The 57,671-nt window shown below is 37.2% G+C and carries 57 protein-coding genes; 18 read left to right on the plus strand and 39 right to left on the minus strand.

The annotated features are described in order from the left end of the window. The first annotated feature begins 73 nt into the window (after nucleotides 1-73). Entirely contained in the window at nucleotides 74-253 is a 180-nt protein-coding gene (locus tag DIS06_RS13685) for a hypothetical protein (RefSeq protein WP_110113812.1), read from the plus strand. A 90-nt stretch (nucleotides 254-343) separates the two neighbouring features. Here the strand turns inward: DIS06_RS13685 and DIS06_RS13690 are convergent, their stop codons facing one another. Then, a complete protein-coding gene (locus tag DIS06_RS13690) occupies nucleotides 344-451 on the minus strand; it encodes a YjcZ family sporulation protein (protein ID WP_239422063.1) in 108 nt (35 codons plus the stop codon). 33 nt (nucleotides 452-484) lie between these two features. After that, on the minus strand, nucleotides 485-571 hold the full coding sequence (locus DIS06_RS13695; protein WP_110113814.1) for a YjcZ family sporulation protein: 87 nt from the start codon (nucleotides 569-571) through the stop codon (nucleotides 485-487). 223 nt (nucleotides 572-794) lie between these two features. On the opposite strand from DIS06_RS13695, the gene DIS06_RS13700 reads away from it, so the two are divergent. Continuing rightward, nucleotides 795-1,670: a peptidylprolyl isomerase gene (locus DIS06_RS13700; protein ID WP_110113815.1), complete on the plus strand. Its 876-nt coding sequence runs from the start codon at nucleotides 795-797 to the stop codon at nucleotides 1,668-1,670. A 57-nt stretch (nucleotides 1,671-1,727) separates the two neighbouring features. On the opposite strand, the gene DIS06_RS13705 is transcribed toward DIS06_RS13700, so the two are convergent. The 4 genes from DIS06_RS13705 to DIS06_RS13720 all read right to left on the minus strand — a co-directional run bounded on the left by DIS06_RS13705 (nucleotide 1,728) and on the right by DIS06_RS13720 (nucleotide 5,234). After that, entirely contained in the window at nucleotides 1,728-1,922 is a 195-nt protein-coding gene (locus DIS06_RS13705) for a sporulation YhaL family protein (RefSeq protein ID WP_110113816.1), read from the minus strand. A 75-nt stretch (nucleotides 1,923-1,997) separates the two neighbouring features. Next, a complete protein-coding gene (yhaM, locus tag DIS06_RS13710; RefSeq protein ID WP_110113817.1) occupies nucleotides 1,998-2,936 on the minus strand; it encodes a 3'-5' exoribonuclease YhaM in 939 nt (312 codons plus the stop codon). Between the two features lie 158 nt (nucleotides 2,937-3,094). Beyond that, nucleotides 3,095-4,342: an ABC transporter permease gene (locus tag DIS06_RS13715; RefSeq protein WP_110113818.1), complete on the minus strand. Its 1,248-nt coding sequence runs from the start codon at nucleotides 4,340-4,342 to the stop codon at nucleotides 3,095-3,097. Then, nucleotides 4,335-5,234, minus strand: a complete 900-nt coding sequence (locus DIS06_RS13720; RefSeq protein ID WP_110113819.1) for an ABC transporter ATP-binding protein — start codon at nucleotides 5,232-5,234, stop codon at nucleotides 4,335-4,337. Before DIS06_RS13720 ends, DIS06_RS13715 begins: the two co-directional genes overlap by 8 nt. 193 nt (nucleotides 5,235-5,427) lie before the next feature. On the opposite strand from DIS06_RS13720, the gene DIS06_RS13725 reads away from it, so the two are divergent. Next, nucleotides 5,428-5,613 (plus strand): YhzD family protein, encoded by a 186-nt coding sequence (locus DIS06_RS13725; RefSeq protein WP_110113820.1) that lies wholly within the window; start codon nucleotides 5,428-5,430, stop codon nucleotides 5,611-5,613. A 126-nt stretch (nucleotides 5,614-5,739) separates the two neighbouring features. Here the strand turns inward: DIS06_RS13725 and DIS06_RS13730 are convergent, their stop codons facing one another. From DIS06_RS13730 to DIS06_RS13760, 7 genes are all read right to left on the minus strand, one after another. Further along, nucleotides 5,740-6,012: an HU family DNA-binding protein gene (locus DIS06_RS13730; protein WP_110113821.1), complete on the minus strand. Its 273-nt coding sequence runs from the start codon at nucleotides 6,010-6,012 to the stop codon at nucleotides 5,740-5,742. A gap of 83 nt (nucleotides 6,013-6,095) precedes the next feature. Further along, nucleotides 6,096-6,878, minus strand: coding sequence for an enoyl-CoA hydratase (locus tag DIS06_RS13735; RefSeq protein WP_110113822.1), 783 nt, complete (start codon nucleotides 6,876-6,878; stop codon nucleotides 6,096-6,098). Between the two features lie 12 nt (nucleotides 6,879-6,890). Next, the gene (locus DIS06_RS13740) at nucleotides 6,891-8,513 is read right to left on the minus strand and encodes a long-chain fatty acid--CoA ligase (protein ID WP_110113823.1); all 1,623 of its coding nucleotides are present in this window, start codon (nucleotides 8,511-8,513) and stop codon (nucleotides 6,891-6,893) included. Between the two features lie 245 nt (nucleotides 8,514-8,758). Continuing rightward, a complete protein-coding gene (locus DIS06_RS13745) occupies nucleotides 8,759-10,273 on the minus strand; it encodes a coproporphyrinogen III oxidase (RefSeq protein ID WP_110113824.1) in 1,515 nt (504 codons plus the stop codon). Nucleotides 10,274-10,496: 223 nt separating this feature from the next. Then, the gene (locus DIS06_RS13750) at nucleotides 10,497-11,378 is read right to left on the minus strand and encodes a Cof-type HAD-IIB family hydrolase (RefSeq protein ID WP_110113825.1); all 882 of its coding nucleotides are present in this window, start codon (nucleotides 11,376-11,378) and stop codon (nucleotides 10,497-10,499) included. A 148-nt stretch (nucleotides 11,379-11,526) separates the two neighbouring features. Further along, on the minus strand, nucleotides 11,527-11,886 hold the full coding sequence (locus tag DIS06_RS13755; RefSeq protein ID WP_110113826.1) for a YlbF/YmcA family competence regulator: 360 nt from the start codon (nucleotides 11,884-11,886) through the stop codon (nucleotides 11,527-11,529). Between the two features lie 113 nt (nucleotides 11,887-11,999). Then, nucleotides 12,000-13,130, minus strand: coding sequence for a DUF445 domain-containing protein (locus DIS06_RS13760; RefSeq protein ID WP_110113827.1), 1,131 nt, complete (start codon nucleotides 13,128-13,130; stop codon nucleotides 12,000-12,002). 111 nt (nucleotides 13,131-13,241) lie between these two features. Between DIS06_RS13760 and DIS06_RS13765 the strand changes: the two genes are divergently transcribed. The 7 genes from DIS06_RS13765 (at nucleotide 13,242) to DIS06_RS13795 (ending at nucleotide 20,762) form a co-directional block, all read left to right on the plus strand. Continuing rightward, the gene (locus tag DIS06_RS13765; protein ID WP_110113828.1) at nucleotides 13,242-14,591 is read left to right on the plus strand and encodes a YheC/YheD family endospore coat-associated protein; all 1,350 of its coding nucleotides are present in this window, start codon (nucleotides 13,242-13,244) and stop codon (nucleotides 14,589-14,591) included. A 26-nt stretch (nucleotides 14,592-14,617) separates the two neighbouring features. Then, nucleotides 14,618-15,700, plus strand: a complete 1,083-nt coding sequence (locus DIS06_RS13770) for a YheC/YheD family endospore coat-associated protein (RefSeq protein ID WP_110113829.1) — start codon at nucleotides 14,618-14,620, stop codon at nucleotides 15,698-15,700. A 4-nt stretch (nucleotides 15,701-15,704) separates the two neighbouring features. Continuing rightward, nucleotides 15,705-17,066, plus strand: a complete 1,362-nt coding sequence (locus DIS06_RS13775; RefSeq protein ID WP_110113830.1) for a YheC/YheD family endospore coat-associated protein — start codon at nucleotides 15,705-15,707, stop codon at nucleotides 17,064-17,066. Next, nucleotides 17,063-18,286 (plus strand): YheC/YheD family endospore coat-associated protein, encoded by a 1,224-nt coding sequence (locus DIS06_RS13780; protein ID WP_110113831.1) that lies wholly within the window; start codon nucleotides 17,063-17,065, stop codon nucleotides 18,284-18,286. The genes DIS06_RS13775 and DIS06_RS13780 overlap by 4 nt, the downstream gene beginning before the upstream one ends. A gap of 70 nt (nucleotides 18,287-18,356) precedes the next feature. Further along, nucleotides 18,357-18,569, plus strand: coding sequence for a YheE family protein (locus tag DIS06_RS13785; RefSeq protein ID WP_110113832.1), 213 nt, complete (start codon nucleotides 18,357-18,359; stop codon nucleotides 18,567-18,569). 20 nt (nucleotides 18,570-18,589) lie between these two features. Continuing rightward, nucleotides 18,590-19,498 carry a PucR family transcriptional regulator gene (locus DIS06_RS13790; protein ID WP_110113833.1) on the plus strand — a complete coding sequence of 303 codons (909 nt, stop codon included), beginning with the start codon at nucleotides 18,590-18,592 and terminating at the stop codon, nucleotides 19,496-19,498. 154 nt (nucleotides 19,499-19,652) lie between these two features. Then, on the plus strand, nucleotides 19,653-20,762 hold the full coding sequence (locus DIS06_RS13795; RefSeq protein WP_110113834.1) for an ABC transporter ATP-binding protein: 1,110 nt from the start codon (nucleotides 19,653-19,655) through the stop codon (nucleotides 20,760-20,762). 70 nt (nucleotides 20,763-20,832) lie between these two features. Here the strand turns inward: DIS06_RS13795 and DIS06_RS13800 are convergent, their stop codons facing one another. Beyond that, nucleotides 20,833-21,075: a hypothetical protein gene (locus tag DIS06_RS13800; protein ID WP_110113835.1), complete on the minus strand. Its 243-nt coding sequence runs from the start codon at nucleotides 21,073-21,075 to the stop codon at nucleotides 20,833-20,835. A 285-nt stretch (nucleotides 21,076-21,360) separates the two neighbouring features. Between DIS06_RS13800 and DIS06_RS13805 the strand changes: the two genes are divergently transcribed. After that, nucleotides 21,361-21,579 (plus strand): alpha/beta-type small acid-soluble spore protein, encoded by a 219-nt coding sequence (locus DIS06_RS13805; protein ID WP_110113836.1) that lies wholly within the window; start codon nucleotides 21,361-21,363, stop codon nucleotides 21,577-21,579. Nucleotides 21,580-21,650: 71 nt separating this feature from the next. Here the strand turns inward: DIS06_RS13805 and DIS06_RS13810 are convergent, their stop codons facing one another. Next, on the minus strand, nucleotides 21,651-22,919 hold the full coding sequence (locus DIS06_RS13810) for a hemolysin family protein (RefSeq protein WP_110113837.1): 1,269 nt from the start codon (nucleotides 22,917-22,919) through the stop codon (nucleotides 21,651-21,653). Between the two features lie 300 nt (nucleotides 22,920-23,219). Between DIS06_RS13810 and DIS06_RS13815 the strand changes: the two genes are divergently transcribed. Beyond that, nucleotides 23,220-23,840: an NAD(P)-dependent oxidoreductase gene (locus tag DIS06_RS13815; RefSeq protein WP_110113838.1), complete on the plus strand. Its 621-nt coding sequence runs from the start codon at nucleotides 23,220-23,222 to the stop codon at nucleotides 23,838-23,840. Between the two features lie 55 nt (nucleotides 23,841-23,895). Here DIS06_RS13815 and DIS06_RS13820 read toward each other — a convergent pair whose 3' ends face one another. The 6 genes from DIS06_RS13820 to DIS06_RS13845 all read right to left on the minus strand — a co-directional run bounded on the left by DIS06_RS13820 (nucleotide 23,896) and on the right by DIS06_RS13845 (nucleotide 32,646). Continuing rightward, complete coding sequence (locus DIS06_RS13820; protein ID WP_110113839.1) at nucleotides 23,896-25,911, minus strand: ABC transporter ATP-binding protein; 2,016 nt, start codon at nucleotides 25,909-25,911, stop codon at nucleotides 23,896-23,898. Then, entirely contained in the window at nucleotides 25,908-27,665 is a 1,758-nt protein-coding gene (locus DIS06_RS13825; RefSeq protein ID WP_110113840.1) for an ABC transporter ATP-binding protein, read from the minus strand. The genes DIS06_RS13820 and DIS06_RS13825 overlap by 4 nt, the downstream gene beginning before the upstream one ends. A 445-nt stretch (nucleotides 27,666-28,110) precedes the next feature. Next, on the minus strand, nucleotides 28,111-31,146 hold the full coding sequence (locus DIS06_RS13830) for an efflux RND transporter permease subunit (RefSeq protein WP_110113841.1): 3,036 nt from the start codon (nucleotides 31,144-31,146) through the stop codon (nucleotides 28,111-28,113). Between the two features lie 151 nt (nucleotides 31,147-31,297). Further along, the gene (locus DIS06_RS13835; protein WP_110113842.1) at nucleotides 31,298-31,612 is read right to left on the minus strand and encodes a YbjQ family protein; all 315 of its coding nucleotides are present in this window, start codon (nucleotides 31,610-31,612) and stop codon (nucleotides 31,298-31,300) included. Further along, nucleotides 31,593-31,805, minus strand: coding sequence for a hypothetical protein (locus tag DIS06_RS13840; RefSeq protein ID WP_110113843.1), 213 nt, complete (start codon nucleotides 31,803-31,805; stop codon nucleotides 31,593-31,595). The genes DIS06_RS13835 and DIS06_RS13840 overlap by 20 nt, the downstream gene beginning before the upstream one ends. Before the next feature lie 280 nt (nucleotides 31,806-32,085). Further along, nucleotides 32,086-32,646 (minus strand): YqaA family protein, encoded by a 561-nt coding sequence (locus DIS06_RS13845; RefSeq protein WP_110113844.1) that lies wholly within the window; start codon nucleotides 32,644-32,646, stop codon nucleotides 32,086-32,088. A 302-nt stretch (nucleotides 32,647-32,948) separates the two neighbouring features. Here DIS06_RS13845 and DIS06_RS13850 point away from each other — a divergent pair, with 302 nt between their 5' ends. Continuing rightward, nucleotides 32,949-34,544: a Na/Pi cotransporter family protein gene (locus DIS06_RS13850; RefSeq protein ID WP_481746867.1), complete on the plus strand. Its 1,596-nt coding sequence runs from the start codon at nucleotides 32,949-32,951 to the stop codon at nucleotides 34,542-34,544. 57 nt (nucleotides 34,545-34,601) lie between these two features. On the opposite strand, the gene DIS06_RS13855 is transcribed toward DIS06_RS13850, so the two are convergent. From DIS06_RS13855 to DIS06_RS13875, 5 genes are all read right to left on the minus strand, one after another. Beyond that, nucleotides 34,602-35,336 carry an amino acid ABC transporter ATP-binding protein gene (locus DIS06_RS13855; protein WP_110113846.1) on the minus strand — a complete coding sequence of 245 codons (735 nt, stop codon included), beginning with the start codon at nucleotides 35,334-35,336 and terminating at the stop codon, nucleotides 34,602-34,604. Nucleotides 35,337-35,351: 15 nt separating this feature from the next. After that, a complete protein-coding gene (locus tag DIS06_RS13860) occupies nucleotides 35,352-36,056 on the minus strand; it encodes an amino acid ABC transporter permease (RefSeq protein ID WP_110113847.1) in 705 nt (234 codons plus the stop codon). Continuing rightward, a complete protein-coding gene (locus DIS06_RS13865) occupies nucleotides 36,040-36,864 on the minus strand; it encodes an amino acid ABC transporter substrate-binding protein (protein ID WP_110113848.1) in 825 nt (274 codons plus the stop codon). The genes DIS06_RS13860 and DIS06_RS13865 overlap by 17 nt, the downstream gene beginning before the upstream one ends. Before the next feature lie 137 nt (nucleotides 36,865-37,001). After that, a complete protein-coding gene (gene crcB, locus DIS06_RS13870; protein ID WP_204166804.1) occupies nucleotides 37,002-37,385 on the minus strand; it encodes a fluoride efflux transporter CrcB in 384 nt (127 codons plus the stop codon). Between the two features lie 5 nt (nucleotides 37,386-37,390). Continuing rightward, nucleotides 37,391-37,789, minus strand: coding sequence for a FluC/FEX family fluoride channel (locus DIS06_RS13875; protein WP_110113850.1), 399 nt, complete (start codon nucleotides 37,787-37,789; stop codon nucleotides 37,391-37,393). A gap of 113 nt (nucleotides 37,790-37,902) precedes the next feature. Between DIS06_RS13875 and DIS06_RS13880 the strand changes: the two genes are divergently transcribed. From DIS06_RS13880 to DIS06_RS13890, 3 genes are read left to right on the plus strand one after another with little or no spacing between them, the layout of a single operon-like run. After that, on the plus strand, nucleotides 37,903-38,436 hold the full coding sequence (locus DIS06_RS13880) for a sigma-70 family RNA polymerase sigma factor (protein ID WP_110113851.1): 534 nt from the start codon (nucleotides 37,903-37,905) through the stop codon (nucleotides 38,434-38,436). Nucleotides 38,437-38,440: 4 nt separating this feature from the next. Next, nucleotides 38,441-38,848 carry a PadR family transcriptional regulator gene (locus DIS06_RS13885; protein WP_110113852.1) on the plus strand — a complete coding sequence of 136 codons (408 nt, stop codon included), beginning with the start codon at nucleotides 38,441-38,443 and terminating at the stop codon, nucleotides 38,846-38,848. A 2-nt stretch (nucleotides 38,849-38,850) separates the two neighbouring features. After that, entirely contained in the window at nucleotides 38,851-40,134 is a 1,284-nt protein-coding gene (locus tag DIS06_RS13890) for an FtsW/RodA/SpoVE family cell cycle protein (protein WP_110113853.1), read from the plus strand. Nucleotides 40,135-40,159: 25 nt separating this feature from the next. Here the strand turns inward: DIS06_RS13890 and DIS06_RS20410 are convergent, their stop codons facing one another. Next, nucleotides 40,160-41,005, minus strand: a complete 846-nt coding sequence (locus DIS06_RS20410; RefSeq protein WP_204166801.1) for a hypothetical protein — start codon at nucleotides 41,003-41,005, stop codon at nucleotides 40,160-40,162. A gap of 142 nt (nucleotides 41,006-41,147) precedes the next feature. Between DIS06_RS20410 and DIS06_RS13900 the strand changes: the two genes are divergently transcribed. Further along, a complete protein-coding gene (locus tag DIS06_RS13900; protein ID WP_110113854.1) occupies nucleotides 41,148-41,906 on the plus strand; it encodes a DUF459 domain-containing protein in 759 nt (252 codons plus the stop codon). An 80-nt stretch (nucleotides 41,907-41,986) separates the two neighbouring features. Here the strand turns inward: DIS06_RS13900 and DIS06_RS13905 are convergent, their stop codons facing one another. The 12 genes from DIS06_RS13905 to DIS06_RS13960 all read right to left on the minus strand — a co-directional run bounded on the left by DIS06_RS13905 (nucleotide 41,987) and on the right by DIS06_RS13960 (nucleotide 56,937). Continuing rightward, nucleotides 41,987-42,889, minus strand: a complete 903-nt coding sequence (locus DIS06_RS13905; protein ID WP_110113855.1) for an AEC family transporter — start codon at nucleotides 42,887-42,889, stop codon at nucleotides 41,987-41,989. A gap of 96 nt (nucleotides 42,890-42,985) precedes the next feature. Continuing rightward, a complete protein-coding gene (locus tag DIS06_RS13910) occupies nucleotides 42,986-44,419 on the minus strand; it encodes an aldehyde dehydrogenase family protein (protein ID WP_110113856.1) in 1,434 nt (477 codons plus the stop codon). 19 nt (nucleotides 44,420-44,438) lie between these two features. After that, complete coding sequence (locus DIS06_RS13915) at nucleotides 44,439-45,161, minus strand: GntR family transcriptional regulator (protein WP_110113857.1); 723 nt, start codon at nucleotides 45,159-45,161, stop codon at nucleotides 44,439-44,441. 33 nt (nucleotides 45,162-45,194) lie between these two features. Beyond that, a complete protein-coding gene (gene sftI / locus DIS06_RS13920) occupies nucleotides 45,195-46,532 on the minus strand; it encodes a sulfoquinovose isomerase (protein ID WP_110113858.1) in 1,338 nt (445 codons plus the stop codon). Nucleotides 46,533-46,829: 297 nt separating this feature from the next. Beyond that, a complete protein-coding gene (locus DIS06_RS13925) occupies nucleotides 46,830-48,869 on the minus strand; it encodes an alpha-glucosidase (RefSeq protein ID WP_204166802.1) in 2,040 nt (679 codons plus the stop codon). Between the two features lie 44 nt (nucleotides 48,870-48,913). Then, nucleotides 48,914-50,695 (minus strand): solute:sodium symporter family transporter, encoded by a 1,782-nt coding sequence (locus DIS06_RS13930; RefSeq protein ID WP_110113859.1) that lies wholly within the window; start codon nucleotides 50,693-50,695, stop codon nucleotides 48,914-48,916. Nucleotides 50,696-50,741: 46 nt separating this feature from the next. After that, nucleotides 50,742-51,413, minus strand: a complete 672-nt coding sequence (locus DIS06_RS13935) for a DUF4867 family protein (protein WP_110113860.1) — start codon at nucleotides 51,411-51,413, stop codon at nucleotides 50,742-50,744. 82 nt (nucleotides 51,414-51,495) lie between these two features. After that, nucleotides 51,496-52,176: a transaldolase family protein gene (locus DIS06_RS13940; RefSeq protein WP_110113861.1), complete on the minus strand. Its 681-nt coding sequence runs from the start codon at nucleotides 52,174-52,176 to the stop codon at nucleotides 51,496-51,498. Between the two features lie 183 nt (nucleotides 52,177-52,359). Next, nucleotides 52,360-53,769, minus strand: a complete 1,410-nt coding sequence (locus DIS06_RS13945; protein ID WP_110113862.1) for a SpoVR family protein — start codon at nucleotides 53,767-53,769, stop codon at nucleotides 52,360-52,362. Nucleotides 53,770-53,961: 192 nt separating this feature from the next. Next, a complete protein-coding gene (locus DIS06_RS13950) occupies nucleotides 53,962-55,116 on the minus strand; it encodes a M20 family metallopeptidase (RefSeq protein WP_110113863.1) in 1,155 nt (384 codons plus the stop codon). Nucleotides 55,117-55,134: 18 nt separating this feature from the next. After that, nucleotides 55,135-56,658, minus strand: a complete 1,524-nt coding sequence (locus DIS06_RS13955) for a sodium:solute symporter family protein (RefSeq protein ID WP_110113864.1) — start codon at nucleotides 56,656-56,658, stop codon at nucleotides 55,135-55,137. 48 nt (nucleotides 56,659-56,706) lie between these two features. Continuing rightward, nucleotides 56,707-56,937: a DUF3311 domain-containing protein gene (locus DIS06_RS13960; protein WP_110113865.1), complete on the minus strand. Its 231-nt coding sequence runs from the start codon at nucleotides 56,935-56,937 to the stop codon at nucleotides 56,707-56,709. Between the two features lie 360 nt (nucleotides 56,938-57,297). Here DIS06_RS13960 and DIS06_RS13965 point away from each other — a divergent pair, with 360 nt between their 5' ends. Then, a complete protein-coding gene (locus DIS06_RS13965; protein ID WP_110113866.1) occupies nucleotides 57,298-57,552 on the plus strand; it encodes a YhdB family protein in 255 nt (84 codons plus the stop codon). The last annotated feature ends 119 nt before the right edge of the window (nucleotides 57,553-57,671 follow it).

The following is a 57,671-nucleotide window of genomic DNA, read 5'->3' on the forward strand; positions in this document are numbered from 1 at the left end:
AAGGATAAAACGGTTTAAGCATAGGAAGTTGGAAATGTTAATCATTTATATATAGGTTGGAGGAATGTCACACATGGCCACATTTTTTATTCCATTTGCTGTGTTTATTTTATTTTACATCAATACGCTAACGAATACATTATGTATCCAAAAAGAAATCCCAGAGGAAAGACAACCAAAGGTTTTTCGAACGATTAACGTGTTGATTACCATTTTACTTTTATCTTCATATGTAGAAATACTATTCACATAAGAAAAAAGTTTATGTATAAACATAGCGAAAGGCACCACTCTATAAAAGGGAGGTGCCTTTTGTTTCATTTTCAAATTTATTGATTATCTATTAATAGAAACAAGAACAACCAATGATGATTAGTAAGATGAATAATACTACGATTAACGCGAAATTGTTACCATACCAGCTTCCGCCCATTTGTTTCCCTCCTTGCATATCATTAATGATTGTAGCTGTTATTTTCGTTTATTAATAGAAACAAGAACAACCCACAATAATTAATAAAATGAATAGTACAACTAGTAACGCAAAACCACTTCCATAAGCTCCACCCATAAGAGCACCCCCTTTGTGTACTAATACTCCATCGTATGCAGTAGCCTCTAAAGGCGCCTAGGCGATTGTCATAGATTCATTAAAATAATTTGAAGTGAAAGGTTTGATTTGTTATAGTGCGTATAGGCATTTGTCTATTTCGTTAACATCAAAGATTGTGATATAGTATATGGTATGGCTTGGGCACACTGAGAATAAATATAATAATTAGGAGTGTTTATGTATGAAAAAGAGCTTTATTGCACTAACAACAGCAGCAAGCATCGTTGCATTATCGGCATGTAATAGCGGTGCAAGTGGAGACAACTCTGAAATTGTTGTTGAAACAAAAGCTGGAAACATCTCAAAAGATGAGCTTTATGAAGCGCTAAAAAATCGTGCGGGTGAACAAATCATTCGTGACTTAGTCGATGAAAAAGTACTAAGTGAAAAATATAAAGTAAGCGATAAAGAAGTGGAAAAAGAGCTTGAAACACTAAAACAACAGTATGGTGCCCAATTTGAAATGGCAATCCAACAAAATGGTGAAGCTGAAATGAAACGTCTTCTTAAGATTGACCTTCTTCGTGAAAAAGCTGCTACTGCAGATGTGAAGGTATCTGAAGAAGAGCTAAAGAAAGCATATGATGAAAAGAAACCTGAAGTAAAAGCTAGTCACATCTTAGTAAAAGATGAAAAGACAGCAAATGAAGTAAAAGCAAAGCTTGATGCGGGCGGAAACTTTGAAGAGTTAGCAAAAGAATACTCTGAAGATCCGGGTTCTGGTGAAAAAGGTGGAGACTTAGGATTCTTCGGACCAGGTCAAATGGTACCGGAATTTGAAGAAGCTGCATACAAGCTAGAAAAAGGTAAAATTAGTGAACCTGTTAAGTCTCAATTTGGTTATCATATTATTAAAGTGACTGATAAGAAAGAATTAGCGTCATTTGATAAAATGAAACCTGAACTTGAGAGAGAATTAAAACGTGCTAAATTAGGTGAAGATCCAACACAATTACAAAACGCAATTGATAAAGAAATGAAAGCTGCTGATGTAAAAGTAAACGATAAAGACCTAGAAAAAGTATTTGAAGAAGGTAAAGAAGAAGGTCAGAAATAATAAAAAAGAGGCGGTGTCAGCAAGGGTAAATGCTCTTCTGACGTCGCCTCTTTCTTTTTAGACTGACTTACTGTTTCTCACTAAATCTCTACGTTCTTTTTCTTCCTGCATTCGTTGCATATACACTTGTCCTTCTTGTTCGATAAACGTATCATCAATTTCTTTTTCTTGCTGTGCTGTTCGAATCGCCATAAACCCACTAAAGAAAATACCTGCTACCACCAAATATAACCAGATAGGTAAAGTAACCATTTATAACTCCCCCACATATATCGTATTTACCATCACTATATGTGAGAAACGCCTCTTTTATGACAAGCTATCCTTTTAAATCGTGGGCTTATAAAACGAACGATTATCAAGCGCAAAGATTCTTTCTGTAAACTCACCAGGTTTTACATGTTCGAGTGCTCGATCCAGCATATTCATCTTCGCATCTACATTATCAATGAGATGTAGAATCTCTGCTTCTTTAACGAGCGGTTTTTTCGGACTTCCCCACTCTTCTTTTCCATGATGTGATAACACCATATGCTGAAGTAAAAGTACTTCTTCTCCTTCAATGTTTAATTCTTCCGCCGCTTGCCCAATTTCATTTACCATAATTGAAATATGACCAAGTAAATTTCCTTCTAGCGTATAAACTGTCGATACAGGACCTGATAACTCCATCACTTTTCCAAGGTCATGCAAAATGACACCTGAATAAAGTAGATCACGATTTAAACTAGGATATAAACTTGCTAATGCTTTCGCAAGTTTCAACATCGATACAACGTGATAAGCTAACCCTGAAACAAATTCATGATGGTTTTTAGTTGCTGCTGGATACTCCAGAAAAGCTGTTTGATGCTTATTCAATAAGTGACGTGTAATGCGTTGGATGTTGGAGTTTTTCATTTCAAAGATGCATTGTGTAATGGACTCAACCATTTCTTCACGACTCAATGGAGCTACTTCTAAGAAATCAGATACTCGCACCCCATCTTGAGGTTGTGCTGGACGAATTTGTTTTACCTTTAACTGATTACGTCCTCGATATGTCATCACTTCTCCTGCTGCTTTTACAATCTTCTCAGCTCCATAGTTTTCTTCGTCTTCCGGTGAAGCATCCCATAATTTCGCTTCAATGTCTCCTGTTTTATCTTGTAAAATAACCGTTAAAAATGGCTTACCGTTACTTGCGATGCCTCTTGTTGATGATTTAACTAAAAAAAACAGATCTACTTGTTCACCGACTGTATAATGAGCAATGCCTTGTTTCATCTATATGTCCTCCCTTATCTTGTTTCATCTAGTAATGTTGTGTTGTGCTGTGTTTCCTCTTTTTTCTTATTTTAACACCATGAAAAAGCGAATGCACATTCTAGTTAAAAAAGAGGCCACCTCTATGACAAATATACCCGAGATGACCTCTTTTACTTCTATTCTTTTGTTAACTGTAGTGCTTTTTTTATGTCTTTAAATGATGATGACTTTCCATATAACAAAACGCCACCCTTATACACACGTGCTCCAAAGATAGCTAATGCAAAAATGGTAGCTACTAATAGGCCAATTGATAAGCTAACTTCCCATAGAGGGATTTCTAGCATACCAACTCGCAAAAACATAATCATTGGTGCAAAAAACGGAATAAATGAAGTTACTTTAATAAACGTTGTATCTGGATCTCCTAAACCAAACATCGCAATTAAAAATGCTGCAACAATTAATAATGTCATCGGAGTAATCATCTGTTGAACGTCTTCAATTCTACTTACCAATGAACCTAAAAAGGCTGCAAGCGTCGCAAACAAAAAGTATCCTAACATAAAGAAAATAAAGGCATACACAAATGTTGCAATCGGTACTTCACTAAGTCCTACGTATTCAAACATACCATTTTGTTGAGTAGCAAGATTTTGTTTTAACGATGCATACCCTACTACCAAAATAACCGCGAATTGGGTTAGGCTTAAAAGTGCAATACCTAAGATTTTCGCAAACATTTGTGTAACAGGAGACACACTCGAAACAAGAATTTCCATCACACGTGACGACTTTTCTGTTGCTACTTCCATCGCAATCATGCTTCCATACATCACGACTGAAAAGTAGATGACAAATAATAAGATATACACAAGCCCCCGTGCTTGATTGAGTTCTTCTTCTGTTTTAGCCGATTCAACTAATGCTGCTTTTTCAAATGATACAGGTGAATACAATTGATCAATTTGTTCTGGCTGTAACCCAAGTTGTGAGGTAGCAATTGCTACTTTTGTTTGTTGTAGCGCTTGCTGAAGCTTTGTTGGCACCTCCGAATCAGCGATTGAGTTTGCTTTATAGTTACCTGCTGGCAACCCTTTTTCATCCGCTGATAGTATTAAGTAGCCGTCTGCTTTTTCTTTTTCTACTGCATCTTTGGATTCCCATTCCGTTTCATACGTTTCTAGTTGAATATTGTTATCGATTAGTTTCATATTCTGTTGGAACAATGCATATAACTGTTCATCTGAATGAATAACTCCAACTGTTATCCCTTTATCATCTTTGTTAAAGAAATTAATAATCGTATTCATGTTTGTAATACCCATTAAGATAATGACTGTAATGATGGTTGTAATAATGAATGATTTTGATTTCAACTTATGAAAATACGTATGAAATAAAATGACCCAAAACTTATTCATAAGAAGCACCCACTTTCTCGATAAAGATATCATTTAGTGAAGGTTCTTCTAATACGAACTTACTCACAAAGGACAGATGATGAAGCTCTTGAAAAATAGCTTGAGAAACCTCTTCGCTCTCAACCTGCAAATGAACCCCCTCCGCCGTCTTTTTATATTTTGTCACTCCTTCAATAAACTGAAGACGCTCAAGATCACCCTCACCATGCACAACTACATTTTTCTTACCGAAAGAGCGCTTAATTTCTTTCAAATTCCCATGAACAACAGGCTTACCATGATGCATAATACATAAATTTTCACAAAGCTCTTCTACGTGATCCATACGATGACTTGAAAATACAATGGTTGTTCCTTCTTCTCTTAAACTCAATACGGCCTCTTTCAACAACTCTACATTGACAGGGTCAAGTCCACTAAACGGCTCATCTAAGATTAATAGTTTGGGGCGATGAATGACGGATGCGATAAATTGAATTTTTTGCTGATTACCTTTGGATAGTTCTTCTACTTTTTTGTTTGCATACTCAGGCACTTTAAATCGTTGTAACCACTGATCCATCTGCTTTAGAATGTCTACTTTATTCATGCCTCTTAAACGTCCTAAATAGACGAGTTGATCTTTCACTTTCAATTTTGGGTATAGCCCCCGTTCTTCCGGTAAGTAACCAATTACATGGCTTGTATCATATGTAATGGATTCTCCATTCCATGTGATGCTTCCCTCCGTCGCATCAAGAAGACCAAGAATCATTCGGAAAGTTGTCGTTTTACCCGCACCGTTTGCTCCTAAAAAACCAAATGATTCACCTTTTGGAATTCTTAAAGATAAGTTATTTACTGCTGTAAACGAACCAAATCGCTTCGTCACATTTTCAATTACTAACGTCATCTAACTCCCCCTTTGTTCCTTACACTCACTTTCCATTACTCTTACTCTAAATAATAATTGAGTTCATTCATATATACGATGCATGGAAAAAAATGTTTCATTTTATTTTAGCAGGAATTTGTGTAGAAACTACGAATTACATAAAAAGAATGGTTGTCGAACCATGTCTACAATGGTGAAAGGGGGAGTTTTCATGGGATTATACACACTGACAGTTTTTGAGCCAAACGGGGAAAAATTATTAGATGAATCTTTCGAAGCTGTAACAGAAGAAGAAGCAAAAAAAAGAGGCACTGAAAAACTAAAACAATTAAACTACGATGAAAAAACACATCGCTGTACATCATCAGCAGGTAAACTCATTTTGTTTCATCGATAAGTACATGTATTTTAAAAAAACCCTGCTTATTCAACTTTATGAATAGGCAGGGTTATACTTGTTCCTGCAAGTGATATGTTTTCTCATGCCAGTTGTAAGAACCTATTTACCTGTTTAATAGAAGACTTATTTTACAGCTTCCTTTAATTCTTTACCAGCTTTGAACGCAGGTACTTTTGACGCTGGAATTTGCATCTCTTCACCCGTTTGTGGATTACGTCCTGTACGAGCTGCACGCTCACGTACTTCAAATGTGCCAAATCCGATTAATTGGATTTTCTCACCTTTACCTAACGTAGTTGAAATAACATCTAGTAATGAATCGATTGCTTTTGTTGCATCCGATTTCGTCAGTTCTGATTTTTCTGCTACTGCATTGACTAAATCTGTTTTGTTCATTTCTTATCACCTCATAATCATTATATAATACAGCCTTTCCACTATTGGCCTCTTATTAAACATCATTTTAGAAAACTATTTAATTATTTTTTATTAAAGACTGGCTTTCTTTTCTCAACGAATGCTTGAATTCCTTCTAAATGATCCGCTGATTTTCTCATTTTGGACTGAGCAACCTTCTCCATCTCTAAGATTGATTGAAGGTGAGGCAACGAAGACTTCACATATATGTTTTTCGTCTCCCTTAACGCCGATGCTGGCTTTTGCTTCCAATATGCAAGCGCCTTGTCTACAGCTTCTACCATATTGTCTTCCACGACTTCATCTACTAGCTCTAAGTCATACGCCTGATCAGCTGTTAACACATCTCCTTTCCAAATGATTTGTTTCGCTTTATGCGCACCTAAACGCTTTTCTAATAAGAAATGTCCCGCTCCATCTGGAATGAGTGCAATACCAATAAAATTCATTGCCACTTTCGTTTGTTTTTCAGCAAGAATATAATCACTCGCTAGAGCAATGCTTAACCCTAATCCGGCAACCGCACCGTGTAAAGCTGAAATAGTCATTTGCGGAAGAGTATAAAGCGTTGTAATTAGTTCACTAATCACATCCATCACCTTATCAAATGATTCGTGACTATCAGGGGATAGCATCATTTTAATGTCTCCACCTGCAGAAAATGCCTTACCGTTCCCTTTTAGTACAAGAAAATCTGTTTCACTATCTCTCACTTCTTTTAAACCTTGTACAAACTCTGTCAGCATCTCCATGTTTAACGAGTTTAATGAACTAGGACGATTTAACGTTAAAATGGCAACACGCCCTTCATATGCTACTTCGATTATTTTCGTTTCAACTGTCATGATCATTCTCCTTTAAATGTTATTCACTTCATAGTGTTCGAGTACTTGCGTACGGAGTGCACGTTTCAAAAATTTCCCAACCGACGTTTTCGGAATCTCTTCCATAAAAATAACATCATCTGGCAACCACCATTTTGCAAATTGTGGTTTTAGAAAATCTACAATATCATCCTTTGATATGTTTCCTTCGTATCCTTCTTTTAACACGACACACGCAATAGGCCGTTCTTGCCATGTTTCATGTGGAATGGCCACAACAGATGCTTCAAATACTCCTTCATGAGCCATGAGTGCATTCTCTATATCAACAGATGAAATCCATTCTCCGCCACTTTTAATTAAATCTTTCGTCCGATCGACAATTTTAATAAACCCTTCTTCATCAACCGTAACCACGTCTCCTGTATAGAGCCATCCATCTTTAAACGCATCGGTCGTTCGCTCATCTTCATAATACTCTGAAGCAATCCACGGACCTCTTAACAATAATTCGCCCATTGACTGCCCGTCCCAAGCAATTTCGCCGTCTTTTCCAACGACTTTCATTTCTACACCTGGAACGAGGAATCCTTGCTTTGCTTTATAGTCATATTGTTCTTCTTTATCAAGATTTGTTTGATAGCTTTTAAGGCGCGACAAAACTACGAGTGGACTTGTTTCTGTCATTCCATACGCATGAATAAATGGAATAGCAAACTTTTCTTCAAAAGCCTTTACAATACTTCTAGGTGCCGCCGATCCTCCACATAAAACAGCTCGTAAACTACTCGTATTATATTCTTTTCTTTCAAGCTCTTTTAGTAAGCCAAGCCAAATTGTCGGCACACCTGCAGCAAGCGTCACACTTTCACTTTCAATGAGCTCAGCTAATATTTGAGGCGTAAAAAATGGACCAGGCATCACAAGACTTGTTCCAAGCCAAACAGCCGCAAACGGTAGTCCCCATGCATTTACGTGAAACATTGGCACAACTGGCATCGCAATGTCTGCTTCTGAAAGCGAACCACCATCGGCCATTCCTAATGACATCGAATGCAAATAAATGCCTCGATGCGAGTAAGTAACACCTTTTGGATTCCCTGTCGTAGCAGATGTATAACAAATGCCTGCCGGTTCGTTTTCATCAAGATCATCTAAAAACGGATACTGTGAATCTCCTTTTTCAATCAGTTGTTCATAATGATAGCAGTTTTTTAAAGTTGTCTCTGGGAGGTTAGGTTCATCTGTCATGATGATGTATGCTTTGACATGCGGAAGGTGACTTTCAATTTTTTCAAATAACGGAAGGAAACAATCATCAACTAATAAAATCTTATCTTTTGCATGATTAATTACATATGCAATTTGTTGAGGCTCTAAGCGAATGTTAATGGTATGAAGAACAGCTCCAATACCTGGGATAGCAAAATAAGCTTCTAAATGACGATGATGATTCCATGCAAACGTTCCTACTTTTTCACCTCGTTTTACCCCAAGTGCATGTAACATAGACGAAAGACGTCGTGTACGAGCTGCAATTTGTTCATAGCTTAATCGATTAATTCCTTTTGTACCCCTTGAAATGACCTGTTTTTTCTTAAAAAACTTTTCTGCTCTCTCCATCATAGATGGTACCGTTAATTGAACATTCATCATTTCCAACACCCCACAGATTTAATTTTAAAGTAACCGCTTACAAAGACTTCAAAACTATCTGTTCTATATATTCACCGCTCTCTATGGTATCCCTTCAATAAAATGAGAATATTTTTCAGGCTTTCTATGTCGTTAGCCATAATCCTAAGACTCATCAAACAGACTACATACTAAAACATCCCTTCCCACTTCATCCACTATGTTACTGGATGTTATAGGGAAGAGATGCCTATGTCATTTTTAAATTATGCTTTTGTTGAACGTGTCGAAAATAGTTCATCTAGAATGGCGATTTTCTGTTCCGTGTAATGCTTAAATCCATCATTATACGATTTTGGATCTTTTGGATTGGCAAAGCGGTCAATCTTTCCTGTCACTGGGTGAACAAATTTACTAGATGCTCCACACCCTAATCCAATAATGGTCTGCTTTTCTTCCATAATCATAATATTATAAATGCTTTCTTGACCTGGAAATGCATACCCTACATTCTCTAGGTTTCCGAGAATATTCTTCTGTCTATATAAATAGTATGGAACATAGCCATGTTGTTCAGTCCATTCATTTGCCATCTTCATCATGTCACGAATTTCTTCACGATCTGCTACTTTATATTTTCGTTTATTTTGCGTCATTTCAGAAGCGCGCTTAAACGATAACGTATGAACAGTTAAAGATTCTGGTAAAAGCTTCTTTGTTTCATTCAACGTGTGTTGAAACTCTGGAACTCCTTCACCTGGTAATCCAATAATCAAGTCCATGTTGATATTATTCATCCCTGTTTGACGAGCTAAATGAAACTTATCAATCGTTTCTTCAACTGTATGATGACGCCCAATCGCTTTTAACGTTTCTTGAATATAAGATTGTGGATTAATGCTAATTCGATCAATGTTCCACTTGTTTAATACTGCTAACTTTTCAGGTGTAATCGTATCAGGACGTCCTGCTTCCACTGTAATCTCACGAATGTTTTCCACATCGGGAAATGACTCATACATCTCCTCATAAAGCATATCCATCTCTTCTGCCGTAATACTCGTTGGTGTCCCTCCACCATAATAAACCGTGGTAATCTTCATGTTGTTCTCTTTTAGCCAACGACCAATTTCACGCATTTCATAGTGAAGACCACCTAAGAAGGAATCTACAGAGCCTTGACGTCCATTAATAGCATAAGCTGGGAATGTGCAATACGCACACTTTGTCGGACAAAACGGAATCCCAATATAGATACTTACTTCGTTCGATAAATCATATAAATCCGGTACAATGGCTAGTTGTCGATCAACGATTTGCTGCATTAATGAAACCTTTTCATCAGACAACAAATAATCTTCTTTTAATTGCTTATGAGCCACTTCTTGCGGCTGTCCTTCTTGAAGTTTTTTATGAAGTAGTTTCGTTGGACGGACACCTGTTAAAATGCCCCACGTTTGCACGACATCCGTCAATTCTTGTAAAACGGACAAGTAAACATATGACACCACTTGCTTCACTTTTTTAAATCGCTCTTTTTCTGTTTCATCTTCCTTAAATGGTTTCTCAAACGTAGCTTCCATCGTTCGATTTGTTGACTTCTCCACAAGTGTGGCTTTGGCGTAAATGTTAGTTGCTGTTATTAGCACGATGTTAATGTCAACATCTGCATGTTCAATTGGATTTCTTGACACAACACTTTCTTCAAAGAATAAATTCGTAATTAACTCTAAAGGACGTTGAAAACGGTCGTCTTCTAATCCTTGAATATAAATGTTCAACCGAATCACCTTTCTGTTTCTATCGATGCAAATATATATACAATAACTAGTTATTACTAGACTCTACATAAATTAAAACGGGAATAAACCTATTTTAGTTTACCTAACAGCGAAATGTTGGTCAATGTTTGGACATGATTTCATATGTTACAGCCATCTAACAAAAACTGCCTAGTGAGCTTCATTGTCACCAATGAGCTTACTAGACAGTACATAATGGGGCTTATTTTTTTAGGTTTGTCACATCCACATTATACGAATAGCCAATGCGCTGTTGTTTCCTAAATAGTTCTTTAACCATGTAAGCTACACCATTTTCATTGTTTGAGCGAGTAACCCATTTAGCAACCTTTTTTAAGTCCGCTGGTGAATTTCCCATTGCAACTCCCATTCCAACTTGCTCTACTGTATCAAAATCATCATAGCAATTTCCAATGGCAACAACATCTTCTAATGGGATAGAAAGTTGATTAGCCACGAATCGGATTCCAGATAACTTTGATACTCCTTTTGGAACAATGTAGCATCGTTCTTCATGAGGATACGAAAACCATTCAATATCAGGAACGGCTGTGGAAATCGTTCGTTCTGCTCGCTCTTTTTCCTGATGACTCGAGAAGTACACTTCAATTTTTGGCGTTGTGAGCGGCTCGTCTCGTAACGTATCACCTAATGAATCAACAAACTGTAATGGATAAAAAAGTGGCTCACCTGTTTTTAAAACTGTTTTTGCAACGATGTTATTTTGTAATTTAATGCGATTTCCAATTGAGTATCGCTCATGTAAGATACGGATATGACACTCAAAGTTTTCTAAAAGCTGAATTAAATTAAACGTTTTTTCCTCACTTAAGCGTCGTTCGTAAATCGGTTTATCAACTGAAGTGCCAATAAATGCTCCACTATGTGTGACAAGCATAGAGGACGGTAACTTTAAGGCTCGAGCAATTTTCTTAGCTGATAAAAAGTGACGATTTGTCACTAATGTTACATAAACACCTTTATCTTTCACATACTGGATAGCTTCTTTTGTTTCTTTCACTAAACGACCTTGACTATTTAAAATGGTCCCATCAATATTTAATGCTAATAATCGATAAGTCATGTGTAAACCCCTCTTTCTTAGATGACTACTACCTTATTAAACGGTTATGACCAAACTTGTCATTTTAGAACTTGTTCACCTTACAAAACATGGGACTTATCGTTTATTGTACGAAAAAACGCCACTCGCAAAAAGTGACGTTTTCTTATTATTGCTGATCTTCTGGGTTGCCGTAAATTTCTTCTAATGGCTTCATGATAATCTTATTTAACTCACCGATTAACATGCTCATGCGTTGCTCCGCTTCCATAAGCTTAGCAATCTTTTCGTTCTGTTGCACGATCGCAACAGTTTGTTGAGCTTGTTGCACTTCTTCTTCAGAAATTTCTTGGCCCATCATTTGCTTTTGTTGAAGCTCCATTTGTAATGTACGGAAACGATCAAATAATTGCTTCGCTTGAGGATCTGCGTTTAACGCTTCATACAAGCTTTTTAAGCTCTTATAATCATCGCTTTCGCGTACTGCTTTTTCTAAATTATATGCTACATCATATACATTTACAGACATGTAAAAGTCCTCCTAGATTAAATTAAGACGCCTTACGTCTTGAACACTTCTTCCACTATAACAAACTATTCAACAAATTTCAGCTTAAGAACTGGAACTCTTTATCCAAAATGTTAAAGAAACAACGCAATAATTCCTTGAAACACCCCTATAATCGCTCCTAAAAGCGCTCCTAAATACGTAATCATTTTAAATTCGCGTCGTGAAATAGATAGCACCATGTCTTCTAGTCGCTCGACAGAAAATGACTCTACTTGTTCTCTCACAATTTGTTCAAGTTGCATTTGTTTCATCATAACATCTACTTTTGATGCTAAGAAATCCCCTAGCTTTTCAATTATGCGTGGTAACGATTTTTCAATCTCTATATAGACCGGTGATAATAATGCATGAATTGGCTTTTGAAACAATTTCTTTACTGATACAACTCGCTCAACTGTATTTGTAAGGAACGACAAGACAACATCCCGCCCGATAAATTGCTCTGCTTCTTCTACACGCTTTTCGCTAAGCTTCGTCCATTCTGTTTTTAACAGTGAATGAAATAGTTCAGTTGTTCCTTCATGTTTAAAAAACTTCACTACTTCTGGCTGCACTTTGTCAATCACTTTTGTGTTTCCTAAAAACATTTGAACCATGTTACCAAGCATTCCTTTTTGCATAAGAAAGCCATCAATCATTTTCTCTAATCGTTGCTTTCCTTCTTCACTTTCAAAATATCCCACGGCTTTGTGACAAATTTGCTGAGCAATAATTGGTAAAATTTGTTCAATTCGCTCATGTAAGCTTGGCTGTAGCACCTCTTTTACTTTTAGCTCTCCTTTTTCATGTAAAAGCTGGACATATTTTTTCTCAATCCATCCCTTTAATCGTCGATCCATTTTTTCAGGCAGATCATCATACCCAAACGACGTGACCACGTCTTGTAACGTTTTGTCAGAAGAGAAAAACTTACCCATCTCATCTTGAGCTAGTCGTAAAACAATTTGCTGAAACGACTTTTCTTGTAATTTCCGCTTAATGCTTTCAGGTGTGACTAGATGCTCAACGACCATTTTCCCGAGTTGAATCGCTAATTCTTCTCTTCGTTTTGGAATTAACCCTGGCGTAAACGGAATTCGTTTACCAAATACATATTTAGCGTGATAAGGGCGAAATAACATTTTAATCGCCAGGTGATTCGTAAATCCTCCAATTGCCGCTCCAATTATCATCATAAATCCTATAATTATTAGCTGTTCCATTCTATCGACCTCTCCATTGTGATTTGTTCTCACAGTTTCTCCGCTTTTGTCATACGATATATCAGCATTCGCCTATATTTCATCACATGATTAAAAGATGGAGATTGTTCTATGAACTTATTAAACATAAAAATGGAGCCATTAGCAACTACAAAGCCACCTTTTCACATTTGCCTAAGTGAGGAATTGGTGAAACGATTTTCTTTATCTAAAGATGTGACAGTACGATGTAGCCAACACTCTTTCACATCAAGTTTAGCTGTATCGCCTCATAAAGAGAACATCATTTATTGTTCAAAGGAGGTATATGACTCCTTACATTTACCTTATAAACCACTTCACTTTACGGCACAAATTACACAAAATGATGTATCACTAGGTCCCGTGATTGGGATTGTGACTGAAATTAGTGCAGACGAAGAGGCCAAATTTGGATCCATCACCTCTTTTTGCTATGAAATTCTTCAAGCATGCGAAGAGAAAGGAGCATTTGGTGCCATCTATTGCATCACAGATTTGCTTCATGATGACATAAAAGGATACATCGTAAATGAAGACCGCTGGGAGCAGGTAGCTACTCCACTCCCGCAAATTGTGCATAATCGTATTCATTCTCGAAAAACAGAACACAGTTCCTCCTTTAAAGAGATGGTTCAATGGTTAACTCAAAAACAAATTCCACTGTTTAATGCTCACTACTTAAATAAGTGGTTTGTGTTTGAAAGACTAGCAATCATCGAGCATTTAAAGCCTTACTTACCACAAACAACACTTTTACGAAAAAAACAAGATATAACTGATGCGCTTAGCACGCATCCTGCTATTTTTATTAAGCCCATCCACGGTAGCCAAGGTAAACACATTTTCAAGGTAACCAAAGACGATCATAAATACCTTCTTGATTATACGACGTTTACTCAGCCTTATAATCGAGAGTATGAAACCTTTTATGATTTATTTGAAGCGCTGTATAGTCCATTAAAAAAACAAGGCTTCATTGTTCAACAAGCCATTGAATTACAAACATATAAAGATTGTCCGTTTGACTTTCGATTACTTTGTCATAAACAAAATGATCTTCAATGGAAATTAACGTCGATTGTCGCACGCGTCTCACAACCCAATAACTTTGTTTCGAATTTAGCACGTGGCGGAGAACTTTATTCACCTAAGATGGTTTTAGAGCACTTGTACGATCAAAAACACGCAAAAAGTATCCTTACTCTTTTAAAAGAGCTTGCTATTGATATTTGCCAACACCTTGATGCTTCAACAGCCGAAGACGAACTGTACGTTGAATTTGGCATTGATTTAGCTATCGACCGCGAAGGAAAACCTTGGATTATTGAAGTGAATACGAAGCCATCAAAGCAATTTCAACCTGAACATATCACAACTCGCCCTTCAACAAAGGCGCTAGTTGACTATTGCTTGTACTCATTTCATTCAGATGATTCATAAAACACGATTGCTAAGGAGTGATTTACATGCTTTCATTAGGTTTTTTAACGCTTCATCCACAACAGGACATTGAGTTTTCAACTTCATTAGCCAAACGAGCACACCAACAGGGAATTGATGTTTATCGCTTTACACCTACCTCGATTAATCCAGTAGATGAACAGGTAATGGGAGTTTGTTACGATGCGAAACAAGATAAATGGGTGGAGACCACATTTTCCATTCCTTCCTTTATTTATGATCGCTGCTACTATAGACGTGATACTCTTTCAAAAAAAGCTCGTCCGATCGTTCAATGGTTAAAGAGTAAAAAAGATGTCACCTTTCTTGGATACGGGTTACCAAGTAAATGGGAAGTGTATACCAAACTAAAACAGCATCCTGATTTAGCACCTTATCTTCCATTTACTACACAAGTGCAAAGTGCAGTAGAGATTATTGATCTTTTAAACGAGCATTCACGTCTCCTAGTAAAGCCCATTAATGGTTCACAAGGTCGGAATATTTTCGTTGTATTAAAAGACCGAAAAGGTGTGCAAGTTAAATTCCATTCTACAACAGGCATAGAAATCATTCGTTTTCAGCAAATAGAAGATTTCACCACCTGGGCGTCTCGCAAATTGTTAAAACATCAATACGTGGCGCAGCCTTATTTACAAATTGGGCGCTTTCAAAATGCTCCATTCGATATACGGATTCTATTTCAAAAAGATGAGAACGGACAGTGGAAAGAGATGGGCCGAGGCATTCGAAAAGGAAAAGAAGATTCCATTGTAACAAACATTAGTCATGGAGCAGAAGTTTCTTCTTTTTCAACGTGGTTAAATCGTTTACATCCTGTGCAGCGAGATTTTGTAAGCGCTGAAATCAATAGTATTTGTGCTCAACTTCCTGAGGCACTTGAACAATCGTTTCCTCGCTTATGTGAATTAGGCATCGACTTATGTGTGTGCAATGATTTTAGTGTTTGGATACTCGATTTAAACTCAAAGCCTGGGCGAAAAACAATTATTCAGATGAACCCAGAAAATGAAACGGTACTTTATGATCACCTTCTTTCCTATTGTCGTCACCTCGATACACTACAATCGTTAAGTCGGAAGGAGTGAAAAGATGACTCGAATTGTTTATCAAATGTCACTTGTTGATGAGCCTTCTCACATTGTATATGTCCCAAAAAGTTACAAGTCCTCCACCTTAACACATGTTGCATTTGGCACACTTTCTCTTCCTTGTGTTGTCAAAACACATGCATCGTTACAAAATGAAATACTACTTTCAACATCTCTTTTTGAACAGTTATCTATGCCTTTTTGCCAAACAATTTATCTCTTTCAAACAGAGGATACACTTCACATTGGACCTTTAATTGGAATTTTATCAGCAGGGTTTACGGGATCATTGCTTCGCCCAGTCGGAAAGCGTTCATTACCTTTTGCAAAACTTTTATCAACCGCAACAGCCACTGGTGGATACCCTTTTGTATTTGGCATTCATCATATTAATTGGAATCGAGGTCGCATTAACGGCTATTTTTATACAAATGATGGGTGGGAGCAGCATGAAGTTCCTTTCCCAAATGTCGTCTATAACCGACTACCAAATCGAAAAACAGAAAACCTTGATATGTTTCAGCTTGTGAAAGAAAAGCTCTGTTCTCAATACTTAATTCCACTATTTAATCCAGACTTTTTTGACAAGTGGACGATTGATCAGCTAATGAGAAAAAATGAACAGACTGCAAAACTGCTTCCGGAAACATATGCTTCTCCTGATGCTTCCCGTATTCAATCCATGCTTTCAAAACATAGATCCATTTATTTGAAGCCGAAAGATGGAAGTCTCGGAAACGGAGTGTACGAAGTTACACTTTGCGACAACAACACATATCGTGCTTGCTATAAAGATTCTTCATCAAATCAACTGGTTACGAAAACACTTCATTCACTAGATGATGTATTCTCCTTACTGGATAAGCAAGCATTGCCTTCTTACCTCGTGCAACAAAGTATTCCGCTAATGACCAAACAGGGGAGAAAAGTCGATTTTCGTGTTCATACAAATAAGAATGAACATGGACAGTGGGTTATGACAGTTGCCGCAGCTAAATTAGCCGCCAAAAACAGTGTAACAACACATGTTAATAGCGGAGGAACTATTAAAACACTAGAAGAAATCTATGATTGTAAAGTAGAATGCCAAAAAGTAAAAGGTTTACTCGAAAAAGCAGCAATTTTGGCAAGCAATCAAATTGAGCAGCATATCGATGGAGTAATTGGGGAGATTGGTTTTGACTTCGGTCTTGATAAAGACCAGAATCTATGGATATTTGAAGCAAATTCAAAACCTGGACGTTCAATCTTCACACACCCTAAACTATATGAAGCAGATCAACTCACACGAAAATATTCTCTTTTGTATGCTACTCACTTGGCAGAGGAAAGTATGTGTAAGCCAGGGGAAATCTATGTATGAAGACGATTTACTATGATTATATAAATGAGTATTGGCATCACAATGATTCAAAGCAATCTTACACATGGGGAGCTCATCACATCGAGCTTCCTTTTCACTCTAAAACATTTTCATCCATACCATTTCACGTAGCGGACGCGAAAGGAAAACTTGGACCTGTTATCGGAGTATTAACGAGTCGAACAGTTTTAAGCAACCTTCATTCAAAAACGTACGACCTTCTTCAGACGGTTGAGTGTTATGTACATGAAGGTGGAGGCCTTCTTTTTTTATTTTGCGATCAAGGTTTATATCACCGTTCAATTCATGGAATGATTTTTGATCGTACAACACAACAGTGGATAAAAGCCATTGTTCCTTATCCAGATGTGATCTACAATCGTTTCCCTAGTCGTAAGCATGAAAATCAATCATATATGAAACAGGCATTTCAAAAAATAAAGAGCGAAAAAATTCCAATTTTCAACCCCTCTTTTTTCTCAAAGTGGGAGGTTTACTTATTATTACAAAACCATCCTTCTTTAAAAAAGCATTTACCTTATACTATCTTGTTTCAACAACCATCTGATATTGAACAGATGCTCAACTTACATGAAAAGATTTACATTAAACCCTCTAACAGCAGTAAAGGAAATGGCATTTTCACTTTGTCACGTGACTCAAACGGGGCCATTCAATATGAAAGTCCTTTGACAAAAAGTCATTTAGAAACCATCCACACCATTGTACATGACCACCTTCAAGATTCGTCCAAACAATGGATACTACAAGAAGCTATTTCATCAGACTGCATTGATGAAAAGCGATACGACCTTCGGATTCTCGTTCACCAACAAAGCGGTGAATTTAGTATTAGTGGCATTGGTATTCGCCAGAGTCAAACTCAATCGATTACGACTCATACATTAAACGGAGGAGTCATTGTTCCTTTTTCAGCAATTGAAGATCAAGTGGACCGGTTACTTTTAGACCGTCTTGTAAATGAATGCGGACAATGTTTAGCTAAACAACTAGGGTTAATCGGTGAATTTTCAATGGATATGGTTAAAAGCATAAAGAATGAGTATTATATTCTTGAGGTTAATGCCAAACCAATGATTTTTGATGAACCTATAATCCAAAAGCAAGGAATGTACCGGTTACTAAACCTTTTTTATGAACTCGCAGGTTTTTCTGATGTACGCTCTAAAAGCTTGATTGACTATGTTCACCATTCCTAAAAACTATCACTCTCCCCCTTTACGTGGTAAGCTTGTGATACAGAACATTCTGTCTAAGGGGGATACATATATGATTTCACATTTTCAAGTTAAGCCACTTTATGAGCATACACAACTTCCTGGGTGGACGATTTCCTTTTACTTCAATGGTCATTACTATCAAGGAGAATATAAAAAAGATGGAGCCATTTCATGGGATTCAAATCAACCATCAGATCAATACTTATCTTCTATCACTTCACAAATTCACGAATTAATGTTGTTTCATGTTTATGAGAAATAGCGAAAAGAAAGGACCTTGCAATGATTGATAAGCTAAAACGTCACTTTGGCACTGCCATTGTGTTTGATAAAACGCCGTACAACTTCAATGAATATAAGTGGTTTTCGACAAACAATGATGAGTGTATTGGCATTAAATATCATGCCCTTTCTGAACAAGATCTCGAGCTATTATCGATTTTTCTTACTCCTTATCAAGACACACAGCAAACACTGTCTATTGAACAAGCCTATTGGTATGATTTGCTGTTTAAAAGTGAAAAAGAAGTCGTGGAATCTTTAGAGGACTATGCGCTTATTCGTTTTATTCAATTTCATTTACAGCGCCCTCTTCAAGAAAAAATCGAATTTGAAGACGCATTAAAAAGCCTTTATTCTACGGATGTCGTAATCGTGTGGGAACATGAAACAAGTGGTGTCATTATTGAACGACTATCTACGGTGAATGAAAAAGATACAAACCTACAAGATACAGTAGATGTACTAACAAGTGACTTTGGTTCTACTATGCAGTTTTTTGAAGGACAACTCTATGATTTCCCACTGTCTCTTACCACCTCTTTTCAATTAGAGCGAGTGTGGTTCAAGCAACTAAAAGAGATTGTGACTCACCAAAAAATCATTAAAATAACGGATTTTTTACCTTATTTAGTGATGAAAGATGTGCCTTTGTCATTACAAAATCAATTGCAACATACATTAAAATTTGTCGAACAAGACGAAGAACTCATTCAAACCATTAAAGTATATCTTGAGTGTAACTTAAACGTTTCACTTGCAGCAAAAAAGCTATATATGCACCGCAATAGCTTGCAATATCGTATCGATAAATTTATGGATCGAACAAATTTAGATATAAAAGACTTTCAAGGGGCGGTGTCTGCTTATTTAGCGATCTTAGCGATGGAATTTAACGAGAATAAAGCTTAATATACCAATAATGAAAAGGTTTTCGTTCATCATGCACGAAAACCTTTTCATTTTTTTGTGCACTTCGTCCATTTACGATTTTTCTGAAAAAACGTAAACTTGTAACTAATAGAGAAAACGTTTTCACATTCTCATAAATGAGGGGGATTTAATCATGGCAGAATTACGCTTAGAAAATATTTATAAAATTTATGATAATAAAGTTACAGCAGTAGAAGATTTTAATCTTCACATCCAAGACAAAGAGTTTATCGTATTCGTAGGTCCATCTGGTTGTGGTAAATCAACAACTCTTCGCATGGTTGCAGGTTTAGAAGAAATTTCAAAAGGCGATTTCTACATTGATGAAAAGCGCGTGAATGATGTAGCACCAAAGGATCGCGACATTGCAATGGTATTCCAAAACTATGCTCTATATCCTCACATGAGTGTGTATGATAACATGGCGTTTGGTTTAAAACTTCGTAAATTACCGAAAGACGAAATTGATCGTCGTGTAAAAGATGCTGCCCGTATCCTTGGATTAGAGCAGTACTTAGATCGTAAACCAAAAGCTCTTTCAGGTGGTCAACGTCAACGTGTTGCACTAGGTCGTGCAATCGTACGTGATGCAAAAGTATTCTTAATGGACGAGCCTTTATCAAACTTAGACGCAAAATTACGTGTACAAATGCGTGCTGAAATTGCAAAACTTCACCAACGTTTAGGTACAACAACTATTTACGTAACGCATGACCAAACAGAAGCGATGACAATGGCAACTCGCCTTGTTGTCATGAAAGATGGAATTATTCAGCAAGTTGGAACACCAAAAGAAGTATATGAAAAGCCTGAAAATGTATTCGTTGGTGGATTCATTGGATCTCCTGCAATGAACTTCTTAACAGGTACATTAAAAGAAGGTACCATTCAAATTGGCGATACAACTATTGCTGTTCCAGAAGGAAAAATGAAAGTATTACGTGAGCAAGGTTACGTAAACAAAGAAGTGATTCTTGGTATTCGTCCAGAAGACTTCCACGATGAGCCAGTATTCATTGAATCTTCTCCTGGCACAAAAGTAACAGTCAAAGTAGATGTAGCTGAGTTAATGGGTGCTGAAACCATGGTTTATTCACAAATCGCAGGTCAAGACTTCGTTGCACGTGTTGATGCACGTACTGAAGTGGTACCACAACAAAACTTAGTATTAGCATTAGACATGAACAAAGCTCACTTCTTTAACGCGGAAACAGAAAGCCGCATTCGTCCAGAACAAGACTAATCTTATTTTAACCATAAAAAAACCCCTGCCCTCTTATCCAGCGACATGGACGAGTGGGCAGGGGTTCTTTTTATTCTTTTATAGCCATTACTTCTTCGTGATGACAAAGGGTACAGTAGAAGAGATGTGCACACTCATGTTGAGAAGCTGTTGTCGTAACACCATCAATTAATTTCAGCTGTTCGATTTCCATATAAGCGCTGTAATCATCAAAATAATCCATCACTCTTCCCATATCTTCAATCTCGTTTCCACATTTAGCGCACGTATACACTACTTGATTAAATCCGTTACATAAAGGACACATATTCATGAGCTCACCCCGTTTAGGACTTGGGTTTTACACCCATAATATATGTTGAACTCACTTTCTTTAATCACGTAATTTACGAACAACTAAATAACCTAAAATTACCAATTGTGGTTGTGCATACGTTTTGTACAACGTTGTCATAATACTAGTAACAACCAAGCAACAATCACTTTTATCACTGGATTACGCCAAGGTTGGCAACAGATAAATCGCATCTGTCCCGCTGGTTCGACTCCAGCTAATCCAACCACTATACTATTATATCTAACGAGGAGATGAATCATTATGGCATTTCAAAAATCATCTAACAGCAATTCATCAAACAAGTTAGTAGCACCTGGCGCTCAAGCTGCTATCGATCAAATGAAGTATGAAATCGCTAGTGAGTTCGGTGTACAATTAGGACCAGACGCAACAGCTCGCTCTAACGGATCTGTTGGTGGAGAAATCACAAAACGCCTAGTACAAATGGCTGAACAACAATTAGGTGGCGGAAGCTACTAATTCGTAAAAACTTCATAACATGGCTTAAAAGCACCTCAAGATATCCTTGAGGTGCTTTCATTTGTTAGAATCTATCTATTTTCTGACACAGTTTCTTCGTTAATCCTGACGAGTACTTTGCGAATTCGGCGATTTTCGACTTCTCTTACGATGAACGTTAAGTGTGCATATTCGAATGTATCTCCCTCTGAAGGGATACGTTCAAACTGCTCGAAAATCCAACCTCCCAATGTATGATACGTACTTTCTGGTTCTGCGATATTCACAAACTTTACAAACTCATCAAGTGGCAATTCAGCATTAAATTCAAAGTTACGTTCATCGATTTGATGAACAATCTTTACTTTTTCATCATGCTCATCCCAAATTTCACCAACAATTTCTTCTAATATATCTTCTAAAGTCACAATTCCTGATGTTCCACCGAATTCATCCACAACGATGGCCATGTGAACTTTGTTTTTTTGTAGTTCAGGCAACAATGTGGAGATTTTCATTGATTCGACAACAAACAATGGATCTCGGACTAGTTCACGAATGTTCACTTCTTTTCCTTGAACTAAATGACTTAAAAATTCACGCTCAGATAAAATTCCAATGATGTTATCAATATTATCTTCATACACTGGAACACGAGAATAACGTTCTTCTAGGAACATATCTCTTACTTCTTCAATTGATTGATTGACTTCAACCGCAATCACATCGATACGAGGTTTTAAAATTTCACCAACTAAAATGTCATTGAAATCTAGTGATCGATGAACCAATTCTTTCTCTTTGTTATCGATTACTCCTTCTTCTTCACTTAAATCAACCATTACCTTAATTTCTTCTTCTGTTACAGATGGAACTGGCTCCTTACTCGTAAACAATCTAGATACAAAGGTTTTTAATAATACGAGCAAATACGTAATAGGTGTAAGGATTCGAATTAAGAAGAATAACACACTTGAAATAGTCAAAGTGAACGATTCTGCATGTTCTTTTGCAAAAGATTTTGGCAGTACCTCTCCAAAAATCAAAATGATAATGGTCATTAGTACGGTACTAATAACGAGCGCCGTATTTCCGCCAAATAAATCAATTGCAACTTTTGCAGAAATAGATGAAGCAGCAATGTTCACAACGTTATTTCCTATTAAAATGGTTGACAAAGCTCTATCAAAGTTTTCTGCGATGTATAAAGCTTTTTTACTTCCTCGGCGTTTTTCGTCTACATAGTTTTTTAAACGAATTTTATTTACACTTGAAAAAGCCGTCTCAGCTGAAGAAAAGAATGCTGATAAAAAGATAAGAATTGTTAATAAGCCAATCTGACTCAGAGGCAAGTCTCCCAAAGAATGTTCACTCTCCTAAAATAAATAGTGGTAAAATAAACCATTTAAAACATAAATGTTTAAGACTATCATAGCAAAAGTTTGCTTAATTGAAAATGACAAGCACTTATTTTCGACAAAATGTTTCGTACCCTTACTGAATTAATGGTTCAAACCTAACCTATCGCATCTTTCCTCTCTACTGTCCAACTTATTTTTCATTATATTCACTTCTTCTCAATTCATGAGCCCGTTTGTTTGCTTCCTCATCTAGTATCAAGTTATGATACGTTTAAATGACTATAAAAATGAGGTGAAAAGATGAATATTGCTCTTTTCGGTGCCACTGGAAGAGTTGGAGGCTACTTTTTACAATTAGCTCTAGCTGACGGGCATCATATAAAAGCATTGGTGCGAAATCCTAACTTATTTAAAACGAAACATGAGAATGTAACCCTCATTAAAGGTAATGCTTTAAACAGAGAAGACGTGCAAAAAACGGTTTCAGGAACAGATGTGGTCATAAGTGCCTTAAATACAGATCAATCGACTGTTCTTTCAGATAGTACACCACATCTCATAACGAGCATGATTGATGCAAATGTTACACGCATTGTCACGATTGGGACAGCTGGTATTCTTCAAGCTCGTACCGCCCCTCACTTATACCGCTTTCAATCATCAGAATCAAAGCGCAAAACAACACGAGCAGCTGAAGAACACTTAAAAGCATATGAGCTACTTGAACAATCGTCATTAAACTGGACTGTTGTTTGTCCCACCTATTTACCTGATGGTGACATCACCAAAAAATATCGTGTAGAGAAAAACATACTTCCTAAAGACGGAGTAAAAATCTCAACAGGTGACACGGCACATTTTGCTTATCAACAATTGTTTTCATCAGATTTCTTACAATGTCGTGTTGGCATCTCTTATTAAAAAAAGCTTTGTAAGAAGTGGCTTATGTGCTCCTTCTTACAAAGCTCTCGCTTACTTACACTGCATACGAATCAGATTGCCCTTTTTGTAGTTGATACATTTGATAATATTTCCCTTGTTGCTTCATCAACTCTTCGTGAGTACCTCGTTCGGCAATATATCCTTTGTCTAATACCAGGATTTGATCCGCATTCTGAATGGTAGACAATCGATGCGCAATAATAAATGTTGTTCTTCCTTTTTTTAATACTTCTAATGCTTTTTGAATGACTGCCTCTGTTTCTGTATCAATGTTCGCCGTTGCTTCATCTAAAACAAGGATAGACGGATTGAACGCAAGAGCTCTTGCAAATGAAATGAGCTGTCGCTGTCCAGAGGATAGCGTGCTTCCTTTCTCAATAACAGGCTCATCGAATCCTTTTGGTAAGTGCTTCAATAAGTCTTTTGCTCCGACATCTATTAATGCTTGCTCGAGCTGCTCACGTGTAATGCGTTCATCTTGTAAGCTTACGTTACTCGCTACTGTACCTGTAAATAAGAATGGGTCTTGCAAAACAATGGCCATATGCTTCCTCAACTGTTGCTTTGACATTGTCATGACGTCCACACCATCGATTAAAATACGTCCTTTATTTACGTCATAAAAACGAAACAGTAAGTTAATAATCGAGCTTTTACCAGACCCTGTATGACCAACAAGAGCGACTGTTTCTCCTTGTTTCGCTTGAAAATGAATGTCTTTTAATACATATTCATTTTCTTTATAACCGAAAGATACGTGTTCAAACGTCACATTTCCTTTATAACAAGCAAGCGCATCGTCCTTCACGTCTTCACCTTGCTCATCGAGTAATTCAAATACACGCTCTGCTGCAACTCTTGCTTGTTCAAGCTGAGCGAGTTGGTTAACCATACCGGTAATCGGTTGGAAAAGACGATTTAAGTAGTCGACAAACGCATATAACACACCTAAAGAAATAACTGTATCTGCTCGTAATGACGCTCCACCAAAGTACCACACTAACATGACAAATGATAAGTTGCGCAATACGTTTACAAGATTGTGTGATGTTAAGGAGTTTAAATTCAGCAATTTATTTTGATACGTAAAATGTTCGTTATTTAACGTTTTAAATTCATTCATTGTTTCTTTTTGGCGACGAAATGCTTGAATGATTGTCATTCCTTGAATTGACTCATTAATCATTCCGTTAATATCACTCACTCTTGTGCGAATAACTTGATTGTACGTCGATGCATATTTTCGATAGATCATCATCCACACAATTAACAGAGGTACAATGACAAGGGTTACCATCGCCAATTTAACATCTAAAATAAACAGTGCAATGAAAATACCCGTCATATAAATGATACTAGAAAAGAACGTCGCTAATACAGTGACATAAAGTTCTCTAATGGCTTCTGTATCATTTGTTACTCGTGCAACCACTTTCCCTGCTGGTAGATGATCAAAGTATGAGATGGGCAGACGTTGAATTTGACCAAACACATCTTCTCTCATTCGCTGTATAATTCGATTTGATGCCACTTGTAAATAAAATCGCTGACCGTATTGAAAGATGGTTGCAATCATTAAAAAGATAAAATAGATTCCCATTAATTTAACAATTGGTTTTACTTCTGGCTGATAAAACGAATATAACTCAGCTGTTGACAACCGCTCTCCACGATAACGCGCGCTTTCTTCCCCACGTGTAATCGTTACTTCACCATTTTGAATGGTGCGTTCTCCATCAAACGTTACTTTGTCATCAATGAAATAATAACGTCTACCAATCAATAAAATATGTGCTTCGTCTATCTTCTCTTCTTCTGTTAAGCGGTCTGCACGCTCATACCAACGTCCATTGTACAAAACTGAGCCACTTTCCTCATTCGTTTCATACCAAGGTTGTTCGATTCCTAAAATATGTTCATCAATGAGTTTTTTTGCAATAAACGGACCCGCTAAATCAGCAACAACAGATATCGTTAACATACATAATGCAAAGATAATGACCTTTTTGTAATAAAGGGCATACTGAAAAAGGCGTTTTCCTACGTTCATATCGTCACCTCACGTTCTGCATGACTTTTTAATTGCTGACGATAATATTGCTCTTTGTACCAGCCATCCCTCTTTATAAGACTATCGTGCGTTCCTTCTTCAATTACAACACCATTATCCAATACGAGAATATGATCGGCGTGTTCTACTGCTGATAATCGATGCGTTGTAATGAAAGTGGTTTTCCCTTGACGTTCACGTCGAACATTTCCAATAATTTTTGCTTCTGTTTTTGCATCAACGGCTGATAGCGCATCATCTAAAATAAGGATTTCTGGATTTTTTAACAATGCACGGGCAATTGAGATACGTTGCTTTTGCCCACCTGACAGCGCCACTCCTTTTTCTCCTACCAACGTTTCTAACCCATTCGGTAAAAGCGGAATATCATGACGAAACGCTGCTAAATCAATTGCTTTTTGTACGTCCTCTTCCGTCGCGTCCTTTTTACCAAATAAAATGTTTTCACGCGCTGTTTTTGAGAATAATACGTGATCTTGAGGAACGTACCCAATCCAATCTTGTACTTGTTCCATCTCTAGTTGTTCAATTGGAACATCTGCTATAGACAATTCACCTGTCCCTTTTGGATATTGACGAAGTAGTTGTCGAATAAGCGTTGTTTTACCACTTCCTGTTTTCCCCACAATTCCGATTGTCTGTCCGGCAGTTACTTGTAAATCAACATTTTGTAGGCTTTGAACTTGAGAAGATGGATACTGAAACGTCACTTTTCCAAATGAAATACTATCAGGAGAAGAGACATTTTTTGGCTGAGATGCATTCGCAACGTCAGGTTTGTACGCTAACGTTTCATTCACACGATCAAGCGAAGCATTCCCTCGTTGCATGACGTTGATAAGCTCTCCAATCGCAAACATCGGCCAAATCATCATTCCTAAATAAACGTTAAACGATACAAGTTCACCGAGTGTAATGGTTTGATGAAAAACAAGGTATGCCCCGTATCCTAATCCAATTAAATAACTTAAACCAACTAAAATTTTGATGGTTGGTTCGAACAAAGCATCGATTTTAGCAACAGATATATTCTTCTTATACACATCCTTGACTAATTGATGAAATCGCTGCTGATCTGCTCGTTCTTGTACGTAAGCTCGAATCACTCGAACACCTGCGACTGACTCTAACACTTGATCATTCATCTGCCCAAATGAATCTTGAGCAATTGTAAAGCGCTCATGAATTTTTTTACCAAAGATGTTCATAAGCACTGCCATAATCGGCAGCGGAAGTAGCGCGGCAATTGTTAACTTCCAACTAATCATAAAGCCCATTGTAAATAAAATAATGAGCATAAAAATACTTGAATCAATTAACGTTAAAATACCAAACCCTGCCGTTAATGAGATGGCTTTTAGATCATTCGTTGCTCGTGCCATCAAATCACCAGTACGATTTTTCTCGTAAAAGGTAGGTGTCATTTTTAATAAGTGCTTCATAAAACTTGAACGTAATGACCTCTCTACTAAAAACGACCCACCAAACAGTTGATACATCCATACATATGTCACCACGTAACTTACTACAGTAATAACAGACAACCACATAATTTGGTTGCGAAATAACTCAGTGGTCAGTGATCCCGCCTGAATATAATCAATGGTTAACCCAATAATTCTTGGTGGCATCACATCAATAAAACTAACAACAATCAATAGAAATACAGCCGTACTATATCTCTTCCAATGCTTTTTAAAAAACCAACTTAACTTCCATAGTACTGAAAACATTATTTTTTCCCCCTTCACTGTTCTCGTTTACTAACCGCCTTCTAGCTCCACTGCACTTACAATTAGACGTGATACTGACATCATCATGACCCATTCCTCCTAAATTTTTTATATCAAATAACCATTTTATGGTTATTTAACAACATAAAAAAGGCACATCGAGATGAACGATATGCCTTGAAATACAAAAAGCACACGCCACAGCTATACGTGACATGTGCTTAGCTTTTATAAATAAATGGATTAGTTAGCTAGACAGGTAGTTTCAGTCACGTCATTATTTAATTGGTCTTGTTTTTTTGTATCAATCATTACCTTTTTCATGACGTAACCTCCTATCTAATTAGTTATTTTTTCCACTTTATCATCTTACATGTTACTCATTTTTTTGTCAATTACAATTTTTAGAAAAGTTTAAATTTTAGGTTAAGTTAACTGAAGTCAATTACAATTCTGGTGTTACTGATTGTGTCTTGTTCTTATTTCGTTTTCGACCGATACGATCTAACAATTCATACATAACAGGTACGACAACGAGTGTTAGTAATGTTGAAACTGCTAACCCTCCAATTACAACAACTGCTAAACTTTTTGATACCATACTTCCTGCTTCAGCTGTCCCAAACACTAACGGCATCATTGCAACAATTGTTGTAGCAGCTGTCATAATAATTGGTCGTAAGCGTACAGCCCCTGCATCTAACAGCGCTTCACGTGTAGAAAGCCCTCGCTCCTTGTTTTGTTGAACTCGTTCAATTAATACAATGGCATTGGTGACAACAATCCCAATTAACATGAGTGCACCAATCAATGCGTTCATGTCTACTGGTGTACGTGTAACCATAAGGCCTAGTATTCCTCCTACAACAGCAAGAGGTAACGAAAATAAAATGGCAAATGGCGCTCTAGCTTGACCGAATGTGATGACCATAATTAAATATACAATACCGATTGCTAGACCCATAATCTTAAACAAGTCCATAAACATCTCTTGCATTGATTCTGTTGACCCTGCTACTTCAACGTTTGCTCCATCTGGAAGTTCTAACTCTTTCACCATAGTGTTTACTTCGATTCCTACTTTTTGAAGGTCTTCTTCGTTAATTTGAGCAGTGACTTGAATCGTTTCTTTTCCATCTTGATGATACACTTGCGTTTTAATTTCTTCTAGGTCAATCGTCGCTACATCCCGAAGTTTCATCGAACCAGCTATAGGAGACATAATAGTCGTATCTAGTAATGCTTCTTTAGTCGTTAAGCCCTCTTTATTCATTCGAAGAACGACGTTCATTTGCTCTTCATCAATGGTCATTTGTCCAAGTACTGCTTTACTAATACGCATACGCATTTGCTCGCCAATTTGTTGAGGAGTTAAACCGGCCTCTTCAGCTCTCTTTTGATTGACGTCAATAATCCATTCATTTTTTAAGTCTTCATAATTACTTTTAATTTTCTCAAGCCCTTTAACGGATTCAAGTTCTTTCATCACCATGTTTGATACATCAATCATTTCTTCTTGTTGATCTGCTGTGACGTTTAATACGACCCCACTTCCGCCACCAAAACTTGAATAACTTAATTTCATGACAGATAAGTCCGCTGGTTTATATTCCTTTTCAGCTTTCTTTAGCTCTTCAATAAAAGCATCTGTGTCTTTCCCTTTTTCAAACATAACGAAAATACTTGCTTCGTTGCTTTTTGATACATCTCCCCACGCCGCATCTTCAGAAGCAGAACCCATGCGAACGAGTAGTTCTTTTAATTTATCTTCTTCTAACAGTTTCTTTTCAAGTTGAATTGCTGTTTCTTCTGCTTTTTCCGAATCATAGTCAGCTGGGAAAGACATTGTAATTTCAACCATCGATTCTTCTTCCGATGAAATATTGGCTTTTGGTAACACCACGTATGCAGCAATCGAACCGACGAATAGCAAAAATGAAACTCCTAATACAATCAATTTATGTGACAATGACCATTGCAACAATGCAACATATCGCTTTGAAGGGGCCGGTTCTTTATGAGTAACATTTTTTAATAAAAGGTAACTCATTAGTGGAACAACCGTTAATGCTACAAGTAACGACGCTAAAATGCTATAAACAACCGCTAATACCATTGGTAACGTGAATTCTCCAATTGCCCCTGATACTAACCCGACAGGTAAGAATACCGCAATGGTTGTTAAAGTGGACGCCGTAATAGCAACTGCTACTTCCTTTGTTCCTTCAATGATGAGGTTCATGGAGAAAGGCTCTGTTTGTAAACGTCTAAAAATGTTTTCAATAACAACGATACTATCGTCGACTAAACGTCCTACCGCTACGGCTAATCCTCCTAGGGTTAAAATATTGAGCGTGACATTTGATTGATCAAGTAAAAATAGCGTAATGAGTACCGAAAGCGGAATACTAACAACTGCAATGATTGTCGTGCGAATGTTTCGCAAAAAGAATAAAATGATAATTGTCGCAGCAACTGCACCAATTCCTACTTCTTTTGCCATTCCTAATACTGCATTTTCAACTTGTTCTGCTGTTGACATGATCATACGAACTTCAAATTTCTCTCCATATTTATCGTTAAGTTCATTAATTTTTTCATCAATTGCCTTTCCTGTTGAAACCGCATTTTTACTCGCTTCTTTAATCACAACGAGAGCTAAACCTTCTTCGCCACCAATGCGAGAAATTGCTTCATAATCTTGTTTCACTTCTACTTTTGCGACATCTGACAATTTTACGTTCGGTGCGATTAAGATGTTTTTGACTTCGTTCACACTTTTTATTTGACCAATCACGCGAACCGCATTGGTCTCATTATCTACCTTTATTTGACCAGCTGGAATCGATGCTTCTTTTCCTTGTAATGCACCCATCACTTGCATTGGAGATAGTTGCTTTTCATTTAATTTTTCTGGGTCCACAGTAATTGCAAGCTCTGTATTCGAACGTCCATAAAAAACGATCGATGCTACTCCGTCAATGTCTTCTAGCTGAGGAACCACGTTCTCTTCGATAAATTGTTCATCTTGCTTCGAAAATCCACCTTCTTTTTGAAGGGCAATTTGTGCAATAGGAATCATTGATGTATTAAGTTGAGATACAACTGGTTTCATCGTTCCATCTTCTACTGGTAGTTGATTTGTCATTTTTTCAACTTGAGCTGCAGCTTCTTTCATGTCTGCTTTTGATGTGTAAAAAATGTCTATTCTGGATATACCTTCACTTGTAGAAGAAATCATGGAATCAATATGTTCTAAGTTTTTGAATTGTTTTTCTAACGGTTCAGTGATGTGTTCGGTTAACGTTTCTGCATCTGTTCCAGGAGATAACGTCGTCACTGTTACCATAGGATTATCAACACTTGGTAAAAATTCCATCGGTAATTTCGAGCCTGAATACATACCTAAAATAGAAATAAGAAAGATCATAATAATAACAGCGGCTCGATTCTTTAATGAAAAACGAGTCAAAATAGACATAAAATCTCCAACCTTTTCCTATAATTTTCCACACCACCTAACTATATATCAAAAGTCCTGTTTTATGTATGGAAAAACCTAATTTTAACTATAAAAAAATCGACAAAGAGATGAGTTCTCTTTGTCGATTTTGGTTCCTCTATTGTATAAATTAATCAACGTACACCGCTGTTCCATATGCGATAATTTCAGAAGCATTTTGCATGACAGCTGATGTTTCAAGACGCATCGCAATAATGGCATTTGCTCCTTTTTGCTGTGCGTCTTCGACCATTCTACCGATTGCTTGTTTTCGAGCTTGTTCCATCATATCTGTGTATTCTTTAATTTCGCCACCCACAATGGTTTTCAAACCAGCCATAATGTCTCGACCAATGTTTTTTGATTGAACCGTACTCCCTCTTACAAATCCTTTTAACTCTTTTACCTCTTTACCTGGTACAAAATCAGTAGTCACGATAATCACGATTATCTTCCTCCTCTTTCTCTTTTTTACGTTCCCAAATAAATAGAACCACTAATCCTATCAAAGCAATCACATAGGTAACATAAAAAACGATGGCTGCTGTGATATTAATAAATAAAAAGGCAACGCCTACTAACTGACCTACAATTGCTACAATAAGTAGTATGTATTTCCACTTGTCTAACTTCTTCATACTTTATCACCATTTTCAACATATCATGTATTTTTTACCATGTATATACATTCCATGAATTCTTATGCTTGATAATGCTTACAACAATAAATGAGCTTGAAACATAAGTAAGGCAAACATAGTAAAGTAAATCCACATAACAAATCCCTTGCCAACTTATTATAGAACGAACTTCTAAAAGTCAGGTTAGGTATCTAAATACCTAACTCTTATTGGCAAGGGATGCTGCGACCTGATTTTAATAGGCTTTTTCTTTATCTCTTCGGCTCAATTCTTCTTTTTATTTCACTTTTCTCTTCCGATAAATAAAGAACGCAAAGATAAAAATAACACCTACTATTAAAGTAGTAACCGCTCCGTACTTTGTAATGAGTGACATTGCTTGATCTCCGAAGTACATGACAACAAGTGCCACAAGGAAAAAACGCGCACCACGGCCAATTAATGATCCAATAATAAACACAGGCAAGTTCATTTTTACCGCTCCGCTTAATACCGTAAACACTTTATACGGAATGGGTGTAAATCCTGCAAAAATAATGGCTCCAGCTCCATATTTCTCGTACATCATCTCGGCTTTATTAATGATATGAGGCGATGCAAACTTTTGTAAAAGTGGACGTCCTATTATTTGACCTAAGAAATAACCAAAAATCCCTCCAAGTACCGATGCCACTGTTGTATACAATGCGTACAGTAACGCATTAGAAGGGTTGACGATACTCATCGGAATTAGTAATGCATCAGGTGGGACGATAAAAAATGAGGATTCTGTAAACGAAACAACAACTAGCCCCCACACACCCCAATCTCTAAAAAACTCTATTAGCTGATCAATCATTGTTAACCTCCATATGTAAAGTAAAAACACTATTTATTATAAAAGACGATTTTTCATTTGTAAAAAGATTGTCCCATTTACCTTATGATTTATTTTCGTATTGATGAATCACTTTCCAAAAAACAATCAGAAAATTTTTATTTTTAGTTCAAACTACGTGTTTCTTCCTATATATGTGACAAGTTTCGACAATAGATTTTCTCTTTTATTCACTTTTCATTCTTGTTACCATGATACACGTAACGATGAACGGACTACTTAAAGGAGAGTGAACAGCTTTGAGCTTACAGGAAATACTGTTTATGTTCTTTGGAGGACTCGGTATTTTTCTATTTAGTATTAAATTTTTAGGTGACGGGCTTCAAAAAGCCGCAGGAGATCGACTTCGTGAAATTTTAGATCGTTTTACAACAAATCCTATTATGGGTGTATTAGCAGGTATCTTCGTGACCATTTTACTTCAAAGTAGTAGTGGAACAACTGTTTTAACTGTTGGACTAGTTAGTGCAGGTTTTATGACTCTTCGCCAAGCCATTGGTGTCATTATGGGAGCGAATATTGGGACCACGGTTACCGCATTTATTATTGGGATTAAGATTTCTGACTATGCGTTGTTAATTGTCGGAATTGGTGCCTTTTTACTCTTCTTTTTAAAAGACAAACGCATCAATAATATTGGACAAATTGTCTTTGGATTTGGTGGATTATTTTTAGGGTTAAACTTAATGGGAGATGGCCTTAAGCCTTTACGTGAAGTACAAGCATTTGCTGATTTAACTGTCAGCATGAGTGATAATCCGTTACTTGGTGTGTTAATTGGAACTATTTTCACTGTAAGTGTTCAAAGCTCATCTGCATCAATTGCCTTACTTCAACAATTGTACTCTCAAGGAGCAATGGACCTTCAAGCTGCTTTACCGGTTTTATTTGGAGATAACATTGGAACAACGATTACAGCATTGATTGCTGCAATTGGTGCAACGATTACAGCAAAGCGTGCTGCTTTAACACATGTTATTTTCAACCTAATTGGAACAATTTTAGTACTAGTATTTTTAATTCCATACACAGCACTTATTGCTCAACTTCAAAATACACTGAACTTAAATCCTGAAATGACGATTGCGTTTGCACATGGTATTTTCAATGTGTTAAATACTCTTATTCAACTTCCATTCATCGCTTTCTTAGCGTGGATCGTCACAAAAGCGATACCGGGTAACGATCGTGTTGTTGAATATAAAGTGAAACATTTAGATGAATTATTATTGGATCAAGCACCATCAATCGCATTAGGGCAAGCTCATAAAGAAGTGTTACGCATGGGTGACATGGCCATTCAAGGTGTAAAAGAAGCAAAATTATTCGTACAAACAAATGATAAACGTAGCAGTGACTTAATCGTTCAATTTGAAGAAGCCATTAATAATTTAGATGAAAAGATTACGAACTATTTAGTGAGAATTTCACCCAACAACTTGTCAGAACAAGAATCCCAAAAGCATCATCGACTTATTAATATCGTCCGCGACTTAGAGCGTGTAGGTGATCATATGGAAAATGTGATGGAGTTGATTGAATATAAAAAAGTTCAAAAAACCCACTTATCTGAAGATGCCATTTCTGATCTTGAAGAAATGTTTAATGTCACAATTTCAACTTTAGAAACAGCTATTCACTCTTTAGAATCGGAGGATACAGAACAGGCAAAAGCTGTTCTTCATAAAGAAGGAGTCATTGATTCAATGGAACGACAACTTCGAAAGAAACATTTAATTCGCCTTAATAATCGGCAATGTACAGGTGCTGCTGGTATTGTATTTGTGGATATTATCAGTAATTTAGAACGAATTGGCGATCACTCTGTTAATATTGCAGAAGCTGTTTTAGATAAATAAAAAGAAGACTCGTTACGAACATTCCAGATATAAATGAATGTTGTAACGAGTCTTTTTTCACTGAATTTTATTTAAGAAACGACGTGTGCGTTCTTCTTTTGGAGCATCGAAAATTTGTTGAGGTGTTCCTCGTTCAACAATAACGCCGTCGTCCATAAAGATGACTTCATCAGCCACTTCTTTGGCAAAACGCATTTCATGCGTCACAACGACCATCGTCATTCCTTCTTGTGCTAAATCCTTCATTGTCTTTAATACTTCGCCTACTAACTCAGGATCTAGCGCTGATGTTGGTTCATCGAACAACATTACCTTAGGCTCCATCGCCATTGCACGAGCAATTCCCACACGCTGTTGTTGACCACCTGATAGCTGAAATGGATAATAATCTAACTTATCTCCTAAACCTACTTTATTCAATAAGCTCTCGGCTTTTTTACGAGCTTCTGCCTTACTCGTTCCCTTCACCATGACTGGCCCTTCCATGACATTTTCAATCGCTGTCATATGAGGGAATAAATTATAGCTTTGAAACACCATTCCTGTTAAGCGGCGGAAAGAGATGACTTGTTTTTTTGTGACACGTTCGTCGAATTTTAATACTTGTTTATCAATCTCTACACTTCCACTAGTCGGCATTTCTAATACATTCAAGCATCGTAAAAAAGTCGTTTTCCCTGATCCAGACGGCCCAATAACAACAACCACTTTTCCTTTTTCGATTTCTATATCTATACCTTTTAACACTTGAAGTTGATCGAATGACTTATGCAAGTTTGTAATCTTAATCATTTTCTCTCACACCTTTTATTTTGCTATGTGTCGATCTAATCGAGCTTCGACTCTACCTTGAATAACAGAAAGCACAAAGCACATAATCCAGTACAGGAACGCTGCTTGACTATATAAAAGCAAAAACTCATAGTTCGTCGCAGCAATCTCTTGTGCTTTTCGGAACATTTCAGTTACTAGAATAAGTGAAGCAAGCGACGTATCTTTTACAAGGCTAATAAATGAGTTCGATAAAGGTGGAATAGATACACGCGCTGCCTGTGGTAAAACCACTCGTTTTAAAGCTTGGGGATACGTCATCCCAATTGAGTAAGCAGCTTCCCATTGACCTTTCGGAATGGATGAGATGGCTGCGCGAATAATTTCAGATGCGTACGCACCAACGCTTAATGAAAAACCAATGACCGCTGATGGAAACGGATCAATGGTTAAGCCGATGTTCGGTAGTCCATAGAAAATAATAAACAATTGCACAAGTAAAGGTGTACCGCGAATGATAGACACATACACCCTTGCAATCACATTTAGTACCTTACTAGAAGATAAGCGAGCAAGAGCCGTTAAAATGGCAAGAATCATTCCAATTGTAAATGAAATAAGCGTCAAAGGAATCGTATATGTAAGAGCACCCTCTATCATTGGATAGAGGGAACTCTTTGCAATATTTACGAGTCGCTCTAAGCGCTCAGGATCTTGAAAGATATTACTTAGGAGATACATCTTCACCGAACCACTTATCTGAGATTTCTTTATATGTTCCGTCTTCTTGCATCTCTTTTAACGCTTTGTTTACTTCTTCTACTAACTTGCCACTATCTTTTCTAAACATTAAACCACTTTCTGCTGCATCTTCTGCTTCATCTACCACTTTTACAGGAGCATTTGGACGTTGTTTTGTGTAATCAAGAAATGATAACTTATCATTAATTGTTCCATCTACACGTTTAGATGTAATAAGCTCCATTGCTTGGTTAAATCCTTCTACACCTGTTAATTCAGCTTCATACGATTTCGCTAAATCGCCATAGTTACTTGTTAAAGATTGAGCTGCTTTTTTCCCCTTTAAATCTTCAAACTTTGTAATTTCTTCATTGTCTTTTGCTACAATAAGTACAGCTGCTGATGCGATGTACGGATCAGAGAAATCATACTTTTCTTCACGATCTGGACGGATACCTACTTGGTTTGCAATCATGTCAAAACGTTTTGTATCAAGACCTGCAAACATACCGTCCCATTGTGTTTCCATAAACTTCACTTCTACACCAAGACGCTTTGCTACTTCTTCTGCAATTTCTACATCAAAGCCAGTTAACTTTCCACTCTCGTCATGGAATGTAAATGGAGGATATGTCCCTTCCGTTCCTACTTTTAGAACACCCTCTTCTTTTACTTTTGCGTATAAATCGCTTTGTGCACTTTCTTTATTTGACTCGTTACCTCCATTTGATGAATCACTTGTACCACAAGCTGTTAACACAAATGCAAATGTCAGTAAAATTGACATTAATACAACTAATTTCTTCACACTAAAACCCCACTATTCTTATAGGAATTAATTTTCAACCAAAATGAATACTAATCGACATTTCTCTAAAAGTCAATGTCAATAATTTACCAATTATTATTACTGTTCCCGTTTTCTTGAATGAACATTTTCATGTTTTAAAAAAACATTTCTTTTCCAATAAATAGTGCGATACTAAATAAAGTAAAGGCTCCGATAAGCGAAAAAGAAATATATGCAGCTAACTCTTTATATCGTTTTCTTTCTATTAACGTAACAACTTCCATACTAAAGGTAGAAAAGGTTGTAAACGCTCCAAAAAAACCAATGGCCATGATTAAAAATAAGGGCTGCTCATACACTAAACCATTTGGAACCCCTCCATAATAATAACCATAAAAGAAGCCTAATCCACCTGAGCCGATGATGTTAACAACTAGCATCGCAACAGGAAAAGGTGGATTTGAATATTGTTTCATTACCACAAGACCGAGAAAATAACGAAAAACAGCTCCAATCGAACCACCTAACACCACATACATAGAATTCAACGAACGATCACTCCCTTCTTCCGCCTCCCTAACTCAGCTCCTAAAACATAGCCTGTTAACGCGCTACCTACCCCTCCAAATAAAGATAAGACAATATAAAGTAGTGATGATAAAAGGCTCATATGAAGCGATAAATCAATGACATCAGCCGCAAGTGTTGAAAATGTCGTAAAACCACCACACACACCTACTCCTAAGCCTAATTTCACCCACTCTTTTGGCGTTTTATGTAGGAAATAAGCTGTTAACAACCCTAATAAAAAACTTCCTAAAACATTTTCGACAAGGGTTCCCACTGGATAATAGCTATGTAATAATGAAACATTGAGTTTGTAGCGTAAAAAAGCCCCTCCTGCTCCACCAATGGCAATCGCTATCAAATTGACTATCTTCATTTATAATCACTCCACCTCTTTGCCTACATATTTTATGAAATAAATTTTTAAAAAAGAAAACCTATATATAGAATGCGTCGTCAATTAAATAGACATACAAAGGAGGTTCACCATTGAAAGAGTTTGTTGCTGAAGCGCTTCAAGTAACAGATGAAGAAACTGTACTGAATGAAATCATGACATTATATGGTCAAGATATTTTACAGCTCGTCTATTCATATGTAAAAAATCATGCTGTTGCTGAGGATTTAACCCAGGAGATCTTTGTCAAATGCTATCGATCTCTTCACACCTATGAACAAAAAGCGTCATTGCGCACATGGCTATGGCGAATTGCGATTAATCATTGTAAAGACTACTTACGCAGTTGGCACTACAGAAAAATGCAGCTCACTGAAATGAGTTTCTTTTCATCAAAAGCTACAACTGATACACCTGAAGACGAAATGATTCAACAAGATGAAGATGCAACACTAAGTGAAGCTGTCTTAACGTTGCCTTTAAAATACCGCGAAGTCGTTTACCTTTTTTATTTTGAAGAACGATCGATTAAAGAGATTGAAGAAATGACAGGTGTCAAACAAGGAACCATTAAAACGAGATTACGTCGAGCAAAAGAGCTCCTAAAACATCAATTAGAGGAGTGAGTAGATGGAAAAACAATTAAAAAACTTAAAAGCGGTCATGAAGAAAAACTCATTTAAGGAATTACAATTTACAGATAAACATCGCCAACGTGTATTAAATGAGATTAAGAAACCGAATCAATCAGATGAAGAAGTATTACTAGCTATTCTTCAACTACTTACACACAAAAAGACAGGGTTTGAATTAATGAATCACCTTCGCAGCCGCGGCATTCATCGCTTTGAAGATGAACAAGGATTTTTATATACCCTTCTTCATGGATTAGAGCAAAAACAATACGTAAAAGCCGAGTGGAACGATTCGCAAACAAAATATTACGTTCTGAATAACAAAGGACGAAAAGTACTTCAAAAAGCTGAAAGCAAAAGCTCAGCATTTTTGGTAAAAGAACTACTACAAGGAGGATACTAACATTGAGTGAAAAACAACGATTTCTTGAGAAAGTCACCGCCTACATCCGCTCAAAAGAAGCTAGAAATTTTGTCTCTGTTGAATTACAGCATCATATCGACGAAGCTCGCCAGCAGTGGCTGGAAAAAGGATTAACGGAACAACAAGCAGAACAAAAAGCAATTGAGCAAATGGGTGACCCTGAAAAACTTGGAATAAAAATGAACAAACTTCATCGTCCCAAGATAGACTGGATGTTACTGTTGTTATTTGTGGGAGCTTTAGGGTTAGGGTTCTTACCTTCTCTCATTCCATTTAAAGATACAGTTATACCTACTGGGATGCGTGTAATAGGAACGAGTTTAGCTGTTCTTGTGACAATGGGACTCATGTTCATTGATTATCGAAAACTTTCAAAATCCGGTTGGATTCCTTACTTATGTGGTTGTATCGTCCTTTTATTACCGTTTGTATTTCCTGTATTTATGAATGGAAGTCGCTATATTAACCTTGGGGTTGTGACGTTGACAATCTTTATCTGTTTGCCTTTCTTTTTAGTTGCGTGGGCACGCTTTTTTGAACAAGCGAGGATACCTCTGTATGTGTTAGTCGTATTATTTATCTGTCCTGTGCTTCTAATCTTACAAGCACCTGATTTAACGACGGTTGGAGTGTACATAGGTATGATTGGGGTTATGTTTTTGTTTAGCTCCTACAGTCGCAAAAGTAAAATCTATACCGCCATTCTTGCTGGTTTAACTTTAGTAGGCTATATAGGGGTTATCGCATTTGGAATTTCACAATCATACATTAAACCTTATCAACTCGAACGACTACTCGGCTTTTTAAACCATTCTAAATATGCTGATACAAGCGGTTACATGTATATCACAGCGAAAGAATATTTATCTGAAGCGGGTTGGTTTGGACAATCCATTCCTGCAGAAGGAATTGCACTACCTTCAGCACATACTGATTTTATTTTTGTCACACTCACCTATGCGTTTGGCTGGACTTTTGCATTGTTTCTCTTTGTCTTTTTACTTTTATTTGTCATTCGCATGGTGATGATGGCGCTGCAAGTGCATGACAAATTTGGGAAGTTGTTAGTTGTTGGCGGTATCACCCTTTATAGTATTTCTTTCTTCATTAATATCCTGATGACACTAGGACTGTTTCCAATTATCGGGATAACCCTTCCGTTTATAGGCTATGGAAACTCCCCAATGTTAGTAAACGCAACTATCATTGGATTAGCATTAAGTGTGTACCGACGAAAGAACCTTATTCGAACGCATCCTGCCTAAAATAACCCCAAGCGACTGCTTGGGGTTATTTTACTTGCTTATAAAACGATTCACTGTCAATCACCCAGCGACTATTTAACCCATTTCTTCTAACAACAAAGTGAATTGTTTTCGTTTTTGTTTCTTTGCCTTTCACAGTCATTTTCACTTTAATAGGCATCTCTACAAGCACCATTGCGTCTATGTTTTCAAATTGCTCTAATTGACTTTTATCTAAAATAAAGGAGTCAATATGCTTCAATGCCTTAACTAACTTTGCGTTGTGTTTCGATTTTGAGACCGCTAAATTCATCATCCCCATATCCTGCTGGTTGATTGCAACATTCAGCAGCTGTATTAATTGGATAGGAGTTGCTAATTCTGCGTATTCATCAAGCTTTCCCGCTGCTTTTAATACCATTAATTGATGAGCACGATCTGTATTACGTGATTTATGCGTAGTACTACCAGGAAAATGAATACAAAAGTGACCAGGGAAGTCATTTTCAAGTGCTCCTGCTCCATGTGGCATGCCATGCATTGAGCCCGCAATCATTTGATCCCCTACAATTAAGATTGCTGCTCTTCGCTTCCAACTCCACTCACCGTTATAAATTTTCTTCATAATTTTTGTATCTTTTTTTGTTAACGGCTGTACATCTGCATGCTGGCTTCCAGCTCTTCGCTGAACGTTAAAGGACAAGCCTGTTTCCATATCTATAACAGTAAAGATTTTTTTATTTGGAATGACTTCTTTAGCCTCATCCCACAGCAACATTTGTAAATCAAAACTGATTGGACTATACATGACTTCTTTTTCAGCATGTACTTGTTCATTTCCCATAACGAAAAAAAGCATTATCCAAACCATTATGTAACGAATACTCTTCATGATTTTGTCTCCTATTTTTTCTTATTTTTAGAAAGAAAACAGATTTCAATGACCTTTAAAATTTGGAAATAAAGAAGTACGTAAGGTTACATCATGGTAAAACAGGGTAATGGACAAAATGACATAGAGGAGGGGATTAAACATGAAGAGATTTTCATATGTCGTTATCATCGCCTTTCTTCTCGGAATCGGTGTTTACTTTTGGAATCACCCTTATCAAGCAACAGCTCTTGGTTTATTGGGAAAATACGCGATAGATGAAGTGGAGCCAGCAAAAGAAGAAGTACGAATGGTCGCAGTGGGTGACTCTTTATCATTTGGAGTAGGAAACGAAGGCGATCACGGTTACGTTGGAGACACAAAGCGTTTTTACGAAGAGAAATGTGAGTGCAATGCCGTTTTAAAGAATTATGGTGTTCCGCATGCAACAAGTGAGCAATTACTACATCGATTAAAAGAAGAACATGTGCAGAATTCTATCTCAAAAGCTGACATTTTATTTATTAACATTGGCACAAATGATTTTATTCAAAGTAGTGACAAAATGACCAACCCGACTTCTAGTGAAATCGAACAAGGCAAAGAACGATATAAGCAAAATCTATCTACCATTATATCGAGCGTGAGACATCAAAACTCATCTGCTCCTATTTATTTTATCGGATTGTATGATCCATATATTGAACAAGATCAAAAGCATTTATCTACGTTCATTCATGATTGGAACGAAATGATTCAACAAAGCATAAAAAGTCGCAAAGGCGTTCACTATGTAAAAACCGAGGACTTGTTTGAAAATAAGGAGAAGCAGAACTACTTCTCTGACTTTCTTCATCCTAATGAGCGCGGATATCACTTAATGGCAAAACGAATTGTATCCACTATCGAAGACATGTACTAGATTACAAGTAAAAGCAGTATAAAACAAGCTTTTCACGTAAAATCCCTTGTCTCAAAATGATAATAGAGACAAGGGATTTTTTACAATACCACGTCAAAGACCACCGGGAGTGTCGCCAAGCTAAGTACCGTACTAAGCAGTGTTGCTCCAGAAACAAGATCGGGCTCTGTGTTGAACTGAAGAGCATACATGGTTGTATTCGCGGCTGTTGGCATAGCTGCCATGATAATCATAATTTGTTTTACCATCTCATCAACTGGTAAAAAGAAAACCAGACCGTACGCAATGATTGGAGAAATGGCTAACTTTGTAACGAGCACAAATGAGACTTTAGATGTTGGTAACTTTTTGATTGATATATTGGCTAACTGCATTCCAAGTGTAATCATAATAGTAGGAATTGCTGCACTTGCTACCAAATCAACAGCTTGGAAAATGGGCTTAGAAAGTGGAATATCTAGGACCTGAAAGATTCCTCCTGCTATTGCTCCATATACAAGTGGCATCCGCTGAACGGCTCGAATCGCTGTACGAACGCCTCCCGCTTCACTACTTCCTTTTGCTGCGTAATAAACCCCAATGGTACACATAATTAATTGCTGAATCACCATTAAAATAACGGCATACTCTAAGCCAGCAACACCAAACAACAATAAAACAACAGGTGTCCCATAATTCCCGTTATTCATAAAAGCAGAAGCTAAAATCATGCCGCAAGTCTCCACTGTTGAATACCCTTTTAAATAAGCTACAATATAAACAAGGCCAATTAATAAGAAGCACAAAACCAGCAAGTAAAGACTCATATACACATAAGTTGAGTTAAACGTTGTCGTATAAAACGTTTGAAATACCAGCACTGGGGACATAAGGTATAACGCCATCGTAGAAATGGTTTTCGTGTCAAATCCAATTTTTCTTTGACCAATGTACCCTAAGACAAATATTCCAAAGATAGGTATAAGAACGGATAAGAATTCCATAATCGTCACCTTTAGTACGTTTTTTATCAACAAAAAAGACGAACCATAAGATAAAACCACTGTTTATGGATCGTCTCTTTCATAAAAATGAAAAGCTTATAGGTTAAATACAATAATTCGCTCTTCTGTCATCTCTTCAATGGCATAAGCAGGACCTTCTTTACCTGTACCGCTTCGCTTTACGCCGCCGTATGGCATGTGGTCCACTCGGTAAGCAGAAGCATCGTTGACGATTAGACCACCTACTTCTACCTCACGTGCTGCCTTCATTGCAAAATTTAGATCATTCGTAAACAAACCAGCCTGCAAACCGTAATCAGAATCGTTTACTTTTGCAATGACTTCATCAACCTCTTTGTATGTAGCAACCGATACGACAGGCCCAAATACTTCTTGGCGACACACTTTCATATCATCATGTACATTTGTTAAAATTGTCGGCTCATAAAATGCACCATTACGCTTGCCACCTGTTACGACATGAGCTCCTTGCTCCACCGCTTCGTTTACCCATTGTTCTACACGTTCTGCTTCTGTTAAACGAATCATCGGCCCAATATCAGTGCTTTCATCTAATGGGTTTCCGACAACAAGCTTTGTCGTTTTTTCATGAAGTTTGTTTACGAACGTCTCATACACATCTTCGTGCACATATACACGCTGAACAGAAATACATACTTGCCCTGCATTATTAAAACTCTTTTGTGAAACTAACGTCGCAGCTTGCTCAATATTCGCATCGTGGTGAACGATTGTTGCTGAGTTATTCCCAAGCTCCAACGCCACTTTACGAAGACCTGCTTTTGAGCGAATAATTTCTCCTACACGAGGGCTTCCTGTAAATGTAAACATGCGCACGTCCTCATTCGCTAATAAAGCTTCTCCAATTTCCTCTCCGTCGCCTGTTACTACTTGTAAGTAACCAGCTGGTAATCCAGCTTCAGTTAGTACTTCTGCAAGCATTAATGCACAAACAGATGTTACTTCCGCTGGCTTTAATACTACGCTGTTTCCAGCAGCCAATGCTGGGCCAACTTTATGGCATACTAGATTCAACGGCACATTAAACGGTGTAATAGCAGCAATGACTCCTAATGGTACACGCACAGTAAAAGCCATACGATTTTCAGATCCTGGCGCAGCTTCAACAGGGACACCTTCTCCATGAATACGCTTTGCTTCTTCTGCCGATACCTCTAATGTTTGAGCCGCACGCTCTACTTCACCACGCGATTCACGAATTGGCTTTCCTACTTCTAAAGCTAGTACTTGCGCAAACTCTTCACGGCGCTCTACTAGTAGCTTAGAAGCTTTTGTTAAGATTTCATATCGTTGATAAGGGGTTAAAGGTTGTTTCATCGCTAGCTTTGCACCTTTTACCGCTTCATCGACTTGTTCACTTTTAGCCATCGCAACTTTCGCAAACACTTCTCCATTGTATTTATTAAGAACATCCATTTTTTCAGCTGTTTCTTTCCACTCACCATCTACATATAACCCATATGTTTTTACGTCTGTTGTTGTTGTCATTTCTTCCACTCCCCTTGTATTATCTCGTTAATTCAATGTCATAGTGATACTTATCGCTTCGAAATTTTGTTTTCGTGAATTCAATTGGTTTATCATCAAATCCAAAGCTCAATCTCGTCATTTCTAACAACGCTTCTCCTCCACGAATCCCTAACAAGTCCGCTTCGTGTATCGTTGCATTCATGGCTGAAATCTTTTCTTTTGCATTTTTAAGTAACACATCGTTTTCTTCTAGAATTTCGTAAAATTTTGCCATATTTAAGTCGTGTTTGACTAAAATCTTTCCAATGTAAGCTGGCCAACACGAACGCTCAATGGCAATAGGTATTTGATCAGCAAAGCGAATGCGCTCAATAACAAGCACTTCTTCGTCATCAGCTAAACCTAGTACTTCTTTTTCTGAATAGAAGTCCCTCGAAAATTCCGCTCTCATTAACTTAGAACGAGGTGTTAATCCTTTTTCCGTTACTTCTTCAGCAAACCCTTTTAATTTCCCCAAACTTCCAACGAGTGGTTGATCTTTTACAATCGTTCCTTTTCCTTGCTTCTTTTCAAGTAACCCGTCTTGAACAAGCATCGTTATTGCTTGTCTAATCGTTGTACGACTAACGTTAAATTCTTCTATTAACTCTTGTTCAGTTGGAATTAACGTGTTAGGCGGCCAAACTTTATCTTGTATTCTCTTTATTAAGACTTCTTTTACTTGTAGATAAAGGGCTAAGTTTTTATTTGTGCTAATCATATAGATGGACTCCTTCCAATTGAATCCACTCTTTTACACATAAATGTTTGTTTCAATATTAAGAACACGCCCTAATTCAATCAGCTCTTTCGTGACATCTCCATACACAAGTGCAAAATGTGGTTCATATCCTTCATTCATTAATTCATACAGTGTATCAGTCACATCCGTTGTTAATTCTACTTCAACAGATGTCCCGTTAAATGGTTTCTCTGTATCTAAAGCTTTCCCGCTCATCACTAACAAGCGATATCCATTTGGTGTATGGCTAAGACGGAAAATGGTTACTTCTCCTGCTTTTAGACCAAAATCCATTGTAAAACCTAGTTGACGATTTGGATGCAAACCAGCGGTCGCTCCAGTTGTTGGGCTTGCTAGTGAGTATGCTGCTGCTCCACAGTGCCAAAACACTACTGAATTATTCTCTTCATTTACATGTACAAGATCACCTAAATACGGGGCACTGCCTTTATTTAACTCACGTAAAATAAACATTGAAACAGCACCATGAATATCTGATTCACAAGAAGAAACTACACCGTCTTCGGTAAATTGAGAGAGAGTTGAACAAGCTGCTGCCCCTAATTCGTTAAAGAAGTCCGGCCAACATCGTACAGCTAACGCACGAATTTCTTCTTCTTCCACATGCTTTTTAACGTATGTAGAAAATTGAGCGAATTTTTTAACTGTCTCATCGTCTCTACGAATACCAATGACTTGTTGTTCAGCTCGCTCGATAGCTGGTAACCATTCTTCTTCTGGCAACTCTACACACTGTTTAAATGCTTTATGTAAATCGATAGAATGTAGTTTTACCCCTAGCTTTGTTGCTAACTCATCCTCATTTGCATCTGAGAAGAAGAAGCCCGGTGGATGTTCTCCTACTACCCCAATTTTCAACTGTCGTAATCCTTTGATTACACGCATCACACTCATTTCTCGACGCATTCTTTCTTGGAGGGCTGTTTCATCTGGGTTACCAAATATAAACGCAAATGGATGTTGATGATTTTTTAATACGTTACTTGTACTATTACCACCTGTTAATGAGTTTAAGCGTAATCTTCCTCCAACACTCGGCTCTCGAACTGACCAAACAATTACAGGCTCAGCGCGATGCTCAAGTGCTTTAACCATAAACTCTCCATCAGCAAATGTCACACTTTGATACAAAATAACATCAATTGATTCATGAGCAGTAGTATTTAAAAACGCTTCCAATTCTTCGACTGACGTTAAAATGTCAGTCGGCATAACCACATGATCGTAGTTTTCGTTTAACCATTGTACACTTTTTTGACGGTATTCTTCTGCTGCTACTAAGTCGAACGTTTTTCTCCCTATCGGTAAATATAAAACATTTGTATTCAATGTATTTTCCCCTTTGTATCAATTCATTTATCAAATTCGTTATAACCATTATATAATACATCATTATGTTTTAATAGTGAAAATTTCATTTTCTTCTTTTTATTTTCTTTCTATTTAGTAAGAAGTAGAAAGAAGTTAATGTTTGCTTTCATTAACCTTACATCATTACCTCTCGATAAATTCCAATGAAACATAGTAACCTTTTACGAAAGAGCGCACAAAATGAACAAAACTCCCTGCCCTCGATCCATTGTATGAATAGATTGAAGGGCAGAGAGTTTCTTGTTCTTGCAGTTTTTATATCTCAGTTAATATAGCAAACAGTGACGCCCACTCAGAGTTCTTTCTATAAAAAATGGGTGGGTACCCAAGAGGCGCATCTATTACAACTGTTCCACCTCTGCATTCTTCTCCACTCCAAAGATGAACCCATTCATCTTCTGGAAGATACACTTCCCACGTTTGTTGACCTTCGTTATACACTGGGGCTACTAACAGATCTTCACCAAATAGATACTGATATTGAATGTCATATGCCTTCTCATCTTCTTCATAATGCATAAATAACGGACGTTGTACTGGTACACCTTTTTTAGCATTTAACTGTACAAGAGATTTAATATATGGTGCAAGTGTGACATATACATTCGTCATTCTTGCAAGATGTTCTAACACTTCATCATCATCATCAAATTGTGCACAGTCATATGGGCGGTTTCCTTCATGTGTTCTCATAACGGGTGTAAACGCACCCATTTCTGCCCATCTCATCAACAATTCTTTTGATCGCTTGTTTCCGTGTAAACTTGTGTATCCGCCAATATCACTATGATGAAGTCCGCACCCAACCATACCGGAAGAAAGTGCGGCTGGAATAACAGAAGCTAACCCATCGTCTAAGGACCAATCAACACTTTGATCTCCTGCCCAAATGAGTGTGCAATATTTTTGAACACCGGTATAACCAGCTCTCATAAAGTAGACAGCTTCTCCTAATTTTCCAGACTCTTGAACAGCTTCATAGTTGACTTGTGCCCAAATGGCCGGCCATGCATTGTGCATTTGCATTGGTGACTCACCATTATGAAGAACAACATCCGTTGGCAAATATTCACCAAAGTCAGCCATCCAACCATCTAGCCCAAAACCGATTAAGTGATCTTTAATGACGCTTTTATACCATTCAAAGGCTTCTGGATTAGTGAAATCGACTACTCCACAATAAAACTCTCCAAAGTCAACAAGATATGTTTTTCCACTTTGATTTAGTGCTAAATAACCTTGTTGTTCTGCGTGTGCAAATAGATCGCCCTCAACCGCTACGTATGGATTAATATAGCCTAAGAAACGAATGCCATTGTTTTTCCATTCTTTGATTTTTTCATCTAGATTTGGATATAATTGAGGATTCCACTTCCAGTTCCACATTAATCGTTTGCCAAAAGAAGTGATACGTTCTCCTTGCCAGTCTTGACACCATACACCGCCTACCTTCACACCTTTAGACAGTGCTTTCTCTAGTTTTTGTTCGACAGTGTCCGTTCCACCTTGTATTCCTAACCAAATCCCATTGTAGGTCCACTCAGGAAGTTCTGGTTGTCTTCCAAAACGGTTTGTAATCTTTTCAACTAATTCAACGAATGTAGAAGCTCCTTCAAAGATGATTTCATTTGGTACTTCCCAGATATGAAGCTCATGAAACGTGTCGTTTTTAAAGTTAAAGTCAGCATAGGACGTTGTATCAACATGACAATAATATTTATGACTAGATATAAACGTTGGTTGTGGGAAATTAGTATGATAATAATCTCCACCCGCTTTATCTAACACATCTGCTTGCCACGTCACGTACGTATTTTTATTACGTCCTACACCAGGCTCTGATGTCCAAAGAGGGAAATTCTTCCCTCTCATATTAAAGTGTGAAAGCTGCTCTCCACATCCGTATACTTTTTCTTGCTTATCAGCTTCAACACGAACCCAAAAACGATTGAATCCTTCTTCGACTTCAATGAACTGTATCTTCGCATCCCCATCTTCTACTTTCACTAGTAACGTTAAGATTGGTGAGGCATCCTTAAATTGACTTAAATGAATAGTTAACGTCTCGTCTTCATTTTGAGTCACTTGTGCTTGACGAAGTGCGACTCTCTCAACTACGTAATCTTTTATATCGAAATTTCCTCGATACATGTCAATCTCTTCTTCTCCATAACCAACATAAATAAATGGAGTGGTTGTCGAATGTTTAATGATTAGATGATCATTCCAAAATAATTCAAATCCATCAACTAGTGTGTTTAAAGACATCGTGACTTTGTTTTGTACAGTTTTCATGTCGTCTCCTTTTTCATCATTCTTTTTATTCTCTCTATAAGAAATTAAGCGCTAATATTTTTGTTTTCATTTACTTGGCTGTTGTATTGCTTTTGTAATGCTCCTGCATATTTTTGATTCCAAGTTTTTACGGATAAGATACTAAGAATCGTAGATACGATGGTTACACCGATCATTGAAACCCAGAAATAAGGTGACACTAACTCTTTTTCATACGCTAAGCCGATTGGTGAAAATACGATGTACGTCATCACAACAAGTGTAAGTAACACAACTGTCACAAGCAGTGAATACTTCCATGGTACAAGACTTACTTTCGCATCTGGCTTAAATGTATAAGGAGTTTGTAAAGGCTTCCATTTACCGATAGCCATCATGATTCCTACTTCAATAAAGAACAGAATTGCATAAATGTGAATAAAGTTAAGTGTTACTTGAACACCAAATAGTTGATTTAATCCCCACACTAACATGTAATATGTAATAACATGGAAGATGATTGCGACTTTTGCAGCAAGTGGCGGAATTCGTTTTGAGAATAGGCCGACTAGTACAATCGCGATAATTGGAATGTTAAAGAATCCTGTAAAGCGACGAATTAAGTCCCATAATCCATCTGGTGCATTCATTAACATTGGCGAAACGAAAAATGTAACTAAGGCAATAACTGTACCAAAAACTTTACTAATACGAATGAGTTGTTCATCCGATGCATTTGGTTTTAATGGTTTATAAATATCTAAAGCAAACATTGTAGCCGCTGAATTTAACAGTGAGTTAAATGAACTTAAAACAGCACCTAAAAGCACCGCTAAGAAGAAACCAGACATATACGTTGGTAATACATCTGCTACAAGAGCTGGATACGCAAGGTCAACTGGCTCCATCCCTTGTCCATACATTTGATAGGCAATTAAACCCGGAACCATCATGAATAATGGAATCGATAATTTGTAAAAACCAGAGAATAACACACCTTTTTGACCTTCAGCTAGACTAGCTGCTCCTAGCGTACGCTGAATCACATACTGGTTTGTCCCCCAATAAAACAAGTTAGCAAAAATCATCCCGGTAAATATGGTTCCAAATGGTACGGAGTCTGTGCTGGACCCAATTGCGTTTAGTTTTTCTGGGTTTGCTGTTACAACTTGTTTTACTCCATCTGTAAAGCTTCCATCTCCTAACGCAATGAAACCAAGGACTGGAACTAAAATACCAATGATCAGTAAACCGATACCGTTTAACGTATCCGAAACAGCAACCGCTTTCAAACCGCCGAATATTGCATAAAGAGCACCAATAATACCGACTACCCATACAACAAGCCATACTGATTCTTCATACGAAATATTTAACATTTCAGGGACATTAAACAACTTTAAAATCGCTAACGCTCCAGAATATAAAACGGACGGAATCGTAACAAAAATGTACCCTAACATAAATAAAACAACAGTATAACGACGTACTCCTTCATCGTAACGACTACTTAAAAAGCCCGGTAACGTTGTAAATGCACCACCTAAGTATTTAGGTAGTAAGTAAAGAGCCATAATGACAATTGCAAACGCAGCTGTTACTTCCCAAGCCATATTAGAAAGATTTGCACGGTATGCTTGTCCATTTAACCCAATCAATTGTTCTGCCGATAAGTTTGTTAATAACAATGAACCCGCAATAAACGTCCCGGTTAAGCCACGTCCAGCTAAGAAGTAACCTGTAGAATCATTGACTTCACCTTTTGTTTTTAAATAAGAGACCCATCCAACTAACCCCATAAAGAATACGCATGATAAAAGCGTAAACCAAATCCCTGTCATCCCCATTTATATTCATACTCCCCTTTTATTTCGTTTCATTTCCAACTTCCTTCTAATAATAAACTTCGATGTTCTCACCGATAATCCCAGGATAAGCTCCTTTATTAATCAACGCTTCTCGATTTGGATGCGCAAGTAACCATTTATTTTTCATAAATAAAAGCTTATCTTCCTCAGTGATTGTTTCAACTTTGTGTTCGAGAGGTTCATTTGTACCCTTAGGTAAAATGACAACCACTTTAAATCCATCGTCTGACACTTTACATGGAGCAAAGTGAAGAGTTGTTCCGTATAATTCAATTGCAGTCCCTTTCGGAACAAAGAAAGCCTTTACATTTTTTGATTCAAATTGATTGTTGTCTATTTCTTGAACTAAACCTACTAGTAAAACTAAATCCGTCATAGCAACATTTATTTCGCTACCTTTATGGTATTCAAGTCCATTTAATGTACAATTAGAGCCATTGCAGTAGCCAATCTGGATTGGCATATCTCCATAAAAGTTCAGTTGAATTTGTTCTTTGATCTTCGTCTGCTCCATTTCAGGCACAGATGCTACGTACACATTTCCTGTCTCATCAATTGTAGTACGTTCCATGTATGCTTCTAGTTCTCTAAAATCGTATGATGTAATAATAGTACCATATCTTTTAAAAACATTATCTGTTATATGAACCATTTGAAGATGATTATTCAATGCGCTTAGTTGCTCAAAGTTTGTCAATTCTGTTCATCCCCTTACATATAAGAAAACACCCTCAACAAAGGTGAACGGACACATTTCCATTGAGGGCTTTTCATCGTGGTTATTTACCAACTGTTACTTCTGTCAGTGTGTTATCCCAAGCATTTCTAAATACATTCAATCCATAATCTGTGAATGCATGTTGGAAACTGTTTTGATACACGTCAAAACCACATGTTACGATATGTGCACCTGCTTTGGCAGCATCAACAATTTGTTTACCATTACGTAAAGCAGCCACAATTACTTCTGTATCATAGTTGTATGCTTTATAAATATCTACAATATCTTGAATATATTGACTAGTATCTTCGCCACTATTTTCTTTCCAGCCAACGAAAGGAGATACAAATTTAGAACCGATTCTTGCTGGTTGTAAAGCTTGAGATGGTGAGAACACAAGTGTTACATTTGTACGAATTCCCTCTTTTTCAAGTTCTTTTGCAGCAATTAAACCTGGCTCAATACAAGGAATCTTAATGACAAAGTTAGAAGATAGAGCTGCAATTTTTTTCCCCTCTTCAACCATCAAGCGTGCATCATTTAAGTGAGGATTAATTTCTACAGAGATAGGAAACCCTTCTACACCACGGAATTCACTACCTAACTCATCTAACACTGTTAGAAAAGGCTTTCCACTGTTCATAATATGACGAGGATTTGTTGTTACACCGTCAATTGCCCAGTTTTCATATGCATAACGAATTTCATCAATTTTAGCACTATCTAAAAAGTATTTCATAATTATCCATCCCCTTATGAGTTTTTAAAGTTATAACATCACTATGTTTTTTAATAACATCACTACCTTTAAATCTATAATATGAAATCGCATACATTTTTTCAATACTTTTTTTCATTCTTTTCAGTATTTTTTATTTTATAATGTGCTTACATAAAAAAAGCCGCTTCATAAGCGACTTTTTTATAGATTTTTACGATGCAAACTTTTCCCATCATACGTAAAAGTCACAGCTTTTCCTTCTAGTATAGTCTCTAAATGAACCGCTCTTCCCCATAATTGATATACATACGGCATGACTTTTTCTAGATATTTAACATCTAGTTCAATTCCTTCATACCCGTGCTTTAAATACATCTCTCCATTTTTCAAAAAGTCGCCGTCATTTACGGTTAGATAAGGAAAACCTCCGTTCACGCGCATGCTAACAAGCTGGTCGCGAACTTGTGTCCATTCTTTATCCACCACTTTGTAATCCTTCCCTTGCTTCTGAAACAAGTACATATCTTCCCTCATGACCAGGTCTTTTGTTAAGTAGTTACGAATAAATGAAATATCCGATTCCACTTCTCTTACTTCAAACATCTTTTCTCGGCCGGAGTTCGCCTCAACTCCCATTCTCTTCATTTCTTCTGTTGGATGATTATATCGTTCTTCAATGTCTTCAAAGATTTTTAATCCAAGGTAGTAAGGGTTAATACTTGTACGCGAAGGCTGAACAACGCCTGCATTTAGTTTCGCAAATTCAATGGCTTCATCACTTGTTAAATCCATTTCACGAATAATCCGTTGATGCCAATATGATGCCCAGCCTTCGTTCATAATCTTTGTTTCAAGCTGCGGCCAGAAATACAACATTTCTTCACGCATCATTGTCAAAATATCACGTTGCCAATCTTCAAGGTGTCGGCTGTATTCTTCGATAAATAAAAGGATATCTTTTTCAGGACTTGGTGGGAATTTCTTCTTAAACTTTTGTATTTTTGGCTTTCGTTTATCTTTATAATCTAAATTCCATAAATCATCGTACGGCGAAAGTGTTTCGTCAGACTCTTCTTCCTCTTCTTCTAATGTCCACGAAAGCTTCGGCCTCATAAGGGAAGGATCAATATGTTCTTGAATTGATAATACAGCATCTAGAAATTTTTCAACTTCTTGTTTACCATGAACCAACTCATAATTCTTAATACGTTCAGCAGTGGCAGCCATGCTTTCCACCATGTCGCGTTTCGTATTTCCAAAACGGCAATTGTTCTTAAAAAAGTCACAATGGGCTAATACGTGAGCAACAATGAGCTTGTTTTGAATCAGTGAATTCGAATCTAATAAAAATGCATAACAAGGATCCGAATTAATGACTAGTTCATAAATTTTACTTAATCCTAAATCATAATGCACTTTCATCTTATGAAACTGTTTCCCAAAGCTCCAATGTGAGAAACGAGTTGGCATTCCATAAGCTCCAAATGTATAAATAATGTCAGCCGGACAAATTTCATACCTCATTGGATAAAAGTCTAGTCCAAATCCTGTCGCAATCTCCGTGATTTCTTCAATTGCATATTGTAACTGCTTGTAATCTTCCTCACGCAAAACAAGCTCCCCCCTTCATTCCTTACTCTAATCTATGAGTCAAACAGGTAAATAATGAATTACTCTGATAAGTTGATGTCAACTTTCAGCCTTGAGGCAACGTTCCTTTCTTCCTAACGCGAAAATGAGACGAACATAAAAAAGACAATGTCTCAGAAGTGTGAAACTCTGTAAACATTGCCTTTTTTATATTTATTTCTGTACAACTTCTAGCAAGATATCTACGCACTTTTCAATTTGTTCGACTTCAACAAACTCATCAATTGCGTGCGCTTGATCTAAATGACCTGGCCCAAACACAACAAAGTTTTGATTATTTGTTTCTAAACCAATCATCGTCACGTCTGTATAAGCAGGAAAACCACTCTCTTTTAAAGGTTCATTAACCACTTGCTCATACGCTTCATGGAACATACTCCGAAGTACACTCTCTGGAGAAGTTAGTAACGGCGGGCGTTGCCACCCTAAATGTTGAACAGATCCTCTTACTCCTTTTACAGAAGCACACCCTTCTTGAATTGATTGTGCGACTAACTCATTGGCTTCTTCTTTTGTCATTGGAGGTACTAGACGAAAATCAAGTTCTACTCGACAAGACCCCGCCACCATGTTTGTTTTACTTCCCCCTTCAATCGTTCCAACAGAGATTGTAGGCTTTCCAAAAACCTGGTGGTCATATGAAAGATTAGCTACTTTTTCTTTTAAACGCACAATAATTTCAGACGCTGCATGGACCGCATCAGCCCCAAGATGAGCATTTCCACCGTGAGAGCTCTTTCCTTCTATAAGTAGCTCGTACCAGATCGTTCCTTTATGTGTAGTTGCTAATGTTAAGTTAGTAGGCTCTGTTGCAATAAGTAAAGCATTAGACGGAACAATGTTGTCATTTACAAGAGCCATAGCTCCTTTCATATATGGACCCTCTTCATCAACCGTCGCAATTACATATAGATCTCTTGTAAGCTTCATTTGCTTTGTAGCAACTACTTTTAACATCATTAACGCACAAGCTAGCCCACTCTTCATATCGCAAGAGCCTCGCCCATATAACTTCCCGTCTTGAATCATACTTTCAAATGGCGATACAGACCATTCACCTTCAACTGGAACAGTATCCATATGGGCAATGATAACCAGTGGCCGTTCACCTACTTTTTGTCCGTCATATTTGGCAATGATATTTTCCCTTCCTTGCTCAACAACTTGCGTACTTACAGATACATTCGGTAATGCCCGAAGCCATGACTCAACAAACGCGATACATTTCTCTTCAGACCCATTCGGATTTTCTGATGGAATTTGAACGAGCTTTTGAGTCAACATGACAGCTTCTGAATAATTGGCCATGTAAAAAGAGCTCCTTTCCTACAGCACTTCTTCAATTTTTTTATCTGTAATTGGCTCTTCGAATAATTCTTGATGATACGTTTCGTTGTATTCACGGCGAGCAGCTTCAAACTTTTGAATAACTGTCTGATCTTTTCGTTCTAAGATAAGACTTAGTGATACAAATAAAAGACTATTTATTAACAAGCCCCATACTCCTGCATGAAAGCCAAACGGCGCACTAAGAGAAGGGATAAATGTAATCAACAACACAACTACTACTCCTGATAAAAGCCCCCAGATAGCTGCTGTTGGATGAGCACGACGCCAGCTAATTGCTCCGATAGTTGGGACAATTAATTGAGCTGTTCCTGCTAGAGCAGCGATTCCAATGGTCACTAGCACTCCTGGTACAACTAGGGCCATGAAGTAAGCAACTAATGAAAAGATGATAAGTGACCAGCGTCCCACTTTAATGATAGATTCTTGACTAGCATCTGGCTTCACATAGCGTTGATAAAAATCTAATGTCACAATTGTTGACACTGCATGAATCTGTGAATTTGCAGTAGACATGGCAGCTGCGGCACCTGCCGCTAAAATAAGAGAAGCTAATGCAAATGGTGCATATTTCATTAACATAATCGGTAAAATTTGATCTGGATTTGAAATATTAGGTTCAAGAAGAACACCTGAGAAACCAGCTAATACTGATCCGATATAAGCGATAGCCGCAAAACCAAGTAGAAATGGCATTAAGTTAAACAACTTGCCACTTTTTACAGAATACATTCTCAACCAAATTTGAGGACCCATAAACGCTCCGATTGCTGTTACAACAAACAGAGAAAACCACATTGGATAACCCATTGTCCCTTGTGGACCAGGCAGTGATAAATGAGCTGGGCTTGTTTCCATTAATTGCGCAAACATACCAGTTGGTCCACCTAAATTTTGAGAAATATAATACCCTGCATACATCATTCCGAAGAATAGAAGGGCTCCGTAAATAATGTCTGTCCATGCAACAGCACGAATCCCTCCTACCCACACGTACACAACGATTACAAAATAGAACATTAAAGCAGATAACCAAAAAGGAATTGTACCTCCAGAAGCTACTTCAATTAAGTACGCTCCTCCTGTTAATTGAATTTGAAGATATGGAATGGTGAAAATAAGAAGGATGGCTGCTACGATTACACGAAGTTTTTCATTATTATAAAAATCTCCGATTAAATCTGAAGCCGTAATGTAGTTGAATTTCTTTCCTAAAAACCAAACTCTTTTGCCGATCGCATAGTACATAAATCCAAATAATAAGTTCCAAGCTAAAGCTGTTAAGTAAACCGGTCCATGTGTATAAAACGTTGCATTTGAACCTAAGAACGCAAACGAACTCCACCATGTTGCGGCTACTGTAAAGAAGACCGCAACGGCTCCCATACCACGTCCTTGAATAAAGAAATCTTCACTTGTATTGGCTGATTTTGAAGCGGCAAAAAAGCCAACGACTAACGGAATAATCATAAAAGCTGCAATGATAAGGACACCAGTGGTCATCGCATCCATTCCCCCTTTTATCTAGCTTTTTAGAAATCATAACTTGTCTTATTCACTTCCTGGCTTCACTTTACTCCCCCAATTTGTTAAGTAGCCTACTAAAAACAGCGCAGTCGTAATAAACCACCAGAGTAAATTCCAAAAAAGAAAAAATGGTATGCCCATCACCATTGATTCTGACGTGTTCGCAAACAAAATCAACGGTGTTTCCATCACGATAAAACAAAGAATAATTAAACTGTAGAGTAAAACTTTTTTCCGAGGATATTTTCCAAACATAAGTCATCTTCTCCTTTCATAATGATGGTGCTGTCCTTAAATTATATCGATTCATCATTTGCCATTCATTAGACAGAATGTAAAACGATAACTAATTTAACCGAACATTCTGATAAAAATATATCACGATATGTCAGAACTTTTCTGTTTTATGTAAGAAGAGATAACAAGTTGTTTGAAGCTACACTTAAAAAAGAGGCAGATTTCCACCCCATCTGTAAACAAACGTTTGATACATTTTTTACTCTCTTTTATCAATTATTACGTCTTTTTTCATTGGACATCTCCCCAACATTTACACCGTAAGAAACTGTACAAATGTCATACACTATACGTAACTCCTCAAAAGGAGGGCTTACAATGGACTTTGTAGATTACGACAGAGCACTGTATTACACACACCGATCACAATGGGATAACTTATTGATTTTAATGGTTCGAACCAACGATGATTTTCTTTCTAAACGAATTGAACATTTTTTACATGCGTACAACTTTGAACGAAACTACCGAGTGATTCAAGAAGAATTGTATTCATTGCTACGATACATTGATCATGCTTCGACACAGCATGATCAAGATGACATAGCTGAATTAACAATGGACGATATGTAGAAAGAAGGGATATACGTCCCTTCTTTTATTTTGTTCTCTATTTAGCTGATTATTCTGTCATAAAAATCGCATCACTGTTAAAGATTTATGTTAACCGAATAATATGTACCGTTGACATA

Origin of the sequence: Bacillus sp. CGMCC 1.16541, assembly GCF_003184905.1 — a bacterium.
Taxonomy (GTDB): domain Bacteria; phylum Bacillota; class Bacilli; order Bacillales; family Bacillaceae_H; genus Priestia.

Coding starts and splice junctions, on each gene's coding strand:
- DIS06_RS13685 (WP_110113812.1), top strand. CDS start 74: ATGGCCACATTTTTTATTCCATTTGCTGTGTTTATTTTATTTTACATC.
- DIS06_RS13690 (WP_239422063.1), bottom strand. CDS start 451: ATGCAAGGAGGGAAACAAATGGGCGGAAGCTGGTATGGTAACAATTTC.
- DIS06_RS13695 (WP_110113814.1), bottom strand. CDS start 571: ATGGGTGGAGCTTATGGAAGTGGTTTTGCGTTACTAGTTGTACTATTC.
- DIS06_RS13700 (WP_110113815.1), top strand. CDS start 795: ATGAAAAAGAGCTTTATTGCACTAACAACAGCAGCAAGCATCGTTGCA.
- DIS06_RS13705 (WP_110113816.1), bottom strand. CDS start 1,922: ATGGTTACTTTACCTATCTGGTTATATTTGGTGGTAGCAGGTATTTTC.
- yhaM (WP_110113817.1), bottom strand. CDS start 2,936: ATGAAACAAGGCATTGCTCATTATACAGTCGGTGAACAAGTAGATCTG.
- DIS06_RS13715 (WP_110113818.1), bottom strand. CDS start 4,342: ATGAATAAGTTTTGGGTCATTTTATTTCATACGTATTTTCATAAGTTG.
- DIS06_RS13720 (WP_110113819.1), bottom strand. CDS start 5,234: ATGACGTTAGTAATTGAAAATGTGACGAAGCGATTTGGTTCGTTTACA.
- DIS06_RS13725 (WP_110113820.1), top strand. CDS start 5,428: ATGGGATTATACACACTGACAGTTTTTGAGCCAAACGGGGAAAAATTA.
- DIS06_RS13730 (WP_110113821.1), bottom strand. CDS start 6,012: ATGAACAAAACAGATTTAGTCAATGCAGTAGCAGAAAAATCAGAACTG.
- DIS06_RS13735 (WP_110113822.1), bottom strand. CDS start 6,878: ATGACAGTTGAAACGAAAATAATCGAAGTAGCATATGAAGGGCGTGTT.
- DIS06_RS13740 (WP_110113823.1), bottom strand. CDS start 8,513: ATGATGAATGTTCAATTAACGGTACCATCTATGATGGAGAGAGCAGAA.
- DIS06_RS13750 (WP_110113825.1), bottom strand. CDS start 11,378: ATGACTTATCGATTATTAGCATTAAATATTGATGGGACCATTTTAAAT.
- DIS06_RS13755 (WP_110113826.1), bottom strand. CDS start 11,886: ATGTCTGTAAATGTATATGATGTAGCATATAATTTAGAAAAAGCAGTA.
- DIS06_RS13760 (WP_110113827.1), bottom strand. CDS start 13,130: ATGGAACAGCTAATAATTATAGGATTTATGATGATAATTGGAGCGGCA.
- DIS06_RS13765 (WP_110113828.1), top strand. CDS start 13,242: ATGAACTTATTAAACATAAAAATGGAGCCATTAGCAACTACAAAGCCA.
- DIS06_RS13770 (WP_110113829.1), top strand. CDS start 14,618: ATGCTTTCATTAGGTTTTTTAACGCTTCATCCACAACAGGACATTGAG.
- DIS06_RS13775 (WP_110113830.1), top strand. CDS start 15,705: ATGACTCGAATTGTTTATCAAATGTCACTTGTTGATGAGCCTTCTCAC.
- DIS06_RS13780 (WP_110113831.1), top strand. CDS start 17,063: ATGAAGACGATTTACTATGATTATATAAATGAGTATTGGCATCACAAT.
- DIS06_RS13785 (WP_110113832.1), top strand. CDS start 18,357: ATGATTTCACATTTTCAAGTTAAGCCACTTTATGAGCATACACAACTT.
- DIS06_RS13790 (WP_110113833.1), top strand. CDS start 18,590: ATGATTGATAAGCTAAAACGTCACTTTGGCACTGCCATTGTGTTTGAT.
- DIS06_RS13795 (WP_110113834.1), top strand. CDS start 19,653: ATGGCAGAATTACGCTTAGAAAATATTTATAAAATTTATGATAATAAA.
- DIS06_RS13800 (WP_110113835.1), bottom strand. CDS start 21,075: ATGAATATGTGTCCTTTATGTAACGGATTTAATCAAGTAGTGTATACG.
- DIS06_RS13805 (WP_110113836.1), top strand. CDS start 21,361: ATGGCATTTCAAAAATCATCTAACAGCAATTCATCAAACAAGTTAGTA.
- DIS06_RS13815 (WP_110113838.1), top strand. CDS start 23,220: ATGAATATTGCTCTTTTCGGTGCCACTGGAAGAGTTGGAGGCTACTTT.
- DIS06_RS13820 (WP_110113839.1), bottom strand. CDS start 25,911: ATGAACGTAGGAAAACGCCTTTTTCAGTATGCCCTTTATTACAAAAAG.
- DIS06_RS13825 (WP_110113840.1), bottom strand. CDS start 27,665: ATGTTTTCAGTACTATGGAAGTTAAGTTGGTTTTTTAAAAAGCATTGG.
- DIS06_RS13830 (WP_110113841.1), bottom strand. CDS start 31,146: ATGTCTATTTTGACTCGTTTTTCATTAAAGAATCGAGCCGCTGTTATT.
- DIS06_RS13840 (WP_110113843.1), bottom strand. CDS start 31,805: ATGAAGAAGTTAGACAAGTGGAAATACATACTACTTATTGTAGCAATT.
- DIS06_RS13845 (WP_110113844.1), bottom strand. CDS start 32,646: ATGATTGATCAGCTAATAGAGTTTTTTAGAGATTGGGGTGTGTGGGGG.
- DIS06_RS13850 (WP_481746867.1), top strand. CDS start 32,949: ATGTTCTTTGGAGGACTCGGTATTTTTCTATTTAGTATTAAATTTTTA.
- DIS06_RS13855 (WP_110113846.1), bottom strand. CDS start 35,336: ATGATTAAGATTACAAACTTGCATAAGTCATTCGATCAACTTCAAGTG.
- DIS06_RS13860 (WP_110113847.1), bottom strand. CDS start 36,056: ATGTATCTCCTAAGTAATATCTTTCAAGATCCTGAGCGCTTAGAGCGA.
- crcB (WP_204166804.1), bottom strand. CDS start 37,385: ATGTATGTGGTGTTAGGTGGTTCGATTGGAGCTGTTTTTCGTTATTTT.
- DIS06_RS13875 (WP_110113850.1), bottom strand. CDS start 37,789: ATGAAGATAGTCAATTTGATAGCGATTGCCATTGGTGGAGCAGGAGGG.
- DIS06_RS13885 (WP_110113852.1), top strand. CDS start 38,441: ATGGAAAAACAATTAAAAAACTTAAAAGCGGTCATGAAGAAAAACTCA.
- DIS06_RS20410 (WP_204166801.1), bottom strand. CDS start 41,005: ATGAAGAGTATTCGTTACATAATGGTTTGGATAATGCTTTTTTTCGTT.
- DIS06_RS13900 (WP_110113854.1), top strand. CDS start 41,148: ATGAAGAGATTTTCATATGTCGTTATCATCGCCTTTCTTCTCGGAATC.
- DIS06_RS13905 (WP_110113855.1), bottom strand. CDS start 42,889: ATGGAATTCTTATCCGTTCTTATACCTATCTTTGGAATATTTGTCTTA.
- DIS06_RS13910 (WP_110113856.1), bottom strand. CDS start 44,419: ATGACAACAACAACAGACGTAAAAACATATGGGTTATATGTAGATGGT.
- DIS06_RS13915 (WP_110113857.1), bottom strand. CDS start 45,161: ATGATTAGCACAAATAAAAACTTAGCCCTTTATCTACAAGTAAAAGAA.
- DIS06_RS13925 (WP_204166802.1), bottom strand. CDS start 48,869: ATGAAAACTGTACAAAACAAAGTCACGATGTCTTTAAACACACTAGTT.
- DIS06_RS13930 (WP_110113859.1), bottom strand. CDS start 50,695: ATGGGGATGACAGGGATTTGGTTTACGCTTTTATCATGCGTATTCTTT.
- DIS06_RS13940 (WP_110113861.1), bottom strand. CDS start 52,176: ATGAAATACTTTTTAGATAGTGCTAAAATTGATGAAATTCGTTATGCA.
- DIS06_RS13950 (WP_110113863.1), bottom strand. CDS start 55,116: ATGGCCAATTATTCAGAAGCTGTCATGTTGACTCAAAAGCTCGTTCAA.
- DIS06_RS13955 (WP_110113864.1), bottom strand. CDS start 56,658: ATGACCACTGGTGTCCTTATCATTGCAGCTTTTATGATTATTCCGTTA.
- DIS06_RS13960 (WP_110113865.1), bottom strand. CDS start 56,937: ATGTTTGGAAAATATCCTCGGAAAAAAGTTTTACTCTACAGTTTAATT.
- DIS06_RS13965 (WP_110113866.1), top strand. CDS start 57,298: ATGGACTTTGTAGATTACGACAGAGCACTGTATTACACACACCGATCA.